This is a genomic window from Microbacterium sp. 1.5R (assembly GCF_001889265.1).
Lineage (GTDB): Bacteria > Actinomycetota > Actinomycetes > Actinomycetales > Microbacteriaceae > Microbacterium.
Window position 1 is genome coordinate 3455633 of sequence record NZ_CP018151.1, and the last position, 54823, is coordinate 3510455.

Annotated in this window: 58 protein-coding genes (2 of these 58 cut by a window edge); 16 read left to right on the top strand and 42 right to left on the bottom strand. The window is 68.9% G+C overall.

What is annotated here, in order from left to right; genetic code table 11:
- The 3 genes in view from BMW26_RS16530 to BMW26_RS16540 are tightly spaced (each overlapping or abutting the next) and all read right to left on the bottom strand, a layout consistent with a single transcriptional unit that may run on beyond the window.
- Positions 1-390, bottom strand: partial view of a hypothetical protein gene (locus BMW26_RS16530; RefSeq protein ID WP_072592084.1) — the 5' portion only. The gene continues 6 nt to the left of window position 1, outside the view; 390 of the gene's 396 nt are visible here — the first part of the coding sequence; it begins with the start codon at positions 388-390; its stop codon lies beyond the left edge, outside the window.
- Positions 390-578, bottom strand: coding sequence for a DUF2273 domain-containing protein (locus BMW26_RS16535; RefSeq protein ID WP_053098100.1), 189 nt, complete (start codon positions 576-578; stop codon positions 390-392). The genes BMW26_RS16530 and BMW26_RS16535 overlap by 1 nt, the downstream gene beginning before the upstream one ends.
- Positions 575-1099, bottom strand: coding sequence for an Asp23/Gls24 family envelope stress response protein (locus tag BMW26_RS16540; RefSeq protein WP_053099288.1), 525 nt, complete (start codon positions 1097-1099; stop codon positions 575-577). The genes BMW26_RS16535 and BMW26_RS16540 overlap by 4 nt, the downstream gene beginning before the upstream one ends.
- 223 nt (positions 1100-1322) lie before the next feature.
- On the opposite strand from BMW26_RS16540, the gene BMW26_RS16545 reads away from it, so the two are divergent.
- Together BMW26_RS16545 and BMW26_RS16550 are read left to right on the top strand one after the other, a co-directional pair.
- Positions 1323-1898, top strand: coding sequence for an isochorismatase family protein (locus tag BMW26_RS16545; RefSeq protein ID WP_072592085.1), 576 nt, complete (start codon positions 1323-1325; stop codon positions 1896-1898).
- 10 nt (positions 1899-1908) lie between these two features.
- Positions 1909-2811 (top strand): SDR family NAD(P)-dependent oxidoreductase, encoded by a 903-nt coding sequence (locus tag BMW26_RS16550; protein WP_072592086.1) that lies wholly within the window; start codon positions 1909-1911, stop codon positions 2809-2811.
- A gap of 15 nt (positions 2812-2826) precedes the next feature.
- Here BMW26_RS16550 and BMW26_RS16555 read toward each other — a convergent pair whose 3' ends face one another.
- Both BMW26_RS16555 and BMW26_RS16560 read right to left on the bottom strand, forming a co-directional pair.
- Complete coding sequence (locus BMW26_RS16555; protein WP_072592087.1) at positions 2827-3192, bottom strand: cupin domain-containing protein; 366 nt, start codon at positions 3190-3192, stop codon at positions 2827-2829.
- A 52-nt stretch (positions 3193-3244) separates the two neighbouring features.
- Entirely contained in the window at positions 3245-3616 is a 372-nt protein-coding gene (locus BMW26_RS16560) for a DUF4406 domain-containing protein (protein WP_171821956.1), read from the bottom strand.
- A gap of 67 nt (positions 3617-3683) precedes the next feature.
- Between BMW26_RS16560 and BMW26_RS16565 the strand changes: the two genes are divergently transcribed.
- Positions 3684-4433 carry a DeoR/GlpR family DNA-binding transcription regulator gene (locus BMW26_RS16565; protein WP_056275362.1) on the top strand — a complete coding sequence of 250 codons (750 nt, stop codon included), beginning with the start codon at positions 3684-3686 and terminating at the stop codon, positions 4431-4433.
- Positions 4434-4446: 13 nt separating this feature from the next.
- On the opposite strand, the gene BMW26_RS16570 is transcribed toward BMW26_RS16565, so the two are convergent.
- Both BMW26_RS16570 and BMW26_RS16575 read right to left on the bottom strand, forming a co-directional pair.
- Positions 4447-5118 (bottom strand): GOLPH3/VPS74 family protein, encoded by a 672-nt coding sequence (locus BMW26_RS16570; protein ID WP_072592088.1) that lies wholly within the window; start codon positions 5116-5118, stop codon positions 4447-4449.
- A gap of 122 nt (positions 5119-5240) precedes the next feature.
- Positions 5241-5885 (bottom strand): MIP/aquaporin family protein, encoded by a 645-nt coding sequence (locus BMW26_RS16575; protein ID WP_053098105.1) that lies wholly within the window; start codon positions 5883-5885, stop codon positions 5241-5243.
- A 211-nt stretch (positions 5886-6096) separates the two neighbouring features.
- On the opposite strand from BMW26_RS16575, the gene BMW26_RS16580 reads away from it, so the two are divergent.
- From BMW26_RS16580 to BMW26_RS18065, 3 genes are all read left to right on the top strand, one after another.
- Positions 6097-7479, top strand: coding sequence for an APC family permease (locus BMW26_RS16580; RefSeq protein WP_053098106.1), 1383 nt, complete (start codon positions 6097-6099; stop codon positions 7477-7479).
- Positions 7466-7690: a hypothetical protein gene (locus tag BMW26_RS16585; protein ID WP_053098107.1), complete on the top strand. Its 225-nt coding sequence runs from the start codon at positions 7466-7468 to the stop codon at positions 7688-7690. Before BMW26_RS16580 ends, BMW26_RS16585 begins: the two co-directional genes overlap by 14 nt.
- Before the next feature lie 171 nt (positions 7691-7861).
- The gene (locus BMW26_RS18065) at positions 7862-9667 is read left to right on the top strand and encodes a sigma-70 family RNA polymerase sigma factor (protein WP_072592089.1); all 1806 of its coding nucleotides are present in this window, start codon (positions 7862-7864) and stop codon (positions 9665-9667) included.
- A 205-nt stretch (positions 9668-9872) separates the two neighbouring features.
- Here BMW26_RS18065 and BMW26_RS16595 read toward each other — a convergent pair whose 3' ends face one another.
- Positions 9873-10889 carry a magnesium and cobalt transport protein CorA gene (locus BMW26_RS16595; protein ID WP_053098117.1) on the bottom strand — a complete coding sequence of 339 codons (1017 nt, stop codon included), beginning with the start codon at positions 10887-10889 and terminating at the stop codon, positions 9873-9875.
- Between the two features lie 45 nt (positions 10890-10934).
- Positions 10935-12218: a serine hydrolase domain-containing protein gene (locus BMW26_RS16600; protein WP_072592090.1), complete on the bottom strand. Its 1284-nt coding sequence runs from the start codon at positions 12216-12218 to the stop codon at positions 10935-10937.
- Between the two features lie 90 nt (positions 12219-12308).
- Here BMW26_RS16600 and BMW26_RS16605 point away from each other — a divergent pair, with 90 nt between their 5' ends.
- Positions 12309-12632, top strand: a complete 324-nt coding sequence (locus BMW26_RS16605) for a DUF2470 domain-containing protein (RefSeq protein ID WP_072592397.1) — start codon at positions 12309-12311, stop codon at positions 12630-12632.
- A gap of 55 nt (positions 12633-12687) precedes the next feature.
- Positions 12688-13335, top strand: a complete 648-nt coding sequence (locus tag BMW26_RS16610; protein WP_053098119.1) for a biliverdin-producing heme oxygenase — start codon at positions 12688-12690, stop codon at positions 13333-13335.
- 12 nt (positions 13336-13347) lie between these two features.
- Here BMW26_RS16610 and BMW26_RS16615 read toward each other — a convergent pair whose 3' ends face one another.
- Positions 13348-14742, bottom strand: a complete 1395-nt coding sequence (locus BMW26_RS16615; protein ID WP_053098120.1) for an ATP-dependent DNA helicase — start codon at positions 14740-14742, stop codon at positions 13348-13350.
- 159 nt (positions 14743-14901) lie between these two features.
- Between BMW26_RS16615 and BMW26_RS16620 the strand changes: the two genes are divergently transcribed.
- Positions 14902-15975, top strand: coding sequence for a hypothetical protein (locus BMW26_RS16620; protein ID WP_072592091.1), 1074 nt, complete (start codon positions 14902-14904; stop codon positions 15973-15975).
- Between the two features lie 18 nt (positions 15976-15993).
- Here the strand turns inward: BMW26_RS16620 and BMW26_RS16625 are convergent, their stop codons facing one another.
- From BMW26_RS16625 to BMW26_RS16640, 4 genes are all read right to left on the bottom strand, one after another.
- Positions 15994-18003: a cytochrome c oxidase assembly protein gene (locus tag BMW26_RS16625; RefSeq protein ID WP_083569405.1), complete on the bottom strand. Its 2010-nt coding sequence runs from the start codon at positions 18001-18003 to the stop codon at positions 15994-15996.
- An 85-nt stretch (positions 18004-18088) separates the two neighbouring features.
- The gene (locus BMW26_RS16630) at positions 18089-18376 is read right to left on the bottom strand and encodes an HU family DNA-binding protein (RefSeq protein WP_042541574.1); all 288 of its coding nucleotides are present in this window, start codon (positions 18374-18376) and stop codon (positions 18089-18091) included.
- Positions 18377-18695: 319 nt separating this feature from the next.
- A complete protein-coding gene (locus tag BMW26_RS16635; RefSeq protein ID WP_082586520.1) occupies positions 18696-19241 on the bottom strand; it encodes a helix-turn-helix domain-containing protein in 546 nt (181 codons plus the stop codon).
- Between the two features lie 115 nt (positions 19242-19356).
- Positions 19357-19965: a TetR/AcrR family transcriptional regulator gene (locus tag BMW26_RS16640; RefSeq protein WP_072592399.1), complete on the bottom strand. Its 609-nt coding sequence runs from the start codon at positions 19963-19965 to the stop codon at positions 19357-19359.
- 125 nt (positions 19966-20090) lie between these two features.
- On the opposite strand from BMW26_RS16640, the gene BMW26_RS16645 reads away from it, so the two are divergent.
- Positions 20091-20918, top strand: coding sequence for an alpha/beta hydrolase (locus tag BMW26_RS16645; protein WP_072592093.1), 828 nt, complete (start codon positions 20091-20093; stop codon positions 20916-20918).
- A 141-nt stretch (positions 20919-21059) separates the two neighbouring features.
- On the opposite strand, the gene BMW26_RS16650 is transcribed toward BMW26_RS16645, so the two are convergent.
- From BMW26_RS16650 to BMW26_RS16690, 9 genes are all read right to left on the bottom strand, one after another.
- Positions 21060-21884 carry an endonuclease domain-containing protein gene (locus tag BMW26_RS16650; RefSeq protein WP_072592094.1) on the bottom strand — a complete coding sequence of 275 codons (825 nt, stop codon included), beginning with the start codon at positions 21882-21884 and terminating at the stop codon, positions 21060-21062.
- 273 nt (positions 21885-22157) lie between these two features.
- Entirely contained in the window at positions 22158-22463 is a 306-nt protein-coding gene (gene rpsN, locus BMW26_RS16655) for a 30S ribosomal protein S14 (RefSeq protein ID WP_042540535.1), read from the bottom strand.
- Positions 22464-22466: 3 nt separating this feature from the next.
- The gene (gene rpmG, locus BMW26_RS16660; protein ID WP_017203558.1) at positions 22467-22637 is read right to left on the bottom strand and encodes a 50S ribosomal protein L33; all 171 of its coding nucleotides are present in this window, start codon (positions 22635-22637) and stop codon (positions 22467-22469) included.
- A complete protein-coding gene (gene rpmB, locus BMW26_RS16665) occupies positions 22637-22873 on the bottom strand; it encodes a 50S ribosomal protein L28 (RefSeq protein ID WP_042540533.1) in 237 nt (78 codons plus the stop codon). The genes rpmG and rpmB overlap by 1 nt, the downstream gene beginning before the upstream one ends.
- Positions 22874-23033: 160 nt before the next feature.
- Positions 23034-25154, bottom strand: a complete 2121-nt coding sequence (locus BMW26_RS16670; protein WP_072592095.1) for an alpha-galactosidase — start codon at positions 25152-25154, stop codon at positions 23034-23036.
- A gap of 63 nt (positions 25155-25217) precedes the next feature.
- Positions 25218-26549 (bottom strand): ABC transporter substrate-binding protein, encoded by a 1332-nt coding sequence (locus BMW26_RS16675; protein ID WP_072592096.1) that lies wholly within the window; start codon positions 26547-26549, stop codon positions 25218-25220.
- Between the two features lie 88 nt (positions 26550-26637).
- On the bottom strand, positions 26638-27543 hold the full coding sequence (locus BMW26_RS16680) for a carbohydrate ABC transporter permease (protein ID WP_372984668.1): 906 nt from the start codon (positions 27541-27543) through the stop codon (positions 26638-26640).
- Positions 27540-28469, bottom strand: coding sequence for a carbohydrate ABC transporter permease (locus BMW26_RS16685; RefSeq protein ID WP_053098126.1), 930 nt, complete (start codon positions 28467-28469; stop codon positions 27540-27542). The genes BMW26_RS16680 and BMW26_RS16685 overlap by 4 nt, the downstream gene beginning before the upstream one ends.
- Positions 28466-30475 (bottom strand): beta-galactosidase, encoded by a 2010-nt coding sequence (locus BMW26_RS16690; RefSeq protein ID WP_072592097.1) that lies wholly within the window; start codon positions 30473-30475, stop codon positions 28466-28468. Before BMW26_RS16690 ends, BMW26_RS16685 begins: the two co-directional genes overlap by 4 nt.
- A gap of 140 nt (positions 30476-30615) precedes the next feature.
- Between BMW26_RS16690 and BMW26_RS16695 the strand changes: the two genes are divergently transcribed.
- Positions 30616-31626, top strand: a complete 1011-nt coding sequence (locus BMW26_RS16695) for a LacI family DNA-binding transcriptional regulator (RefSeq protein WP_056275400.1) — start codon at positions 30616-30618, stop codon at positions 31624-31626.
- Here BMW26_RS16695 and BMW26_RS16700 read toward each other — a convergent pair.
- The 12 genes from BMW26_RS16700 to BMW26_RS16760 form a co-directional block, all read right to left on the bottom strand.
- Complete coding sequence (locus BMW26_RS16700) at positions 31566-32294, bottom strand: DNA-3-methyladenine glycosylase (protein ID WP_072592098.1); 729 nt, start codon at positions 32292-32294, stop codon at positions 31566-31568. The genes BMW26_RS16695 and BMW26_RS16700 overlap by 61 nt on opposite strands.
- A 4-nt stretch (positions 32295-32298) precedes the next feature.
- The gene (locus BMW26_RS16705; protein WP_083569406.1) at positions 32299-34146 is read right to left on the bottom strand and encodes an Ig-like domain-containing protein; all 1848 of its coding nucleotides are present in this window, start codon (positions 34144-34146) and stop codon (positions 32299-32301) included.
- A complete protein-coding gene (locus BMW26_RS16715; RefSeq protein ID WP_232224497.1) occupies positions 34136-34927 on the bottom strand; it encodes a TIGR03943 family putative permease subunit in 792 nt (263 codons plus the stop codon). The genes BMW26_RS16705 and BMW26_RS16715 overlap by 11 nt, the downstream gene beginning before the upstream one ends.
- The gene (locus BMW26_RS16720) at positions 34920-35954 is read right to left on the bottom strand and encodes a permease (protein ID WP_150115130.1); all 1035 of its coding nucleotides are present in this window, start codon (positions 35952-35954) and stop codon (positions 34920-34922) included. The genes BMW26_RS16715 and BMW26_RS16720 overlap by 8 nt, the downstream gene beginning before the upstream one ends.
- A complete protein-coding gene (locus BMW26_RS16725; protein WP_042540517.1) occupies positions 35951-36367 on the bottom strand; it encodes a Fur family transcriptional regulator in 417 nt (138 codons plus the stop codon). Before BMW26_RS16725 ends, BMW26_RS16720 begins: the two co-directional genes overlap by 4 nt.
- Positions 36368-36411: 44 nt before the next feature.
- The gene (locus BMW26_RS16730; protein ID WP_198032352.1) at positions 36412-37290 is read right to left on the bottom strand and encodes a metal ABC transporter permease; all 879 of its coding nucleotides are present in this window, start codon (positions 37288-37290) and stop codon (positions 36412-36414) included.
- A complete protein-coding gene (locus tag BMW26_RS16735; protein ID WP_056275410.1) occupies positions 37287-38141 on the bottom strand; it encodes a metal ABC transporter ATP-binding protein in 855 nt (284 codons plus the stop codon). The genes BMW26_RS16730 and BMW26_RS16735 overlap by 4 nt, the downstream gene beginning before the upstream one ends.
- Entirely contained in the window at positions 38138-39133 is a 996-nt protein-coding gene (locus BMW26_RS16740; protein WP_072592100.1) for a metal ABC transporter solute-binding protein, Zn/Mn family, read from the bottom strand. The genes BMW26_RS16735 and BMW26_RS16740 overlap by 4 nt, the downstream gene beginning before the upstream one ends.
- A gap of 153 nt (positions 39134-39286) precedes the next feature.
- The gene (locus BMW26_RS16745) at positions 39287-40966 is read right to left on the bottom strand and encodes a glycoside hydrolase family 13 protein (protein WP_072592101.1); all 1680 of its coding nucleotides are present in this window, start codon (positions 40964-40966) and stop codon (positions 39287-39289) included.
- A 45-nt stretch (positions 40967-41011) separates the two neighbouring features.
- Entirely contained in the window at positions 41012-41890 is an 879-nt protein-coding gene (locus BMW26_RS16750) for a carbohydrate ABC transporter permease (RefSeq protein ID WP_053098134.1), read from the bottom strand.
- The gene (locus BMW26_RS16755) at positions 41890-42891 is read right to left on the bottom strand and encodes a carbohydrate ABC transporter permease (RefSeq protein ID WP_230100920.1); all 1002 of its coding nucleotides are present in this window, start codon (positions 42889-42891) and stop codon (positions 41890-41892) included. Before BMW26_RS16755 ends, BMW26_RS16750 begins: the two co-directional genes overlap by 1 nt.
- Positions 42888-44231, bottom strand: a complete 1344-nt coding sequence (locus BMW26_RS16760; RefSeq protein WP_083569407.1) for an ABC transporter substrate-binding protein — start codon at positions 44229-44231, stop codon at positions 42888-42890. Before BMW26_RS16760 ends, BMW26_RS16755 begins: the two co-directional genes overlap by 4 nt.
- 101 nt (positions 44232-44332) lie before the next feature.
- Between BMW26_RS16760 and BMW26_RS16765 the strand changes: the two genes are divergently transcribed.
- Positions 44333-45553, top strand: coding sequence for an ROK family protein (locus BMW26_RS16765; protein ID WP_072592102.1), 1221 nt, complete (start codon positions 44333-44335; stop codon positions 45551-45553).
- Between the two features lie 4 nt (positions 45554-45557).
- Positions 45558-46097: a 2'-5' RNA ligase family protein gene (locus tag BMW26_RS16770; RefSeq protein WP_072592103.1), complete on the top strand. Its 540-nt coding sequence runs from the start codon at positions 45558-45560 to the stop codon at positions 46095-46097.
- Here the strand turns inward: BMW26_RS16770 and BMW26_RS16775 are convergent.
- From BMW26_RS16775 to BMW26_RS16795, 5 genes are all read right to left on the bottom strand, one after another.
- Positions 46088-47002 (bottom strand): aldo/keto reductase, encoded by a 915-nt coding sequence (locus BMW26_RS16775; RefSeq protein WP_072592104.1) that lies wholly within the window; start codon positions 47000-47002, stop codon positions 46088-46090. The genes BMW26_RS16770 and BMW26_RS16775 overlap by 10 nt on opposite strands.
- A gap of 67 nt (positions 47003-47069) precedes the next feature.
- On the bottom strand, positions 47070-48425 hold the full coding sequence (locus tag BMW26_RS16780) for a dihydrolipoamide acetyltransferase family protein (protein ID WP_053098139.1): 1356 nt from the start codon (positions 48423-48425) through the stop codon (positions 47070-47072).
- Between the two features lie 36 nt (positions 48426-48461).
- Complete coding sequence (locus tag BMW26_RS16785) at positions 48462-49442, bottom strand: alpha-ketoacid dehydrogenase subunit beta (protein WP_053099302.1); 981 nt, start codon at positions 49440-49442, stop codon at positions 48462-48464.
- Between the two features lie 115 nt (positions 49443-49557).
- Entirely contained in the window at positions 49558-50685 is a 1128-nt protein-coding gene (pdhA, locus tag BMW26_RS16790; RefSeq protein ID WP_072592403.1) for a pyruvate dehydrogenase (acetyl-transferring) E1 component subunit alpha, read from the bottom strand.
- A gap of 96 nt (positions 50686-50781) precedes the next feature.
- A complete protein-coding gene (locus BMW26_RS16795) occupies positions 50782-51855 on the bottom strand; it encodes a histidinol-phosphate transaminase (RefSeq protein WP_198032353.1) in 1074 nt (357 codons plus the stop codon).
- A gap of 52 nt (positions 51856-51907) precedes the next feature.
- On the opposite strand from BMW26_RS16795, the gene BMW26_RS16800 reads away from it, so the two are divergent.
- On the top strand, positions 51908-52312 hold the full coding sequence (locus BMW26_RS16800; protein WP_053098140.1) for a phage holin family protein: 405 nt from the start codon (positions 51908-51910) through the stop codon (positions 52310-52312).
- Between the two features lie 27 nt (positions 52313-52339).
- On the opposite strand, the gene BMW26_RS16805 is transcribed toward BMW26_RS16800, so the two are convergent.
- A complete protein-coding gene (locus BMW26_RS16805; protein WP_072592105.1) occupies positions 52340-53617 on the bottom strand; it encodes a hypothetical protein in 1278 nt (425 codons plus the stop codon).
- Positions 53614-53877: a hypothetical protein gene (locus BMW26_RS16810; protein ID WP_072592106.1), complete on the bottom strand. Its 264-nt coding sequence runs from the start codon at positions 53875-53877 to the stop codon at positions 53614-53616. The genes BMW26_RS16805 and BMW26_RS16810 overlap by 4 nt, the downstream gene beginning before the upstream one ends.
- A gap of 230 nt (positions 53878-54107) precedes the next feature.
- Between BMW26_RS16810 and BMW26_RS16815 the strand changes: the two genes are divergently transcribed.
- Positions 54108-54584, top strand: coding sequence for a low molecular weight protein-tyrosine-phosphatase (locus tag BMW26_RS16815; RefSeq protein ID WP_230100954.1), 477 nt, complete (start codon positions 54108-54110; stop codon positions 54582-54584).
- Positions 54581-54823: the start of an adenylosuccinate lyase gene (gene purB, locus BMW26_RS16820; RefSeq protein ID WP_072592107.1), read on the top strand. 1140 nt of this gene lie beyond the right edge of the window; the window shows 243 of its 1383 coding nt (coding positions 1-243); its start codon is at positions 54581-54583; its stop codon lies off the right edge, out of view. Before BMW26_RS16815 ends, purB begins: the two co-directional genes overlap by 4 nt.

The following is a 54823-nucleotide window of genomic DNA, read 5'->3' on the forward strand; positions in this document are numbered from 1 at the left end:
CACTCGTCTCCTCTCTGGGATGGTGGCACCGGTGATGGTGAGGGTGATGCGGGTCACGTCACGTCCGAGAAGACCGCTGAGACTCTCCTGCAGCTGCTCCTGCAGCTGACGAGCTCGGTCGAGGACGGGGACGCTCTGGGAGATCGCGACGGTGTCGTCGAGATCGGGGACGGGAAGCGGGGTCGCTATGCGCACGGCGATCCCGCCCGGGTGCTCGGCGACGTCGACCTTCACGTCACCGCGCGGCACACCGATCAGGGTTGCGGACGCCTTCTCGGTGACCGTGCGGTAGACGCGTTCCTTCACGTCGATGCGCCCAGGGACGGTGGCCTCTGCGGTGGCGGCCCGCGCGGGGCCGCCACCGGCGGCGAGGTGCTGGTCGACGCGCATCAGGAGGTGCGCCGCCCTGTGAAGGCGTCGGCGAGACCGCGGACGTCGAGCTTCCCGGAGGCGATCCGGCCGATGACGGCTCCGACGCCTGCGAACAGGGCCATGAGGAGGAATCCCCAGAACCCGAACAGCAGAGCGGCCAGGGCCAGGAGTGCGCCGATCAGGGCGCCTGTGGTGGTGGGGGTCATGAGACTCGCGACTCCTCGTTCTCCTGGTTGTCGTCACCGGGGACGTGCACGTCGTTGACCTCGACGTTGACCTCGACGACCTCGAGACCGACCAGGCGGCTGATCGCACCGGCGACGGCGGCGCGCACGTTGCTCGCGACCTCCTGGATCGGGGCGGGGTACTCGACGACGATGGTCAGGTCTGCGGCGGCCTGCGTCTCGCCGACCTCGACCTTGACGCCCTGCGTCAGGTCGGTGGCGTTGACGGCGTCGCGGATGGCGCCGAAGGCACGTGCTCCGCCACCACCGAGCGCGTAGACACCGGCGACCTCACGGGCGGCGATGCCGGCGACCTTGGCGACGACGCCGTCGGCGATGACCGTCTTGCCCGCGGCATCCGAGTCGGCGGGGACGCGCGACGTCGAGAAGGCCGACGTGCGGTCGACGCGCGAACCCGAGGCAGCCGGCTTCGGCGCGGTCGACGTCTGAGCGAGCTCCTTGTCGGCGGGGCTGGTGGGGGTGTTCTGATCCTGAGTTGCCATGACCATTCCTTCGTCTCACGATGTGCCGGCCGGGCCGTGGTGGCTTCGCCGGGAGCGTGTGTGGGTCGCTCACAGATAGGACGGGCGCCGAGCGGGATTCGTCACAGATTCGTCGGGAGAATCTGCGAGACAGGCGCCCGAGCGGCGATCGACGGCAGAGAACACGCGGTCGCTGGCCGTGCAGGCACTGGCCGTCGCGGGCCGGGACCGCGAGGATGATCGGATGAGCCACGACTCCCCCGCCACCGCCCTGCTCGTGATCGACGCGCAGGAATCCTTCCGCCAGCGACCCGACGAGTGGGCGGCCACCGCCAACCCGGGCGTCATCGACAACATCTCCCGGCTCGTCGCGTACGCGCGTCGGTCGGGAGACGCCGTCGTGTGGGTAACGCACTCCGAGCCGGGCAGCGGAGGAGTCTTCGATCCGGCCAACGGCTTCGTCCGGGTGGTCTCCGACCTCGACCCGCAGAGCGACGAGATCGCCGTGACGAAGACCACCGTCAACGCGTTCACATCGACCGATCTCGAAGATCAGCTCCGGCGCCGCGGCGTCGGCCGGGTGGTCGTCTGCGGCATCCGCACCGAGCAGTGCTGCGAGACGACGGCCCGGATGGCGGCCGACCTCGGCTTCACGGTGGAGTTCGTGACGGATGCGACGACGACCTCGGCGATCGAGGCGACGGACGGGCTCGCGGCCGTCTCGGGCGACGAGATCATGCAGCGGACCGAGAGCATCCTGGCGGCGCGCGGATTCGCGACGATCGTCCGCACGGCCGACCGGGTGGGTGTCTCCGCCTAGGTTGGAGGACATGCCCTCGCCGCTCGCGCTCCCCGACCTCACCGGCCGCACGATCCTCGTCACCGGGGCGAACGCGGGCATCGGATACTGGTGCGCGGATATCCTGGCCACGCAGGGTGCCAGGGTGCTGCTCGGATGCCGGTCGGCAGAGCGCGCACAGGTGGCCGTGTCGTCGATCCGCGCGCAGGTTCCGGGTGCCGACCTCGACATCGTGCCGGTCGATCTCGGGTCGTTGGTGAGCGTCGCCTCGGCGACGGCATCGCTCGACGAGCGGCTCGATGCGGTGATCTGCAATGCCGGGGTCAAGGCGGCGGATCGCAGCGCCCGCACCGCGGACGGACTGGACCTCATGGTCGGCACCAACGCGATCGGACACTTCGCCCTGGTCGCCCAGCTCGACCGTCTGCTCGCCGACGACGCTCGGGTCGTGGCCGTCGGATCGCTGGCGCATCGCTTCGCCGAGATCGACCCCGGCACGCTCTCTCAGCCGTGGACGGGTGCGTCGCTGCGTCAGTACGGCCGCTCGAAGGCCGCCCTGATGGCCCTCGCCTTCGAGCTGAACCGCCGGTGGCGGGGCACGGCGCGGTCTGCGCTGTGTGCTCACCCCGGTTACGCCGTCGATCCGCTGACTCCGCACCGCGACGGACTCGCCGCGGTCTCACCTCTGACGCGCGCCCTCGCGTCGGTCAGCCGCCCGCTCGTGCAGGGCAAGGATGCCGGGGCCGCGCCGATCCTGCATGCTGCCGTCGCGGCCGATGCCACCGGCGGCGATTATTGGGGTCCGGGCGGGCTGCTCGAGTTCCGCGGGGCGCCCAAGCGGGTCGCCGCGAGCGCCCAGGTGCGGTCGGTCGACGTCGGCGCGGAACTGTGGTCGGTCGCCGAGCACCTCTCGGGCGTGCGCTTCACGATCTGACGATCTGACAGCGGATCAGGCGAGCTCCTGGAGTGTCGCGGTCATGTCGCCTCCGGCATCCCCGGTGTTGACCGTTCCCTTCGGCTCGAACAGGATCGCGTGCACCTCGTCCGTCGCCTTCGGGCAGTGCTCGACCCCGCGCGGCACGACGAAGACGTCGTTCGGGTGCAGAATCACGTCACGGTCGCGGAGCTGGATGGTGAGCTGGCCGCTCACCACCATGAACAGCTCATCGGTGTCGGGGTGGGTGTGCCAGACGAATTCGCCCTGGAGCTTGACGACCTTGACGTCGTAGTCGTTGACGCTGGTGAGCCGGTGCGGCTGCCAGTGCTCGGTGATCGTCGAGAGGGCGTCGTGGACGTTGCGCACATCGTCTGTCATGCTCACGAGCCTAGCCACCGGCTGGCCACGGCCCCCTCCCGATGAGCCGCGCTCAGGCGGCTTCGGCATCCCTCGACGGGATCTCGTCGATCGATCGATACACGGGCAGCCCGCGCTCGAGCGCGATCTCGACGTCCTTGTCGGCGCCGGCGGAGTCTCCCGGCAGGCGCAGCACCGCGTCGCAGTGCTGCAGCAGTCGGTGGGCCGTCTCGTACATGACGTCGCCCTCGGCGGCATCCGTCTCGTCCATGCCTCGGAGGATCGGCAGGGCGACCCATTCGCCGATCATCGGCACATGGCCGAGACGGTGGATGGGGGCCGCGACCTCTTCGAGGACCTCGAGGTTGCGGGCGATCAGGGCGGGGTCGCCGCCCGTGCCGGAGCGGTAGGGGCCGGCGATGAGAATCAGCAGTGGTGTGTTCATGGAGAAGACTGTAACGTTAACCGTGCAGGAACGTGCAACTTCGTGAATGAACGGGATGGAGCTTCGGATGCTGAGTGCGCAACGAAAGGATCATCTGCGCGAGATCCTGCGCAGAGACGGTCGCGTGGTGGCGAAGGACGTCGCCACCGATCTCGGCGTCTCCGAGGACTCGATCCGTCGCGATCTGCGCGAGCTCGCCGACACGGGCGAACTCGTCCGCGTCTATGGCGGCGCTCTGCCGGTTCCGCCGGCCGATCGGCCCGTTGACGAGCGCTCGTCGCTGGCCACCGAGAGCAAGGAGCGGGTCGCCCGCCGCGCCGTCGAGCTGATCCTGCCGGGCTCGACGATCGTGCTGGATGCCGGAACCACGACGCTCGCGATGGCCCGCATGCTGCCGTACGGCGCCGATCTGACCGTCATCACCCCCAGCCCGGCGATCGCCCTCGCCGTCGCCGAGCACTCCGACGCCCGCGTCGTGATCATCGGCGGCGAACTCGCCCGCTTCTCGATGGTCGCGAGCGGCCCCCTCGCCATGGAGGCCGTGCAGCATCTCGCCGCAGACCTGTTCTTCCTGGGCGTGACGGGCGTCGATCCCGTCCACGGCCTGACCACCGGCAACCTCGACGACGCCGCCACCAAACGCGCGATCGCCGCGCGCTGTGCGCAGACCTACGTCCTGGGCAGCGAGGAGAAGATCGGCGCCATCTCGCGCTTCCCGGTTCTGAACGTCGACGCCATCACCGGTCTCGTGGTCGACCCTCAGGACGCGAACCCGGTCATCGGCGATCTCGCAGAGGGCATGCCGGTGCTGCGCTGACCGGTGTCAGGTGTCAGGTGATGGTCGCCGCCACGATCGTCGGCGTCATGATCGCCACCATCGCGGCCGTGATCGCATCGTTGACCGCCTTGGCGACGGCATCCCCTGCCTGCGATCCTGCCGTGAGCTGCTCGATCCGCTTCTTGAGGTCCCGCGAGGACAGCCCGCCGCACTCCTCGCGCAGGATCGCGTGCGCCGCGTTGAGGTTCTGCAGGATCGCAAGCAGCGCCAGGTCGGCCTGCGTCGGAGCACCCGTTCCGGCGAGCACCGCGGCGAGCCGCGCCCTCAGCGCCTGCTCGGGCGTCGAATCGGATTCGGGAGTGCGTGCCGACCCCCAGCCGAAGAATCCGCGCTCCCCTTTGACGAGCACGCCCTGCACGATGAGCGACTCGACCACGATCTCGAGCGGATCGAGCTTGGGGCGCACCACGAGCGACTGCAGCCGCTTGCCGCGCAACGGCACGAGGCGCTGCAGTGTCGTATCGAGGATCGGGTTGCCCGTCGGGTCGGTCGACACGATCTCGATGACCGGGTTCTTCTCGTCCGACACCGCGATGCGTCCGTGCAGGGCGAGGTCGACGATCACGGCCGCGACCTCGCCGTACAGGCGGTTCACGCTCACCGCGCTCTCGACGCGGCCATCAGGCCGGAGAAGCAGCATGTGGAGTTCCTCGACGATCAGCATGCATCCACGCTATGACGGGCCACCTCACGACGGCATCCCCCGGACGGATGATTCCGGAACACCCCCCCACACGCACGAACGCCGCGCCCTCCGGAGAGGCCGCGGCGTTCGATGAAGAGTGGTTACGCGCCGATCTTCTTGGCATCGTCCGCGTTGAGCACGCGGAAGAGCAGAGCCGCGATGACCGCGCCGACCACGGGGGCGACGATGTAGAGCCACAGCGAGGCCCAGTCGAAGTACCCGCCGACCGAGAGGCCGAGGGCCACCGCCGGGTTGAAGCCGCCGCCCGAGATCGAACCGACGGTCGCTGCGCCGACGAACACCGTCGCCCCGATCGCGAGGCCGTAGAACGAGTTGCCCTCGGTGTCCTTCGAGGTCGCGGTGTTGAGCACGACCCAGACGAGGATCAGCGTGAACAGCGCCTCGACGAAGAAGGCGGGTCCCACCTCGACGACCAGAGCCTCGCCACCGGCGGGCCACACGGCGAAGCTGACCAGCGCGGCGAGCGCGCCACCGACGAACTGCGCCACGAGGTAGGCGATGAAGTCGACGACGCTGAGGCCGCCACGGATGAAGACGCCGACGGAGACCGCCGGGTTGAGGTGAGCGCCCGAGATGTGGCCGGTCGAGAAGACGAGCACGGCGAGCGTGAAGCCGATCGCGAGCGGAGTCAGCGGGCTCTCGCTGTTGATCGCCGCGATGATCGTGAGGACGAAGAGGAACGTGGCGATCGCTTCGGCGAGCGCCTTTCGGGGAGTACCGGACATGAGAAGTGCTCTTTTCTGAGAGGTGAGGGAAGGCGACCCCCGTCCGCCTGCGCACTCCAGCCGACGCACCCTCCGATAACGCCCCCGAATCTAGCGACGGCAGTCGGAGTCCGGGCGTACGCCGCGCTGGCGCCTGTGAAATACCTGAATGCGATGCGACGGCATGTCAACCCCGTCGCCACATCGGCACGCTTGTCCGTACTGTTCCGGGATGACTTCCGACACCGCCACGACGCCGGAGGAGCCCACTCGCCTGCGTCGCGCCATCACCGGCCCCCTGCTGTTCGCCTTCATCCTGGGCGACGTGCTCGGCGCCGGCATCTACGCCCTGATGGGTGTGCTGTCCGAGAAGGTCGGCGGGATGCTGTGGGCACCGCTGCTTCTCGCTCTCCTGCTCGCGCTGCTGACCGCGGGGTCGTACGCCGAGCTGGTCACCAAGTATCCGCGCGCCGGCGGGGCATCCGTCTTCGCGGAGCGCGCCTTCCACAGCCCCGTCGTGTCGTTCCTGGTCGGGTTCAGCATGCTCGCGGCCGGCGTGACGAGCGCCGCGGGCCTGGCGATCGCGTTCGCCGGCGACTACCTCGGCACGTTCTTCGACCTGCCGACCATTCCCGTCGCGATCGTCTTCCTGGCGATCGTCGGAGCACTCAACGCCCGCGGCATCCGTGAGTCGCTCGGCGCGAATCTGGTGATGACGGCGATCGAGCTGAGCGGTCTCGTGATCGTGATCGTCGTGGTCGGGATGTTCGTGGTCGGCGGCGGCGGCGACGCCTCGCGGCTGACTCAGACGCCCGAGGGGACGCCCGTCGCCCTGGCGGTCCTGTCGGGAGCGGTGATCGCCTACTACTCCTTCGTCGGCTTCGAGACCTCGGCGAACATGATCGAAGAGGTCAAGAATCCGCGGCGCACCTATCCGCGAGCCCTCTTCGGCGCGCTCTTCACCGCCGGTGCGGTGTACGTGCTCGTGGGGGTCGCGAGTTCCATCGCACTGCCGGCGTCCGAGTTGCAGGAGTCGAGCGGACCGCTGCTGTCGGTCGTCGAGGCCGCGGGTGCCAGCATCCCCTCCTGGCTGTTCAGCCTGATCGCCCTGATCGCGGTGGCGAACGGTGCACTGCTCACGATGATCATGGTGAGCCGCCTGACTTACGGGATGGCCGAGCAGAACCTGCTGCCCGCCGTGCTCGGCCGGGTGCTGCCGAATCGAAAGACCCCGTGGGTGGCGATCCTCACCACGACCCTCGTCGCGATGGGACTCACGCTCGTCGGCGATCTGGCGACGCTCGCCGAGACCGTCGTGCTGCTGCTGCTCTTCGTCTTCCTCAGCGTCAACGTCTCGGTGCTGGTGCTGCGACGTGACCGCGTCGAGCACGATCACTTCCGCATCTGGACGGTCATCCCGGTGCTGGGCATCGCCTCGTGCATCCTGCTGCTCACCCAGCAGCGAGGGGTCGTCTGGCTGTTCGGCGCGATCCTGCTGGCGGTCGGCGCCGTGCTGTACCTGCTCGCCCGCTGGGGCCGCAACCGCTCCGACCGCCGCGACCACGACGGAGCCCCGTCATCCACCACCACGAAGGAGAACGATGAGCACGCCTGACCTCACCCCCGACGCCGATGACGCCATGACGAGCGAGGAGAAGCGCCACGACCAGCTGACCGCGGCCCCTGATGCCACCGAGGCCGATGCCGCCCCGCGCATCGAGGTCTCGGAGCACGACGGGAACACCCGCATCGACATCCTCCCCGATGCCGCCGTGCGGCCGGGACCCGGACCCGGGGTCGAGGTCGACGACGAGCCCGAGCAGTAGGCGGAGCGGCGGCGAGAACTCGCGCGGGATCGCCCCCGCGATACTTCAGCGTTCCGATATATCACGACTCACCCCTCGAAAGCAAGCTCTGAGCGTATGCTGACTCCGAGACCGCCTCCGCGGTCTCGGAGTCGGTGACCCGGACCCCGTCACCACGATCGGGGGGACGCCATGAGCATCACCACAGATCCGAGCACCGACACGCGGTCGGATGCCGAGCTCGCCGACGCGACGCGCAGCGGAGACGCCCGAGCGTTCGCCGTGCTGTGGCAGCGCCATTCCGAGGCGGGGCTCCGCGCGGCCCGGGCAGTGACGCGTTCCATCGACCCTGACGACCTCGTCAGCGAGGCCTTCACGAAGACGTTCAGCGCGATGCAGAACGGCGGCGGACCGACCGATGGCTTCCGGGCGTATCTCTACGCCGCCATCCGCAACGCCGCCGCGACGTGGGGCGGCAAGCAGAAGGACATCCCGATCGAGTTCATCGAGGAGATCCCCGATGAGGCCCCCGACGCGATCGAGCAGCTGTCGGACAAGACGATGCTCGCGGCGGCGTTCAAGAATCTGCCCGAGAACCACCGCACCCTGCTCTGGTACCTCGAGGTCGAGGGCATGAAGCCGCGCGAGATCGCTCCGCTGATGGGACTGACTCCGAATGCCGTGTCGGCGCTGGCTCTCCGCGCTCGCGACGGATTCCGCCATGCCTGGCTGGATGCGCTCATCGCCGACCCTTCCCGTCCCGAGGAGTGTCGCTGGGCGTGCGGGCGGCTCGTGCGCCGCTCTCGCCGCCCGGTGAGTCGGCACGAGCGCCCCCGCCTCGAATCCCATCTCGAAGGGTGCGCCGGCTGCACGATCATCGCGCGAGACATCGACACGGCCTCGTCGAAGCTGCGAGCCGTGCTGCTGCCCCTCGCACTCGGCGGTGCCGGCGCCGCCGCCTACGCCGCTCTCGAGCCCGGCGCGGCAGCGAGCGCATCCGTCATCGGACCGTCCGCCGCCCTGCGGACCCGCCGCGTGCTCACCATCGGGATCGCCGCGGGAAGCGCGGTCGCCCTTGCGGCGACGGTCGCCGTGGCGATGGTCGGCCCCTGGTCGCAACCCGCGGCAGACGGCGACCGTGGTGAGGCGTCCGGGCCCGCCGCCCGACCCATCGCCCCGACTCCCGGTGCCACACCCGCGACGGACGACGACACGTCACCGACGCCCCCACCTGTCGCACCGCTCATTCCTGCTCCGGTGGAGCCGCCAGTGCAGCCGGTCGTCGAGACGACTCGGCAGGACACACCTGTGCGCGCCGTTCCGGAGCCGCCGAGCGCCCCGGTGGCCGCACCGCCGGCGGCGGGCCCTCCGGCGACCAGACCCCCCGTAGCGACCCCGCCGGTCGAGGTCCCGCCGGTCGAGACCCCGCCCGTGTTCGCGATCGGTCCGGACGGGTGGGACACCAGCAGTCCCCTCGCTGTCTCGGTGAGCGGCACCGGCATCCCCGGCAGCATGGTCGCCGTCATCGACGAGCTCGGCTCCGTCCTCGCCCAGGCGACGGTCGACGGCGACGGTGAGTTCACGCTCTCCGTCGCGGGAGGCGAACTGAGGCAGGGCATGACGCTCACGGCCCAGCACACCTCACCCTCCGGCGACGTGGACCTCAGCGAGCCGGTCGGACCCCTCGCATTCCCCGTGCCGGTCATCTCTGGCGATCAGCCCCGCCCCCACCTCGAGCGGGGGGATGCTGACGCCGACGGCGAGCAGGACGACGCGCTCGTCACTCTCGAGGGCATCCCGGGCGGCTGGGTGCAGGTCGCCGTCGACGGCGTCGTGGTGCCCCACCTCATCGCCATCGACGAGGTGACCTCCGACGACTACATCCCCGACATCCACCTCGGATTCCACCTGCTCACCCTGCGATACGTCGATGCGGAGTCGGGCGTCACCGGTCCTGGAGCCGACTACGCGGTCGTCGTCACCCCGGGCGGCAAGTGACGTCCGGGCACGGATCCGACCGGAATATTGGTTGCGGCGTCAGGAACGGGCGTCGTCAGCGTCTTGATAGTGGGACGAGAAGCCGGCCCTGGGGACCTGAGTCGACTTCGTGTCCGAGAGCTCGCGTTCCCCTACGGACGCGGCACTCGCGGGTGGGGCTGCTCCCCAGTCCCACCCGCATTCCCTTCCGCACCCGTGTGGGGGCCTACAGCCAGCCCTTGCGCTTGAACGCCCAGTAGAGCCCGACGCCCATCGCCAGCATCAGAGCGACCGCCATGGGGTATCCGAGCGTCCAGTGCAGCTCGGGCATATGGTCGAAGTTCATGCCGTACACCGTGCCGACGAGCGTCGGGGCGAACAGGATCGCCGCCCAGCCCGAGATCTTCTTGACCTCGTCGTTCTGGCGGATGCTCAACTCGGTCATCCGCCGCATCTCCTCGTTCTGCCGCCGCGCCACGATCGTGGACTCGACGGTCAGCGCGTTGTCGAGCACCGTGCGGAAGGTGTTCGCGCGCTCCGACACGCGCAGGGTGTGGTCGAGCACGTCGCGCAGGTACCGCTGCAGCTCCTCGTCGACCTCGTACTTCGTCGAACCTCGCAGCAGCGAGTCCAGCATGCCCGCGAGAGGCTGCACCGCGCGCTGGAAGTCGATCACCTCACGACCGAGTTCGTAGATGCGCTGCGTCGCGTCGACCTCGTCCTCGAAGAGCTGGCTCTCGATCTCGTCGATGTCGTTCTCGAGTCCCGACAGCACGGGTGCGTACTCGTCGACGACCTCGTCGAGGATCGCATAGAGCACCGCCTCCGGACCGAGCTTCAGCAGACCGGGGTCGTCTTCGAGTCGGCGTCGCACCCGCCCCAGGTCGGGAGACTCCGCGTGGCGGATCGTCACCACGAAGTCGGGCCCCACGAGCACATGGATCTCGCCGAACTCGACCTCCTCCGCGGCATCCAGATACCGGGCGGATCGCAGCACCATGAACAGCACGTCTCCGTACCGCTCGAGCTTCGACCGCTGGTGACCCGAGAGCGCATCCTCGACGACGAGAGCGTGGATGCCGAACTCGTCGGCGACCTCGCGGATCTCGGCTTCGCTCGGCCGGTACAGACCTATCCAGCTCATGCCGCCGCGTTCGCGCAGCACCTCGAACGTCTCACTGAGGCTCCGCGGATTCTCGGTGCGGACACCGTCGACGTAGATCGCGTTGTCGATGATCGCCATCGGCGTTCCCTTCGTCGGTATGCCGCGGCGGTCGTGCGCCGGGCCCTAGGCGGCCGGCGGAGCGACGCAGGCGACCGCCGAGTCCGTGATGGCCTGGTGATACTGCTCGGCCGTGAACGGAAGCCCGAACTCGGGAGCGGTCTCACCCGCGGCCGCAGGCACCTTGGAGGCGATCGCCGCGAGCTCCCAGGCCAGGTACATCGCGGTCGTCGCGCCGGTCGTCGAGTTGTTGAGCGACACTGCGACCGTGAAGCCCGTCTCGGGGTCGGAGAACGCCGACGTCTGATACCCGGGAGTCCAGCCCGCCTGTCCGACCATCGAGCCGACGAGCAGAGCCCCGCCCGTGGCCTGGAGCCAGGAGGGAGCCTGGGGGCCCTGCGGCAGGGGAGCTCCGAAGCGGTTCGGCTCGTCCTTCGTGCGCAGCTTCTGCGCGGCTTCGGCCTGGGCGTACCGACCGAGATCCTCGATCGTCGACACGACGCCGGAGTCGGTGTAGCCGGTGCTCGACGAGAGCGTGGTGATGTCGACCGGGGCCGCACAGTCGTACCCGCCTTCGACGGGTGTCAGGTAGTGCCCGTTCATGACCGGTCCGTCAGAGGGCGGCGCCGGGGCCGGCGAAGGCAGCGACGTCGCCGAGAGACCGAGCGGCTGGGTCACGTACTCGGCGATCAGCTCGGACGCCGTGCGGCCGGACGCCCGCTCGAGTGCGAGTCCGAGCAGCAGGTAGCCGGCATCCGAGTTCGTGTAGGTCGTCTTCGGAGTGGTGCGCGGGGCGCCGAGGCCGTACGCCGCGAGCTCGAGGGGTGCCCACACGCGCTCGGGGGTGGTGAGCCATGCGGCCTGCGCGGTCGCCTCGGACGAGCCGACGCCGCTCGTGCTGTTGCACAGGTCGAGCAGCGTGATGTCCTTCATGTCAGCGACGCCCGAGACGTGGTCGGGCACGGGGTCGTCGAGATCGACCACGCCGTCATCGGCCAGACCGTAGAGCACGTCGCACGTCATGAGACGCGTCATGTCCGCGATCCGGAAGGACATGTCGGTGCTGATCTCTTCGTCGCCGCCGGGGGTCTGGGTGCCGAGGCCGGCGACCCAGCTGCCGCTCCACGGAGCCCACACGCCCACGACGGCGCCCGAGGCACCCGATGCGGCGAGCGCGTTGGTGATGGCCGCCTCCATGGCGGCGACCGTGTCGTCAGGCAGAGGGCCGTCGACCTGGGACGGAGGCTGGTAGCTGAACTCCGGTTCGGCCGTGCAGCCGGTGAGGAAGAGCCCGAGCGCGGCTGCGCCGGCCACTGCTGCGCGGAACGTGCGCGACGAGAGAAGCTGCATGAAAGGGGACCCCCGGAAGACGTGTCTCCCGAGTCTAGAACGCCCATCCTGAAAGAAAGGCATCACCGAACGCCGTTTAGGGTGATCACCATGCCCCACACGTTCGATGCCGACGTCGTCTCCGCGATCCTCCGCCACATGAACGGCGACCACACCGATGACAATCTGCTCATCACGCGCGCCTTCGCGCCGGCCGGAGGGTCTCAGTCGGACGAGATCACCGACGCCGTGATGACGGACCTCGACGGCGACGGCGGAGTCTGGAAGGTCACCCGCTCCGGCGAGGCCTCCGAGATTCGCATCCCCTGGCCCTCCGGTCCGATCACGGAGCGCCCCGCCGTGCGCCGCGAGGTCGTCGCGCTCTACGATCTCGCCTGCGAGAAGCTCGGGGTCGAGCCGCGTCCGCACGCATGACGCTCGGCTCACCGAGGGGTTTCCTTTCAGGTTAGGCGACCCTTACACTGGGCACATGTCCGAGATCCTCTCCTTCTCCGCAGCCCTCCGTGAGCGCTCCTCCGGTTCGCACTCGCGCAGCGAGGGTGCAGGCTTCATGTCCGACCTGCTCAAGGGCGAAGGATCGCGCGAGGACTACATCGCGCTCGTCGCGCAGCACTACTTCATCTACGAAGCCCTCGAGGGCGCGGGCGAGCGCATGCGCCAGGACCCCGTGGCATCCGTCTTCCTCAGCGACAAGCTGACCCGCCTGCCCGCGCTCGAGGCCGACCTCGAGTTCCTCCTCGGGGCGCACTGGCGCGATGTGATCGTCGCGCTGCCGACCACGCAGCGCTACGTCGAGCGCATCCGCCAGGTCGGGGCGACCTGGGCCGGTGGCTTCGTCGCGCATCACTACACGCGCTACCTCGGCGATCTGTCGGGCGGCATCTTCATCGGACGCGTCATGGCACGCCGCTTCGGCTTCGAGACCAACGGCATCGGCTTCTATCTGTTCGACGACATCGCCGACCCGTCGGCGTTCAAGGACGTCTACCGCGAGCAGCTCGACTCCGCCCCCTGGGACGACGCCGAGCGCGAGCGCGTGATCGACGAGGTCCTGCTCGCCTACCGGTTCAACACCGAGCTCTTCGAAGACCTCGACCGCGCACGCGTCGCCGCCTGACGACGAACGGGCTCAGCCCTTCCCGACCTCGGGAGTGGATGCCGCGAGCCACGCGTCGCGCATGAAGCGGCGCACATCCTCGTCGACGCGGATGTCGCTCGGGCGCAGCGCCCTCGACAGGTAGAGCCCGTCGAGGGACGTGAGCCGAGACAGCGCCACATAGGTCTGCCCTGGAGCGAAGGCGCCTGAGCCGAGGTCGATGATCGCGCGGTCGTAGGTCTTGCCCTGCGACTTGTGGATCGTGACCGCCCACGCGAGGCGCAGCGGGAACTGGGTGAACTCCGCCACGACGTCACGGCTCAGCTTCTTGGTGCTCGGCTCGTAGGAGTATCGGAACCGCTCCCAGACCGCGGGCTCGACGTCGACCTCTTCGCCGTCGATCTCGACGCGCACGGTCTCTCCGAGGATCCGCACGACCGTGCCGATCGTGCCGTTCACCCACCGCGGCGGCTCGCCCGACATCGAGGTGTCGTTGCGGAGGAACATCACCTGCGCGCCGATCTTGAGCTTGAGCTCCGACTCGGCCGGCAGCGACGCCTCGCCCTTCCCGAACTCGCCGCTGACCTCGGCACGCGCCGTCTGCTCCTTGCCGGGCAGCGCTGCGAGGTGGCGGCTGTTGATGGTGTTCACGATGTCGTTGCGGGTGGCGAGGGTGATCATCGGCACCTCTCCCGGCTCCGGGTCCGGTGGTGTGCGCGCGCCCTGCGTGTTCAGCACTCCCGCGATCTCCGCGGTGACTCGCCCGTACCGCACCGCGTTCAGCATCGCCTTGAAACCGTCATCCGACTGCCGGTGGATCTGCACGAGCTCGCGCACGTGCAGCTCGGCCCGGGTGTCGACGGCGAACAGTCCCCCGTCGTCATCGTCACCCTCACCGCCGGCCGGACCCGCCCAGACCTTGGCGTCGAAGAACCAGAACGAGCGGTAGTGGTCCTTGACGTAGCGCAGCTCGTCGCCGCGCGGCGGCACGGGAGCCAGCTGATACGGATCGCCGAACATCACGATCTGCACTCCGCCGAACGGGATGCCCCGCTTGCCCCGCGCCTGACGGAGCGAACGGTCGATCGCATCCATCAGGTCGGCGTTGACCATCGAGATCTCGTCGATCACGAGCGTCTCGATCGCATTGAGGATCCGTCGCGTGTTGTCGTTCTGATCGATGTCCGAGTCTCCGATCAGTCCGATCGGCAGCCGGAACAGGGAGTGGATCGTCTGACCCTCGACGTTGAGCGCGGCGACGCCGGTCGGCGCGCAGATGGCGATCTGCTTCTTCGTGTTCCACGAGAAGTACTGCAGCAGCGTCGACTTGCCGGTGCCCGCTCGACCGGTGATGAAGACGTGCTCGCTGGTGTCCTCGATCAACCGGAACAGCTCTTGCTGCTCTTCGGACAGGGCGGGAAGCGACACGGTTCTCTCACACGGACGGAGGCGGGAATGCACGGCGAGACCGTGCCTCCCCATGCTACGTGGCGGCGCCGCCCGGCATCCGAGGAACACAGCGATCGCGGCCGACGCACACCGACTCACGCACGGCGTCGTCCCAGGCCACGCTTCTAGACTGACGCCATGCAGCAGGTCGAGACGAAGGCGCCCCGGCGCTCGCGCCTCGCTGCCGATCTCGCGCTCCTCGCGGTCATCGGCCTCGTGCTCGTCGCCGCTCTCGGTGCAGGTGGAGCCACCCTGTACCAGCAGTTCTACGGGCCGTCGGCGTTCGTCGTGCGCTACCTCGACCTGCTCTCGGAAGGACGAGCGGCTGACGCTCTGCGCGTGCCCGGCGTCGCGATCGATCGGGAGACCCTCGAGATCGCCGGCATCGGAGCCACCGCGTCGGAGGCGCTGCTGCGTCACTCGGCACTCGCGCCGCTCACCGACGTCGAGGTGCAGTCGGAACAGGCCGACGAGTCCGGCAAGACCGAGGTGACCGTGTCGTACGAGGCGAGCGGGCACGCCGGCACCACCACCTTCACCGTCGAGCAGGACGGCTGGGCGGGGGTCACCCCCAACTGGCGCTTCACGACGAGCCCGCTGGCCGTGGTCGAGCTCACGGTGCGCGGTGCCGATCAGTTCGCCGTCAACGGCTTCGAGATGGATCGCCGCCAGGTCTCACCCGCCGGGGCGGAGGCCGCACCCCTCGATCCCCTTCCCCTGCTGGTCTTCACGCCGGGGCTGTACTCGGTCACCGTCGACACTGCGATCGCGGAGTCCGAGGGCATCGGCGTCCTCGCCGACACCCCGCTCGCCACCACGCCCGTCGACGTGCAGACCGAGCCCACCTCGGACTTCGTCGCGGTGGTGCAGCAGCGGGTCGAGGAGTTCCTCACCGCCTGCACGACGCAGGAGGTGCTGCAGCCGACCGCCTGCCCGTTCGGCCTCGAGGTCTCCAACCGCCTCGCCTCGCTGCCGAAGTGGTCGATCGCCGCACAACCGCAGGTGAGCGTCGTGCCCGACGGCGGACACTGGAAGATCCCCCCGACGGATGCCGTCGCGCACGTCGACGTCGAGATCCGCTCGCTCTTCGACGGCTCGGTTCAGGAGCGGTCGGAAGACGTCCCGTTCCAGGTGAACGGATCGATCACGATCCTCCCCGACGGCAAGGTGTCGATCCGGGTCGGATCCCCCGACGAGGAGTCCATGGGCTGACGCCCGCCGGGAGCACGGTCACCGCGCGTCGCGCTCCGCCTGACGCAGGTCGCGCTCGGCGAGAGCCGCGAGCTTCTGGTTGTACTCCTCGAGCTCGGCCTCGCCCGTGCGGTCTGCATGCCGGTCGCGGCGCTTCTGCAGCTTGGTGTCGCTGCGGCTCCACTGGATCGCCACGGTGATCGCGAGGATCAGAGTCGGGATCTCTCCGATAGACCACGCGATGCCGCCGCCGATGTACTGATCCTCGATGGGCGTCGGGCCCCAGGTGCGACCCATCGACCCGAACCAGTCGGCGACCATCAGCCCCTCCTGCATCATGATCGCGACGCCGAAGAAGGCGTGCATGGCCATGATGGCGATCAGGGTGATGAGGCGCCCCGGGTAGGGCAGACGGTAGGGCACCGGGTCGGCGCCGACCAGGCTCAGCACGAACAGGTAGCCGGAGATGAGGAAATGCGCGACCATCCACTCGTGGCCGAGGTGCTCGAACATCGACCAGCGCACCAGGTCGGTGAAGTAGAACGCCCACAGCGACAGGATGAAGATGCCCGCCGCCACGAACGGGTGGGTGACGACCTTCGAGAACGGCGAGTGCACGGCCCACATGATCCATTCGCGACCACCGCGGGTGCCGTCGTCGCGCTTGTGGATCGCTCGAAGGGCCAGCGTGACCGGCGCCCCCGAGACCAGCAGCAGCGGGATCGCCATCGACAGCATCATGTGCCCCAGCATGTGCACGCTGAAGAGATACTCCTGATACGCGTTGATCGGGCCGCCCGTGACCCAGAGCAGCATCAGCATTCCCAGCACCCAGAACACGGTGCGGTGGATCGGCCAGCGGTCGCCACGGAGCCGCAGTCGGCGCACGCCGACGAGGTAGAGGAAGAGGCCGAACCCGGCGGCCACCAGCCAGAGCACGTCGATGTCCCACGCCGTGAACCAGCGGTCGATCGTGAACTCCGGCGGCAGCGGGGAGCGGGTGAGGTTCTCGGCGGGGGTCTGCACGAACGCCGCCTCCTCGCCGGTGGGCGGGGGCGTGCGCGCGAGCGCGGCGGCAGCCCCCGAGGCCAGACCCATCAGAGCGACCTCGCACAGCACCAGCATCCAGAACCAGCGCGCGGCTCCGTCGTCCTCGAGCCGAGGGATCAGGCGGGTGCGATACCAGGCGCCCAGCATTCCCATACCGACGAGGAGCACGACCTTCGCGAGCAGGATGGTGCCGTACGGCGTCCAGAGCTGCGAGATGTCGCCGAACGAGACGACGGAGCGGGCGAGACCCGAGATCGCGACGACGGCGAACGCGGCGATCGCGAGACTCGAATAGCGGCTCACCAGCTGCGCTGTGCCCACGCCCGAGCGGTCGCGCAGGATCACGACGAGCAGCAGGCCGCCGAGCCACACCGCCGCGCCGATCGTGTGCAGCAGGATCGAGTTCACCGCGATGTTGTGACCGGCGAGCTCCCCGGAGTGACCCTGCGTCGCCAGCGGAAGGAAGGATGCCGCGGCGAGGATCGCCGTGATGAGCGTCGGCGTCCACGTGCGCCACGCGAACGCGAGCACGGTGATCACCGAACCCATGATGGTGGTGATCAGCCATGACTGACCGAGCGGCAGTTGCAGCAGGAATCGTCCGAGCTGCTCACCGAACTCGCGCTCGGCGCTCAGCTGCGGGTTGAAGGCCGCCATGAAGGTGAAGAATCCGCTGATGCCGGCGGTGACCGTGAAGACGGCAGCGCCGGCCGAGGCCGTGTTGAGCGCCGTGTCGAATGACTTCTCCTCGCTGCGCAGGGCGAACAGCGCCAGCACGAGCGAGCCCAGCATCGCCGCGGCCGCGATGTTCATCACGAGCTTGACGATGGGGGTGGCCCAGCGCACGAAGGGACCCGGATCCTGCAGAAGCAGCGGAGCCGCGCCTCCGCCGATCACGAGGGCGAAGATCACGCCGATCAGTCCGGTCGCGAGCAGGATGCCGATTCCGGCCGCGCGATACGCGGAGCGGGTCGGGGTCTGCACGGCGCGGGCACTCACCCCTCCAGCCTAAGCCGCGGATCCGGGGAGGACGCACGAAGGCCGCCCCCGACGGATCGGGAGCGGCCTTCGAAGAGGTGCGGTCTTACTTGACGGCAGCCTTGAGCTTGGAACCAGCGGTCACCTTGACGCGGTGGCCAGCCGGGATCTTGATCTCGGCGCCGGTCTGCGGGTTGCGGCCCGTGCGAGCTGCGGTCGCGACCTGCTCGAACGAGATCCAGCCCGGGATCGAGACCTTGCTGCCCTTGGCAACAGCGTCGGAGACCGAGGAGAACAGCGCGTCGAGGACACCCGAGACGGTGGCCTGGCTCTGGCCGGTGGCAGAAGCGATGCTCGCGACGAGCTCGGTCTTGGTGATGGACTTGTCAGCCATGTCATCCTCCAGCGACGAGGTTCCCGTCGCATCGTTGTGGTTCAGAGGGCTGCTGCCCTCCGTTGGTCGAGTGACCGCCTTGAATGTACCAACCACCACCCACATTTCCGCGTCATTTCGCGGGTTTTGGGCTTTTCGGCGGCGTGTCGTGGGGCAGAAGTGACGAATGTGACTCGTGGGGCATCGATTTCAGCGCCCGTCGGCCTCATCGTGGGAAGGAGATCTCTTGCCGCGAAGGGGCGGAATCACCGTTCGATCCTTGCGTGAGAGAGATCTCCTTCGCTCGGCGCGCGCAGATCAGCCCGGGCGACGACGCGTCTCAGGTCGGTTCGGCCGTCGTCGTGGCGGTCGGGGATGCGTCGTCGGCCGTGGCGGAGGCCATCGCGGCGCGGCGCTTCGCACGACGGGTGCGGGTCTCCTTCGACAACGGGTACCGGGCGTCCAGCCGGGGCTCGAGGACGATCCGACGCAGCGCAGTGAGGATCACGTACCCGCCCACCCAGTAGGACAGGAACAGCACGAGTCCATACGAGAACGTGAAGCTCAGCAGCGTGCACACGATGCCGATGCCGACATAGAGCCAGGTCCAGGCGTGGGCGATGCGATCACGCGCGGCCTGCTGGTCATCCGTGCGCTGCTGCAGCGAATCGACCCGGCTGCTGAGTGCCTCATCGTCGATCGTGGCGAAGAGGTCCCGCACCGGCACCTGCAGCGCATCCGCGACCAGAGACAGCGTCTCCAGGCTCGCATCCTGTCCGGCTTCCAGGCGCTGCACGGTTCTGAGTCCCACGCCGCTCTCGGTCGCCAGTCGTTCCTGAGTCCACCCCTGCGCCTGGCGCAGTTCCGTGATTCGTGTCGTGTTCATGTCCTCCATGCTCTCCAGCGGCCCCGATCCGCCGCCACGCCACCGAGCCGCCAGTCAGCCGCCAGCTGGCCGCCATCGACCCGCCGCCATCCGCCGCCCCGTCGCCGTCGCCGCGTCAGAGCGGGCGGTGGGCGGCGACCACCGAGCGTGCGGTGCGCTCGAACGCCGGCGTGACCCGCTCGTCTCCGTCGAGGTACCCGCCGACGAGCGCGGCGTCGCGCAGCAGCACGAGGGACGCCGCGACATCGACGGGGCTCTCGAGGCCGGCCTGCTCGGCGACGGCCTGGAGCGTCGAGCGGAACCACTCCCGGTGCTCGTCGATCAGCAGACGGACGGCACCGTCGGCATCCGGATACTCCGCTGCCGCGTTGATGAACGGGCAGCCACGCGTGTGCCGGAGGCGGATGTCGGCGGCGATGCCGTCGATCACGGCGTCGACCAGCTGCGCAGGATCCGTCACCGCCTCGCCCGCGTCGGCGAACATCGCGCGGAGCATCTCGTCTTCGTTGCGCAGGTACGCGAGGACGAGGTTCTCCTTGCCGCCGAACTGGTTGTAGAGCGTCGCCCTGGTGACCGCGGCCTCATCGATGATGCGGTCGACGCCGACCGCATGGATCCCCTCTTCGTAGAAGAGCCTGGTGGCGGTGTCGATCAGCCGGGTGCGGGCTGCGCTGGGCCGCTTCGGAGCCGTCGTCGGAGCGGAGGTGGAAGTCGTGGTCTTCATGATGATCCCTCTCATCGTGTCATCCGATTCGGGTTTTCGGGAATAGGTTGTGCTAGATAGAACGTTCGGTCTACTATCAGCGTAACGCACTCGCACCGGGCGGGGCAGACATAGGAGAAGAAACGATGAACAGCACCGACAAGACCCCGATCGTCCTGATCCACGGACTCTGGATGACGCCGAAGAGCTGGGACACGTGGGCCGAGCGGTTTCGCGCGCAGGGTCACGAGGTGATCATCCCGGGATGGCCCGGGATCGACGACCGCTCCGTCGAGGACATCCGCCGCGACCCGTCGGCCCTCAAGGGGATCGGCCTGAAGCAGATCGCCGACAACTACGAGCGCATCATCCGTGCGCTTCCGGTCAAGCCGATCATCATGGGCCACTCGTTCGGCGGCGTGCTCACCCAGATGCTCGCCGACCGCGGCCTCGGCGCCGCCTACGTGGGCGTGGCCCCGGGACAGACCGCCGGCGTCACCGCACTGCCCCTCTCGACCCTGTGGACCGGAACGCCGATCCTCTCCAACCCCTTCGGCATCAACGGAGCCAAGCCGCTGTCGAAGCGCCACTTCCACTTCACGTTCGGCAACGACCTCCCCCGCGCAGCATCCGACGCCCTCTGGGAGGAGTACGCCGTGAACTCCTACAACAAGGTCTTCTTCGAGGGCGTGACCTCGGTGCTCAACGAGAAGGGCGGAGTCACCCACGTCGACTACGCACGCGCCGACCGCGCCCCGCTGCTCGTCATCACCGGCGAGATCGACCACGTCGTGCCCCCGGCCATCGGACGCGCGATCGTGAAGAAGTACCACTCGTCCGGCAGTACCGCCATCGTCGAGTACAAGGAGTATGCGGGCCGCACCCACCGTCTCGTCAGCCAGGACGGCTGGGAGGAGATCGCCGACTACGCGCTCACCTGGGCGGTGGAGCACGCGACAGCATCCGTCGCCTGATGCGGGGCGCTGCGGCGCCTCGGAGGGCATCTGCGATACGGAGAGCGCCTCGGTGTGCGAAGGAGATCTCGCGCAGCGAAGGACTGGATGAGGCATTCGGTCCTTCGCTGGGTGAGATCTCCTTCTCTGCAAGCGAGGACATCAGCCGAGATGCCTGCCCTGAGCGACAGCATCCATGATGATCGCCTGCACTTCTGGCCAGCGAGCCATGATCTGCTCGTATCCGAACCGCAGCACGTGATAGCCACGGAGCATGAGCCGTGCGTCATGCTCGATGTCCGTCGTCCGCTGCGCTCCGACGTGTGTCGCTCCGTCGATCTGAATCACCAGGCGCTCGCCGATCAGGAGGTCGACACGGTGTCCGTGCAGCCACGCCTGCTGCACCATCGCAAGACCCAACCACCGCAGCCTCGACACGAAGATCGTCTCGAGACCCGAGTCCGAGAACGGCCTGGCGGATTCGAGCAGCTCCCGGGCGGCGGGCGGCAGCTCGAATCGCGACAGCACACGCTCGTCGACGAGCCCCTTGTTCAGAGCCGACTCCCAGATCACCAGGGCGGTCTCTCTCGGCTGGCAGCGCGCCACCACGGCGAGGGTGTTGACGAGCCCGTCGACGGTCGAGTCGGGGTCGCGCTGAACCACCGGGCGCGACCAGTGGACGACGACCTGCGACGGCACCCGCACGCGGGCGGCATTCGGGCGGGCAGCCACGTGGACAGACGATGCGTTCGGCACCCACAACCCCATGCGCTCGGCTGCGGTGACGCAGGTGATGACGACCCCGCGAGTCGCGGCGCCCACGACGATCGGGTCGGCATCGGGCAGCGCAATCCATCCTCGGCGGATCGATCTCACCGCACCGAGCTCCTTCGCACGGCGCAGTGTGTGAGCGCTCACCCCGAGTGACCGAAGTCGCTCGACGCGCGCGACCCCACCCTGACGTTCGAGCTCGGTGACCGCATCCATCAGGCGATACTCCCCCGTGGTCGGCTTCCGAGGAGGCCGCGCACCCGGCCCCTGTAGAGAACCGTGAACTCGGCCCCTCGGTGCAGAGCGACTGCTGCGAAGGAGATCTCATGCAATGAAGGAGCGAATGGCGCAGCATCCCCTTCTCAGCGAGAGATTCCCTTCGCAGCGAGCGCCGCAACACGAGTCGCGGATGCCGGGCCGCAGGCCCGGGCATAGCGAAAGGGGCGAGGATCCGAAGATCCTCGCCCCTTTCGGCTTGTCTGCTGAGACTTACCAGCTGGACTTGGTGACACCGGGCAGCTCGCCACGGTGTGCCATGTCACGGAAGCGGACGCGCGAGACGCCGAACTTCGTGAGGACACCGCGGGGGCGGCCGTCGATGACGTCGCGCGAACGCACGCGAGCCGGCGACGCGTTGCGCGGCAGCTTCTGCAGGCCGACGCGTGCGGCCTCGCGGGCCTCGTCGGTGGCGTTCGGGTCGACCAGGGTCTTCTTCAGCTCGGCGCGACGCTCTGCGTAACGCTCGACGATGACCTTGCGCTGCTCGTTGCGAGCGATCTTGCTCTTCTTAGCCATTGATCAACGCTCCTCTCGGAATTCGACGTGCTGACGGATGACCGGGTCGTACTTCTTGAGCACGAGGCGGTCGGGGGTGTTGCGGCGGTTCTTCTTGGTCACGTACGTGTAGCCCGTACCTGCCGTGGAGCGCAGCTTGATGATCGGACGTACGTCCTGAGCCTTCTTGGCCATTAGAGCTTCACACCCTTCGCCTGGAGGTCCTTGACCACGTTCTCGATGCCGCGGACGTCGATCACCTTGATGCCCTTGGCGGACACGTTGAGCGTGATCTTACGACCGAGCGAAGCGACGAAATAGGTCTTCTTCTGCACGTTCGGGTCGAAGCGACGCTTCGTCCGGCGGTGCGAGTGCGAGACGTTGTGACCGAAGCCGGGAACAGCTCCTGTCACCTGGCACACTGCTGCCATGATGTGACTCCTTCTATACCGTGAGACCGGACGGTCTCACCCAAGATCCCTTGTCTGCGCGCCACCCCGCATCGCCGATCTCTCGGCCGAAGAAGGGGAAGCACGCGAACTACGCACAGGAGTGTGCGCAGACAAAGAGTCAGTTTAGCACGACCCCGAGTCAGACCCGAACGACCTCGAGCAGCAGCGCCGCGCCCGGCGCGAGCAGGGGCAGGGGCACCCCGACCGTCTCGAAGAACGCGCCGGTCGCCTCGATCCCGGCATCCAGCCAGGCGGGGTCCGAGACCTGGTGCCGCGTCGCGGTTCCCAGCTCGTCCCGCACCCACAGCCGGTAGCGCCCGCCGGGCTGCAGTCCGGGGACGCGGGTGCGCGGCGTGAACGCGTCGACCGACGCACCCTGCCGCACCCACGCGAACACACCGCGGGAGCCGTCGACCGCGACGACGCCGTGCAGCAGCGTCTCGTCGTCGACCTCGTCGCTGCGCACGGTGACCCCGGAGTGCAGCAGCGGCCGCAGCTCGCGATAGAGCGCCGTCCAGCGGGTCAGCGCCTCCCGCTCGTCATCCGTGCACCGCGTGATGTCCCACTCGATGCCGGCGTGCCCGAACAGCGCGGTGGCCATGCGGAACGGCAAGGATGCCGCGCGATGCGTCGTCTCGGCGACCGGCGGACCGACGTGAGACCCCACGACCTCCGGGGGCACGAGAGTGCCTGTCCAGCGCTGGATCTGCTGCCGTTCGATCGGATCGTTCGAGTCCGAGCCCCAGACGCGCTGGGTGCGCTGGAGCACCCCGAGGTCGACGCGGGCTCCGCCGCTCGCGCACGACTCGATCTCGAGAGAGGGATGCCGCTCGCGCAGCGCGTCGAGCAGGGCGTAGAAGGCGGCCGTCTGAGCGTGCACGGACGCGCGGCCGGTGTGCGGCGACACCGCGGCGTGCAGGTCGCGGTTGTGGTCCCACTTGATGAAGTCGATGCCGATCTCGGAGACCAGGGCGTCGATGCGCTCCAGCAGGTGGGCCGCGGCATCCGGGTTCGCCAGGTCGAGCACCTTCTGATGCCGCCAGGTGGGCGCGTCGGGCGCGGCCTGCAGCACCCAGTCCGGATGCTGCGCGGCGAGGTCGGAGACCGGGTTCACCATCTCGGGCTCGAACCAGAGACCGAACTGCATCCCGAGACCGTGCACCTGATCGGCGAGCGGCCGCAGCCCCTCCGGCCACTTGGCGTCGTCGATGAACCAGTCGCCGAGTCCTGATCGGTCGTCGGGCCGTCCGCGGAACCATCCGTCGTCGAGCACGAACCGCTCGACGCCGACGGATGCCGCAGCCTCGGCCAGCTCGATGATCTTCGCGGGGTCGTGGTCGAAGTACACGGCCTCCCAGGTGTTGAGCACGAGAGGACGCGGCGTCGTGGGGTGTGCGGAGAACGCGCGGACGGTCTGATGCAGGCGGGCCGACACGGAGTCGAGCCCGCTCTCGCCGTAGGCGAGGAACACCTGCGGCGAGACGTAGGTCTCCCCCGCGCCGAGCCGGATCTCGCCGGGCAGCAGCAGTTCTCCCCCGCCGAGCACCGCCCCGTGAACGCCGGCGCCCTCGGGGAGCCTCTCGACGCCGACTTCGAGGTCCCCGCTCCACGCGACGTGCGCGGTCCACAGTTCCCCTCGGCGGAAGCCGAACCCGTCGGTGCCGATCGCGGTCAGGTACGGGGCGTCGTGGCCACCGCGACCGCGGCGCACCTGACGCAGGTGCGCTCCGTGGCGCAGGGCGCCTCGCTGTGGTCGCCGCTCGCCCGTCCAGCGTCCGGTGTGATCGAGCACCTCGGTCGCATGTGCGGGGATCGGCAGCAGGATGCGCGCGGCGAGCAGGTCGAGCGGCTCGGCAGCATCCGCCGTGCTCGTCACCGACACCTGGGCGGTGAGCACGCCGACGGCATCCAGCTCGAGATCGAGGACGACGGATGCGCCGGCCGCGGGATCCGCGAACTCCCCGCGCAGCGATGACTCCGTCGCCTTCCACCCGGTCGAGCGCAGCAGCGGAGCGCTGTGCAGCCCGCCGCGGTGCCAGGCGAGCGCCGGGGCGCCGGACCATCCGTCGGCTTCGACGGCCAGCAGCGGGACGGTGCGCGAGGCGTCGAACGAGCTGAACGTCACAGCTCCGGTCGACGACACCGCGAGTGCGTCGAGGTCGGCGGTGTCGAGCGCCGCGCCCCAGTGCAGCAGTCGCGCACTCGTCGTGTCGATGACGACGCTGACGCCGGCCGAGGTCAGGTGGACGAGTTCGCTCATTGCCGCTCCAGACGAAAAGGGGGAGGCCCGCCCGTGAGCATACGGGCGGGCCTCCGAGAGGTGTTACTCCGTGACGGGGATCGATGCGGCCTTGAGCGCGTCGATGGTCGCCGTCTGGCCCTTCTCGATCGCGTCGAGCAGAGTGCCGTTGCCCGAGACCGCGGCCTTGAAGCCGTCGGACACGTCCGAGTAGGTCTGGGTCATGGTCGGGCCCCACGCGAAGTCGGGCGAGACCTGGGTGGCGGCGTCGGCGAAGACGTCGTAGATCTTCTGTCCGCCGTAGAACTCGACGCCCTCGGCGAAGACCGGCAGCTCGAGACCGGCTGTCGTGGCCGGGTAGAGGTTGGCGGCCTCGGCGAGCGCGGTCAGCGCCTCATCCGACGTGTTGAGCCACAGCGCGAACTTCGTCGCCTCGTAGACGTGCTCGCTGCCCTTGAGGACAGCGGTCGACGACCCGCCCCAGTTGCCGGCCGCGGTGCCGCCGGCCTCCCACTGCGGCAGCGGTGCGACAGCCCAGGAGCCGGCGGTGTCGGGGGCTCCGCTGGAGATCGAGTTGGCGCCCCAGACGGCGGAGTTCCAGGTCCAGACCTGACCGGAGTTGTAGGCGTTGTTCCACTCGTCGGTCCAGGCGGGAACCGTGGCGACGAGGTCGTCGTCGAGCATGCTCTGCCAGAAGTCGGCGACCGTGGTGGTCGCGTCGTCGGCTAGCGACACCGTCCAGCCCTCGTCGTCGCTCGAGAACCACTGAGCGCCGTCCTGCCAGGCGAAGCCGGCGAACTGGTTGATGTCCGACTGCGAGAAGTTGGTGATGTATCCGCCGAGGTCACGGATCTTCACGGCCGCCTCGCGGTACTCGTCCCACGTGGTGGGGATCGCGATGCCGTTCTGCTCGAACAGGTCGGCGCGGTAGAACAGCGCCATGGGGCCGGTGTCCTGCGGAACGCCGTAGACGCCCTCGGTGCCGAGGGTGACCTGTCCCCAGGCCCAGTCGACGAACTGGTCCTCCGCGGCGACGACGTCCTCACAGCCGCTGAGGTCTTCGAGGCCGTCCTGCACGAGGAAGTTCGGCAGCGCGTCGTACTCGATCTGACCGAGGTCGGGCGCATCGCCGGCCTTGATCTGGTTGAAGAAGTTCTGGTACGTGCCGCCGTTGCCGTTCGGGCCGGTCTGCACGTCGACCTGGATCTCGGGGTTGGCCTCGTTCCAGATCTCGACGACGTCTTCGATGCCGGGGATCCAGGAGGTGAACTCGAGCGTGACGTCGCCGTCCGCCGGGGTGCACGCGGCGGCTTCGCCGCCGGTGCCGGAGCTGTCTCCGCCGGACGCCGAGCAACCGGCGAGCGCGAGTGCCGAGATGGCGATGACAGCGGCTGCCTTCATCTTCGAATGCTGCATTTCGATCCTTTCGTGGATGCGATGGGGGTGGTGCGGTAGGGATGGTGCGGTGGTGCGGGCCGCCCGGTCGGTCCGGGCGGCCGCCTGCTCACTTCAGGGCGCCGGCGCCCAGTCCGTTGCGCCAGAAGCGCTGGAGCAGGAGGAAGGTGACGATCAGCGGGATGACCGACAGCAGAGCGCCGATCAGCACGAGACCACGGAGTTCCGGCAGCTGGTTCAGCTGGTTGTTCCAGTTGTAGAGACCGAAGACGACCGGGAAGAGGTCTTCGGATCGCAGCATGATCATCGGCAGGAAGAAGTTGTTCCAGATGGCGACGAACTGGAAGAGGAACATCGTCACCAGCGCGGGCGTCATCAGTCGGATGCTGACCGTGAAGAACGTGCGGATCTCCCCCGCGCCGTCGAGCCGACTCGCCTCGAGCAGTTCGTCGGGAACGGAGGAGGCCGCGAAGATCCGCGCCAGGTAGACGCCGAACGGACTCACGATCGACGGCAGGAACACCGACCAGAACGTGTTGGTCAGCTGCGCCTGGCTGAAGATGAGGAACAGCGGCAGCGCGAGGGCCGTGGCCGGAACCAGCACTCCGCCGAGCACGATGTCGAACATCAGGTCGCGGCCCGGGAACCGGTACTTCGCGAGGGCGTAGCCGGCCATGGCGGCGAGCAGGGTCGCGATGGCACCGCCGAGCGCGGCGTAGAGCACCGAGTTCAGCAGCCAGCGCAGGTAGACGCCGTCGCGGTAGGCGAACAGCTCGGCGATGTTGTCGAGCAGGTGGAAGTCGGCGAACCACAGCGGGGCGGTGGTCAGGATGTCGCCGGTCTCCTTGCTCGACGCGACGAGCAGCCACCACAGCGGCAGCAGGAAGTAGACCGTGAACACGGCCATGATCAGCATGGCGCCGGTGCGGGAGATGCCCGACTCGCGAGCACCCTTTCCGCGCGGGGCCTGTGCGCGCGAGCCCCGACCGGGGGCGACGATCGTCATGGTGCTCATGCGTTCTGCTCCTTGCGCTGCATGTACTTCATGAATCCGAACGACAGCACGAACGTCGTCACGGCCAGCACGACCGAGAACGCGGCCGCGAGGTTGGTGTTCGGGATGGATGCCGTGGCGTAGACGGTCATGTTCGGGGTGAACGTGCTCGTGACCGCCGAGCTGAACGAACGGAAGACCTGCGGTTCGGCGAGCAGCTGCAGCGTGCCGATGATCGAGAAGATCGCGGTCATCACGATCGCCGGGCGCACCAGCGGGATCTTGATCGACCAGGCGATGCGCCACTGTCCGGCGCCGTCGAGGATGGCCGCCTCGTAGAGCTCCTGGGGGATCGAGAGCAGCGCCGAGTAGATGATCAGCATGTTGTAGCCGACGTAGACCCACGTCACGACGTTCGCGATCGACCACAGCACGAGGTCTGCCCCGAGGAAGTCGATGTTCTTGGTGATCGCGGTGAACGGCGAGAGGTTGGGCGAGAACAGCGAGCCCCACATGATCGCGGCGATGACACCGGGAACCGCATACGGCACGAAGAACGCCAGGCGGAAGAAGCGCTTGCCGCGGACGAGCGGCGAGTCCAGCAGCAGCGCGAACAGCAGGGCCAGGCCGAGCATGACCGGCACCTGCACGACGCCGAAGGTCAGCATCCGCCCCATCGATGCCCAGAAGGCCTCGTTCTGGAAGACGAGCACGTACTGCGTAAAGCCGCCGAACACCTGCTCGGCCTTGCCGAAGGTGCCGTCGCGCTCGACCACGAGCAGGGACTGCCAGAACGCGTAGGCGATGGGGACGACGTAGAACAGCGCGAACAGCACGCCGAAGGGCACGATGAGGAACGCGATGGCGCCCTTGTGCGGGATCCGTCGGCGGCGGCCCGGCGCCTTCGGCGCTGAGGCGACCGCCGGAGCAGCGAGCGTGGTGGTCATACATCCTCCTTGATGATGCGGACCGCACCGGCCGGCACCGGGCCGGTGGCGCGGGCGTCGGTGACGAGGTCGTGACCTGCGGCCGCGACCTCGGCATCCGTGGATCCGTGGTTGATGACGAACAGGAACGAGCCGGCATCGCCGGTGCGGCGCACGATCTCGACGTCGGGTCCGGCGCCGGGGACGGGCGCGACACCCGCGGATGCGGCGAGCCGTGCGATCAGTGCGCGGTAGTCCTCGCGAGCGGGCTGGGTGCCGAGGAACCAGGCCTCGCCCGCTCCCGTCGCGCGCCGCGTGATCGCGGGGCGTCCGGCGGCGGGGCCGTCGACGAACGACGCGATGACCTCGGCATCCGTGGCCTTCAGGCGCTCGCTCCACACTGTCGCGGTCGTGCCGTCGGTCAGGGTGACGGTCTCGTCGGGACGCAGGGGCGTGAACTCCTCCGAGCGGATGCCGAGCAGGTCGCGGAACGCGCCGGGATAGCCGCCGGTGCGCACTCTGTCTTCTTCGTCGACGATGCCGCTGAAGAAGGTGATCAGTGCTGTCGCGCCGTTCTCGACCGCGCGGGCGATCGCCGCGGCATCCGCATCGCCGATGAGGTGCAGCGCGGGGACGATCAGCAGGCGGTGGCCGTCGAGGTCTGCGCCGGGGCGCACGACGTCTGTCGTGATGCCGGCATCCGCCAGCGCGGCATGCGCGGCATGCACCTGGCCGAGGTAGGTCAGCGCCTCGCTCGGACGGCCCTCGTTCTCGGCGGCCCACCAGCTCTCCCAGGAGAAGAACAGTGCGGCGTCGGCGACGACGCGCGTCCCGGCGACCTCGCCCAGGCGATCGAGGAGTCCGCCGAGCGCGACGACCTCGCGCCACTGGTCGGAGTCCTCGCCCGCGTGCGGCACGAGTGCCGTGTGGTACTTCTCGGCGCCCTGGGTCGACGCCCGCCACTGGAAGAAGCAGATGCCGTCGGCGCCGCGCGCGATGTGGGCGGCGATATTGCGCTGCAGCTCACCGGGAGCTTTGGCGAGGTTGTAGGGCTGCCAGTTCACTGCGCCGGTCGAGGTCTCCATGAGCAGCCACGGCGCACCCTGGGCGAGGCCGCGGGTGAGGTCGGCGGCGAACGAGAGCTCGCCTCGCGCGTCGTCGAGGCGACGGTCGAGGTAGTGGTCGTTGGCGATCAGATCCATCTCCCCCGCCCACGACCAGTAGTCGAGGTTGCGGATGTGCGCGGTGACCATGAAGTTGGTCGTCACCGGCACGTCGCTCCGCTCGCGCAGGATCGCGGCTTCGGCGCGGTAGAGCGCGAGCTGCTCGTCGGAACTGAAGCGCTGGAAGTCGAGGATCTGCCCCGGGTTGCGCAGCGAGAGGGCCTGAGCGGGCACCCGCACGTCGTCGAAGTCGCTGTAGCGCTGGCTCCAGAATGTCGTGCCCCACGCCCGGTTCAGCGCGTCGATGTCGGCGTACCGCTCGCGCAGCCAGCCACGGAAGGCCTCGGCGCTCGTGTCGCAGTAGCAGAGCGCGTTGTGGCAGCCCAGCTCGTTCGACACGTGCCAGAGCGCGACGGCCGGGTGGTCGCCGTAGCGTTCGACGACACGGGTGACGACCTCGGCGGCGTACGCGCGGAAGAGGGGCGAGCTCGGGCAGTACCCCTGACGACCGCCCTGCTGGAAGACGGTCCCGTCTTCGCCGACCGGCAGGATCTCGGGATGCTGCGCGGTGAGCCACGGTGCGGGCGAGGCCGTGCCGGTACCGAGGTTGATGCGGATGTCCGCGGCGTGCAGCAGCGCGATGATCTCGTCGAGCGCCGCGAAGTCCCACACTCCCCTGGCGGGGTTGATCGACGACCAGCCGAAGATGTTGATCGCCACGAGACCCACGCCTGCCTGCTGCATGAGCCGCACGTCGTCGGGCCAGACGCTGCGGTCCCACTGCTCCGGGTTGTAGTCGCATCCGAAGACGAGGCCGCGCCCTGCGGAGAGGGTGGCGATGCGGTCGGACACAGCGGCGGCCATCGGTGACGCTCCTTTGCGGATCATGTGTGCACGTGCACAGTCCGCTGCGTCGAAACAGCGATCGGGATTTCTGTGAACGTGCACACATCGTCGCATGTCGTGGCGAATCCCGTCAAGTCCGGGTCGCTAGGCTGTCGATCATGAGCACTTCGGCCCGTCGTCGCAGCACCGTGCACGATGTCGCGCGCGTCGCCGGAGTCTCCAGAGGAACCGTCAGCCGCGTGATCAACGGCGGCTACGTGTCGGACGCCGCGCGCACCGCGATCGAAGAGGCGATCCGCGAGGTCGGCTACGTGCCGAACACCGCCGCCCAGAACCTCGTGCGACAGCGCACCCAGGCCATCGCGTTCATCGTGCACGAGCCGCACGCGCTGTTCCTCGAAGACCCCAACATCGGCGCGATCATGCTCGGCACGAACGAGACTCTCTCCGAGGCGGACTACCAGATGGTCTGCCTCGTGGTCGACTCGGTGCGAGACACCGAACGCGTCGCCCGCTACCTCAACGGCGGGTTCGTCGACGGCGCTGTGATCGTCTCGGCCCGAGCGCAGGATCCGATCACCAAGGCCGTGATGCGACTCGACCTGCCTGTCGCCTACGTCGGCCACCCACCCGACGTCGATGCCGCCTGGGTCGGCGTCGACAACCGCGGCGCCGCGCAGGCCGTCACCTCACGTCTGCTGGCGACCGGTCGCACGAGGGTCGGCATGATCGCCGCCGCCCTCGACCGCGACTCGGGCACCGATCGACTCGCCGGATTCACCGACGCTCTCGGCGACGACTTCGATCCGGACCTCGTCGAAGAGGTGCCGCTGTACTCCTACGCCGACGGAGCCGCCGCCATGAGGCGACTGCTCGACCGAGCACCCGACATCGACGGAGTCTTCGCCGCGTCCGACGCGGTGGCCGCCGGAGCGATGTGGGCGCTGCGCGAAGCGGGACGGCGTGTGCCGGATGACGTCGGCGTGGTCGGCTTCGACAACAGCACGTGGGCGACGCGCACCACCCCGCTGCTCTCGACCGTCGACCAGCCGGCCGAAGGTCTCGGGGCCGCGGCCGCGGCATCCGTCCTCGCGCAGCTGCGCGACGATCAGCGTCCGCGCGAAGGGATCATGCTGCCGACGCCCGTGGTGTGGAGAGACTCGGCCTGAGCGCCCCTCCCCCAGCGGAACGGCGAGACCGTCGGGTCACCGGAGATCCAGAAGCGCCAGGGGAATGCCGCGGTCCCGGCGATGCCGGCCACACCGACCCTCGGCCCGGTCGCCACATCGGTCACCGGTTCGTCACGCAGCCACAGCTCGGCGCGGGCGCCCGCGAAGTCCGCTCCGGTGATCGCGTCGATGCCGTCGTGGATCGGATGCCGCAGGCCCGCCGACTGGCCGAATCGCCCGGGCCCGCGCGCGAGGTCGCGCAGCGCAGTCGCCGTCAGAGGGGGCGTCGCACGGCGGCGCACCGCGACAGCATCCGCCCCGTGCACCACCTCGCCCGCACGCAGCAGGATCCCGCCCGCCTGACCCTCGGGGCCCGAGACGACGTTCACGCACGAGTGGATGCCGTGACTCAGATAGACGTACAGGTGCCCCGGCTCGCCCCACATCGTCGCGTTGCGTGCAGTGCGCCCCATGCGCGCGTGCGACCCGGGGTCGGCCGCCGGTCCCGTGCCCTGCCCGTGATAGGCCTCGACCTCGGTGAGTCGGAGTCGCACCTCGGAGCCGGCCACGACGGTGCGCAGCTCACCGCCGAGCAGCAGCGGAGCGACCTCGACCGGCAGCCCGCTCAGCTCGGCGCGGGTCGCTCGGTGCAGGGCATCCGTCGGCATGGGCTCAGAACTGGGGGGCCGTCTGGCACCACGAGGCGTCGAAGCCGGTGAGCGCCACGATCTCGTCACCCGTGCGCAGGTCGAGCAGGTGCGTCTCGAGGTTCTCGGGCAGCGGCAGCAGCATCTGGTCGTAGGGGTTGTCGGCGAGCTCCGGCGCTATGACGACCGCGGCGTACTGACCGCTGGGCGACGCGCAGGCCTGCAGGATCGAGTCGGTCGAATCGACCTCGACGAGCGGTGTCGCCGCGCCCTCGTCGTTGACCCGGATGACCGCCTGACCGACGGGCAGACCGTTCTCGTCGCGCGACACCACGTGGCGGAGGGTGCCGCCGGGGTACGGCGTGATCGTGATCGCGGTGCCGTAGTCGGGAGTCGATGCTTCGAGCGGCACCTCCGACCCGTCAGCGAGGTTCAGCTCGACCACCGTGCCGTCGAGTCGCTCGACGATCGCCGTGTACGTGCCCCGCGAGATGCCCTGGATGGTCGTCGCGAGTCCGAGGGACTGCACTCCCGCATCGGTCGAGCGGTCGACCAGCGAGAGCGCACCGTCGAAGTCGATGAAGAGCACGGCGGAGCTGTCCGGCACGAACTGCCAGACGAAGATGTTCGCCTCCTTGCCCCCGACCTCGGTCACCACCGGTTCGTCGTCGCCGCTCAGCGATTGGGTGACGAGCACGCTGGCGCGCCCCTCCGTATCGCTGAGCTCCTTGTCGGAGTAGCTGTAGCCGACCAGACCCCCGCGGTCGGAGACCTGGATCGCCCCGACGTATCCGACACCGGGCAGCTCGAGCTCGCGCTGATCCGTCCCGTCGCGGTCCATCACGAGCAGCTTCGAGCCCTCGTCCTCCTCGACCGAGACCACGAGCTGCGACGACGTCGCGCGGAAGTCGTTGATCTTGTCGGCCGCGAACACGGGCTGTGCCTTCTCACCCGACAGGTCGGTGCGGAAGATCTGGTCGTTCCCGTCGGGGTCTCGGCGCAGCAGGAAGATGTGGGATGCCGGAGTCGAGAAGCTCGTCGACAGCGTGGCGCTCGGGCCGCCTCCGGCGCCGACCGCATCGGCGACCTTCACCGTGTACTCGGTGTCATCGTCGAGCGGCACGGTGAAGCGGATGCCGATGCCGCGGCCCGCGGCGTCGAGGGTGAAGGGCACGGCGGGATCGACCGTCACCTGCGATTCGTCGATCGCGGCGAGGGACTGGTTCGCGGTGAGGATGACCCGGCTGCCGGAGGTCTCGATGGCCTCGGTCGGGTCGACCTGCACCTCGGTGATGCGGGGTCCCTGGGTGAGGCTGACGACGCCGAGTCCCGCCCCCACCAGCACGAGGATGCCGAGCACAGCGCCGAGCGCCAGCAGGAACCGGCGGTCGCTCGGGGTGTCGGACTTCTCGGGCTTCGCGGGCTTCTCCGGCTTGGCGGGCTTCTCGGGCCTGGCGGCCTTTGCGGGCTTGGCGGCCTTCGCCGGCTTGGGCTTCTTCTCGGCCTTCGGCTTCTTCTCGGCCTTCGGCTGCACCGGCGCCGGGGGCGCGTAGTCGGTCGTGGAGTGAGCCGCGAACGACGTTGTGGACTCCGCATCAGGCGGGACGAAGGTCGAACGCGTCGGCCGTTCGCCGCCGGCCCCGCGAGCCCCGCGAGCCCCAGGCGTGTCGGTCGCAGGAGACGTTCCGGCTCGCTCTGCCCCGCCGCCCTCGTCCGGCGATTCGGCGGTGGATTCGGCTGCGCCGGCGTCGCTCACCGACGGCGACGGGGAATCCGCGGCAGCAGCGGCCGCTTCCGCCTCGCGGGCGGCGCGCAGCTCGGCGCGCGTGCGCGGCACCGCCGGGAGGTCGGGGCGCTCGTCGTCAGTACTCATACGGGTCCTGAGGCTCGTCGATCGCGGTGACGGTGGTGGGCTCGACGTGCAGCGAGCCGTCGGCATCCGCCTTGACCGTGCCCTCGACCTCGACCCACTGGCCGGTGTCGAACTCTCCCGCATCGATCGTCACCGGTAGCGTCGCCGGCTGCGCGTCGATCACGCAGTGCGTGATGACGAGGCGCGTGAGGTTGACGCCGTCGGCATCCGTGGGGGTGACGAAGCCGGTCAGCGTGACCGTCTTGCCGTCGTAGGCGGCGGTGTTGGTCGCCGTCGCGAACACGCTCGCCCAGTCGCCCACCCCGAAGGTCGCGGTGTCGGCGACCCCGAGGGTCACATCGTCGGCCCCGGCGAACAGCGCGGTCTGCTCTCCGACCCGCGACATCGCCAGCTCGACCGACAGCGATGCGGGCGGCAGCACGAGCGCTGCGATGACGACACCCGAAGCGACGACACCTCCGGTGACCGTGCCCACGAGGGCGAGGCTGCGGCGAGGCGACGGCTCGGCATCCGCATCCGTGCCGTGTCCGTGATCGTGTCCGTGGTCGCCTTCTTCGCCGAGCGGCAGGGTGCACGACCAGATCGCTCCGGCAAGCGTCACGACGGCCGCGGCGCAGGCGAACCACACCGACTCGGGGCTGATGTAGAGATTCAGGCGACCGGTCAGGCCGAGTCCGAGCGTGACGACCGAGATCACCGTGGCGAGACCGATGCCGAGCCAGCGGGTGCCCAGGGCACGGGCGCGCGAGCGGGCCTGCGTGGGGTGCGCGTGATCAGACAAGGACGTTCACCCCGATCCCGATCGCGAAGGCGGCGAACAGCACCACGCCGACGATCCCGACGAGGGTGCGGGTGGTGAAGGTCGTGCGCATGAGAGCGAGCATCTTCACGTCGACGAGCGGGCCGACGAGCAGGAACGCCACGAGCGCGCCCGACGAGAAGGTGGAGGCGAACGACAGGGCGAAGAAGGCGTCGACGTTCGAGCAGATCGCGACGGTCATCGCGAGGGCCATCATCGCCAGGATGGACAGCACCGGGTTCGAGCCGATCGCCAGCAGCACCTCGCGCGGGATCAGCACCTGCACCGCTCCGGCGAGCGCCGATCCGATCACGAGCGCGGGCATCACGGCGCGCAGCTCGACGAGGAACTGTGTGAGGCTGCGACGCACCGGGGTGCCGTGCTCGTGCGTGACGCGATCGCAGGTGTCGATGAACCGCTGGGTGAGCAGCGAGTCGGGCGAGGGGTGGCGGCTGTAGATCCAGCCGATGAGGTTGGCGATCAGGTATCCGCCGATGAGACGGGCCACCAGGATGCCGTCATCGAAGCCGAATGCCGCGTGCGTGGTCAGGATCACGATCGGGTTCACGATCGGGGCGGCGATCAGGAACGTCAGCGCCTCGGCCGGTGCGAGCCCGCGCATCATGAGACCGCGGGCGAAGGGCACGTTGCCGCACTCGCACACCGGGATGAGCATGCCGAGCAGCGACAGCACCGCACGCCGGGCCCATGCGCGCTTCGGCAGCCAGCGGTGGATGACGTCGGCGGGCAGCCACACCTGGACGACGATCGACAGCAGCACGCCGAGGATCACGAACGGCAGCGCCTCGATGAGCACGCTCAGGGCGAGGGTCAGTCCGTCCTGAGCCCTGCTGGGCAGGCTCGCGGTGAAGAGCGACGGAAGGAACCGGTCGATCAGGAAGAGCGCGAGCACGATCGCGGCGCCGAGGCCGACCCCGATCCACGGCGAGCGCGGCGATCGGGAGGGCCGGTGCGAGTGCACCGTCCGTGGAGCGGCCTGGGTGGTCACGCGTTCGCTGCCTCTTCGGCGTCCCGCTTGTTGGTGCAGGAGGCGCACAGCCCGAAGATGTCGACCACGTGCGCGGCATCCGTGAAGCCGTGGAGGGCCGCGGTGCGGTGCGCCCACTGCTCGACGTCGGTCGCCTCGATCTCGACCGTGAGTCCGCAGTTGCGACAGATCAGGTGGTGGTGGTGGCCCTGCGTCGTGCAGGCGCGGTAGAGCGCCTCGCCTTCGGGGCTCTGCAGCGAGTCGGCGTCGCCGGCTGCGGCGAGTCCGGCCAGGGCCCGATAGACCGTGGCGAGGCCGATGCCGGTGTTGTCGTCGCGGAGCGAGGCATGCAGATTCTGCGCGCTGACGAATCCTCGCGCGTCGGCGAGGGCTTCGCGCACGCGATCGCGCTGCCAGGTGTTCCGCTGAGCCATACCCACGATTCTAGGCGCGCCGCCCTTGCCGGGCCCTGGGAACGTCAGGCCCGCACGCGGCGCACGCCGCCTCGGGCGCGCTGGATGATCCAGCACACGACGTAGATCGTGAACGACAGGGTCGTGATGTACGGACTCACCGGCAGCGTGCCCGCGAGGGCGAGCAGGATGCCGCCGACGGCCGACACGAACCCGAAGAGCGCCGCGAGCAGAGGCACCGCGACCGGCCCGGCCGAGACGCGCATGGCGGCCGCCGCGGGAGTCACGAGCAGCGCCATCACGAGCAGGGCGCCGATGATGTGCACGCTGACCGCGACGATCAGACCCAGCAGCACCATGAAGAGCAGGCTCACCGCGCGGGTCGGCACACCGCGGGCCGCGGCCGACTCGGGGTCGAGCGAGTCGAAGCGCAGCGGGTTCCACATGAGCAGCAGCCCGAGCAGCACGACGATGCTGATGCCGAGCAGCCACCCGAGGTCGGGGCTCGAGACCGAGACGATCTGTCCGGTCAGCAGACTGAAGCGGTTGGCGCTGCGCCCGTCGTAGAGCGACAGGAAGAGGATGCCGAGGCCGAGGCCGAACGGCATGAGCACCCCGACGATCGAATTGCGATCTCGGGCCTTGGCCCCCAGGACGCCGATCAGGATCGCCGCCACGAGCGCACCGCCGAGGGATCCGACGACCACGCTGCCCCCGAAGAGCAGCGCTGCGGCGGCACCCGCGAACGAGAGCTCGCTGACGCCGTGCACCGCGAACGCGAGGTCGCGCTGCATCACGAAGACGCCGATCAGTCCGCCGACGATGCCGAGCACCGCACCCGCGATGATCGAGTTCGCGAGCAGGGCGACGAGCTCGCCGTAGTCCTGGAACGAGAACACGTCACTCCAGTCGACCGCAGGCACGATGCCGGTGATGACCTTCATGCGGCACCTCCGTGGTCGTGGTCGTGGTCGTGCAGGTGGTGGGGCTCGGCATCCGGCACCCCGACGACGACGAGTCGGTCGCCGGCGCGCAGCACGAACACCGGGGTGCCGTAGAGCTCGGTGAGCACGCGGGTCTGCAGCACCTCTTCGGGGGTGCCGAGCACGAAGCGACCGCCGGCGATGTACAGGATGCGATCGACGCGGCCGAGGATCGGGTTGATGTCGTGGGTGACGAACAGCACGGCGGCGCGGCGATCGCGACGCTGGCGATCGATGATGTCGGTGATCGCGACCTGGTTCGCGAGATCGAGGTTCGACAGCGGCTCGTCGCACAGCAGCAGGGCGGGTTCGTCGGCAAGCGCCTGACCGACGCGCAGTCGCTGCTGCTCACCGCCCGACAGGAGGCCGACCCGGCGGTCGGCGTAGTGCGCGGCTCCGACCGAGGCGAGCAGCTGATCGACCTTGGCCTTGTCGCCGCGGTGCGGGATCGGGAAGCCGAAGCGGCTGCCCTGCACACCGAGCGCCACGAGGTCGCGGGCTCGCATGCTCGTGTCGGGAGCCAGCGAGCGCTGCTGCGGGATGTATCCGATGCGCGGGTTGCCCTTGCGCACCGGCCCGCCGGCGACCGAGATCTCGCCGGCCGACAGCGGCTGCAGGCCCAGGATGCTGCGCAGCAGCGTGGTCTTGCCCGAACCCGACGGTCCGAGCACGGCGATGAACTCCCCGGGCTCGACGGTCAGGTCGAGGCCCGACCACAGTTCCCGATCACCGCGCTGGAGGGCGGCTCCCCGCACCTCGAGCACGGGGTTCGACTTCTCGGCTCCTGCCCGCGCGTCGGCGGCGGCGCTCACGACTGGAGCGCGTCGGCGAGGCTCTGGATCGCGTCACTCATCCACTCAGAGTACGACGATCCTTCGGGCAGCAGCTCCGTGAACGCGACGAGAGGGATGCCGGCGGCGGTCGCGGCATCCTCGACGCGCTGCGTCTCGGCCCCGCCGGTCTGCGCATTGGTGAGCACGGCTGCCACGTCGCCGCTGGCGACGACGTTCAGGGTCTCGAGCAGGGTCGCGGGGGCGACATCGCTGCCCTCCTCGACCGACTCCGCGAATCCCTCGGGGGTCACATCGGTGAGTCCGGCGGCGGTGGCGATGTAGCCGGGCAGCGGCTCGGTGATGATCACATCGGCGCCGGCGGCATCCGTCTTGAGGGTCTCGAGGTCGGCTTCGAAGCCCTCGAGGTCGGCGACGATGTCCTCGGCGTTGGCGGTGAACTCCGCCTCGCCGTCGGGGTCGATCTCGGCAAGCTCGTCGGCGATCGCCTCGACCACGTGGATCATCGTGTGCGGGTCGAACCAGACGTGCTCGTTGAAGCCCTCGATGTGATTGTGGCCCTCATGCCCCTCTTCACCCTCGGCGTGGTCGTGATCGTGCTCTTCCTCGGTCGCGCCCTCCTCATCGGAGTGACCCTCGTTTCCCGGGAAATCGTGCGAGAACTCGACGGCGGTGACGATGTGCGGGTCCTGGGCATCCTGCAGCAGGGTGTCGATGAAGCCGTCGTAGCCGCCGCCGTTCTCGATCACGAGGTCGGCCTTCTGCACCGTCAGGCGGTCACGGGCCGAGGCCTCGTACGAGTGCGGGTCCTGCGTGGCCGAGGTGATGATCGAGGTCACGTCGACGCGGTCGCCGCCGATCTGCTCGGCGAGCGAACCGTAGACATTGGTGCTCGCGACGACCGTCACCGCTCCGCCGTCGCCGCCCTCTCCCGCAGCGGGGGTGGTCGAGCATCCGGCCAGCGAGAGTGCGGCGACGGATGCGAGGGCGAGGGCGACGAACGGCTTCTTCATGTCCCCCACTCTAAACGCTAATGAGAACCATTATCAAATCGGTGGGCTAGGGTGGCACGCTTCACAATCGATTGCAGGGCCGACGCACGGATGCAGGACGAGAAACCGTGTTCTCGCCCTGCATCCGTGCTTTCGTCCTGCAATCAGACCGGCTCAGCCGATGAGACCCGGCGCGATCCACACGGTCGAGTCCGCCGGGACCGCCCCGTCGACCACCGTGCCGAGGACGACATCGGCGGCATCCGCTCCGAGGTCGAACGGCTCGGTGCCGAAGTTCGTCACGATCTGCCAGCCGTTCGGGCGAGCGAAGCGCAGCACATCGGGCCGGCCGGTCTCGATCCACTCCAGGCTCTCCTCGGTCTGCAGCTCGTGCCGCAGCCGCAGCGCCTCCCGGTAGAGCGAGAGCGTCGACGACGGATCGGCGGCCTCGACATCGACCGCGGACTCGGCGAACCACGCGGGCTGCGGCAGGTGCGCCTCAGCGGATCCGAAGCCGAACGACGGTCCGGATGCGGTCCAGGGCAGCGGCACGCGGCATCCGTCCCGTCCCAGTCCGTCGAAGACGGCACCACGGAAGAACGCCGGGTCCTGACGCTGCTCGGGCGCGACGTCGGCGACCTCGTGGAGGCCGAGCTCCTCGCCCTGATACAGGTAGGTGCTGCCGGGGAGCCCGAGCAGCAGCAGCGTCGCAGCGTGCGCTCGGCGAAGACCCGCCTCGCGATCGAGCTGATCCTCCGGCCCGCCGGACGCGACCCACTCGACCCCTTGCTTCACTCCGGTGCGCCCCTCGAGCGGCGCGAGACCGTAGCGCGTCGCGTGACGGGTGACGTCATGGTTCGACAGCACCCACGTCGTCGACGACCCGGTGGCCTCGGACTGCGCGAGGTTGTCGGTGATGATCGTGCGGAACTGCGTCGCGTCGAAGTCGGCGACCAGCAGGTCGAAGTTGAACGCCTGCCCGAGCCCCTCGGCCGAGGCATACCGTGCGCGGCGCTCGGGAGTGCTGACCCAGGCTTCGGCCACGGCGGTGCGGGGCGGGTCGTACTCGTTGAAGACCCGGCGCCACTCGGCGTAGATCTCGTGCACGTCGTCGCGGTCGTGCAGCGGATGGTTGCCGTCGTGCGGGAGCAGCTCGAGATCGGCGGTGCTGGGCAGCGGCTCGGTCAGATCCTTCGTCAGCATGTGGGCGACATCGATGCGGAAGCCGTCGACCCCGCGGTCCGACCAGAAGCGCAGCGTCGTCAGGAAGTCCTCGCGCACCTCCGGGTGGTCCCAGTTGAAGTCGGGCTGTTCGGGGGCGAAGCTGTGCAGGTACCACTGGCCGTCATCGACCCGCTCCCACGCCGATCCGCCGAACGCGGCGGTCCAGTCGGTCGGCGGCTCCGCGCCGTCGGGACCGGATCCCTCGCGGAAGATGTACCGCTCGCGGGCCGCCGAGCCGCGGCCTGCGGCGAGCGCCTCCTGGAACCACTCGTGCAGGTCGGACGAATGGTTCGGCACGATGTCGACCACGACGCGGATGCCGCGCTCGTGCAGCGCCGCGACCATGTCGTCGAAGTCGTCGAGCGTGCCCAGGCGCGGATCGACGTCGCGGTAGTCGGCCACGTCGTAGCCCCCGTCTGCCAGGGCCGACGGATAGAACGGGCTGAGCCACACGGCGTCGATGCCGAGGTCGCGCAGGTAGTCGGCCCGCGAGACGATGCCAGGGATGTCACCGAGGCCGTCGCCGTTCGCATCGGCGAAGCTGCGGGGGTAGATCTGGTAGACGGCGGCCTGGCGCCACCATGCGGCCGTCGTGTCGTCGCGGGTCTCGGTGAGAAGCGCATCGGTCATGAGGGGTGTTGCTCCTTCGTGTTGCGGTCCGGGGTGTGCGACGTGTCAGCCCTTGACGGCGCCCTGTGTGACGCCCTCCATGACGAAGCGCTGCGTGAACAGGTAGGCCAGGATCGCCGGGGCCATCGCCATGAGGTACGAGGCGAACGACACGTTGTAGTTGTTGCTGAACTGGGTCTGGAAGAGGTTCTGCCGCACCGGCAGCGTCTGCAGCGCGGGATCGGAGATGATCAGCGACGGCATCATGAAGTCGTTCCAGGCGTAGAGGAAGGCGAAGATGCCGACCGTCGCGCTCATCGGCGCCAGCAGCGGGAAGATCAGCTGCCAGAACGTCTGCCAGGTGGTGGCGCCGTCGATGCGGGCGCTCTCTTCGAGCTCGATCGGGATCGACCGCAGGAACGCGGTGAACAGCAGCACGCTGAAGCTCAGCTGGAACATCGTCGCGAGGATGATCACGCCGAACGGGTTGTCGAGTCCCACCCAGCCGGTCAGCTGGATCTGCGGCAGCGCCACCACGGGGAACGGGATGAACATCGCGGCGAGCAGATAGAAGAACGACCAGCGGAACAGGCGGTGGTCCCAGTTGCGGACGATCGCGTACGACGCGAAGGCCGCGAGCACGATCGTCGCGATCACGGTGCCGGCCGTGACCAGCAGCGAGATCCCCGCGCCGACCGGGAACTTCGTGAGATTCCAGGCCTCGACGAACCCGTCGATGCTGAAGGGCGCCGGCAGCGAGAACGCGTTGCCGTCGACCGCCTGACCCGTGGTCTTGAACGCCATCGAGATCGTGACGTACAGCGGCAGCAGCACGGTGACGGCACACAGGATCAGGATGATCGTGCCCGACCAGTTGACGCGCTCCATGCGGACGCGCGGCTTCTTGCCCGAGGTGGGGATGGTGGTGAGTGTCTGCGTCGACATCAGAGTGCGTTCCTTCCGCGGGTCAGCGAGAGCTGCAGCAGGGAGATGAGCACGGCGACGATGAAGAAGATCGTCGCGTTGGCCATCTGGTAGGCGTAGTCGCCGCCGTTGAAGCCCGCGATGATCGTCATCGCGACGCTGCGGGTGGCGGTGCCGGGACCGCCGTTGGTGAGGCCGACGATGATGTCGTAGGCGTTGAGGAAGCCCTTGAAGCCCAGGATGACGTTGATCACCACGTACCCCGCGACGAGCGGAAGCGTGATGCGGAAGAGCTGCTGCCTCTTGTTCGCTCCGTCGATGCTGGCTGCCTCGTAGACCTCGCCCGGCACCGAGAGCAGGCCGGCGATGTAGATGAGCAGTGTGCCCGGAACCGCCTGCCACGCGGTGACGATGACGATCGCCACCCACGCGAGATCGGGATTCGCGAGCAGACTGGTCGAGAGCCACGGGATGCCGGTGGCGGCACCCGCGGCAGGGATCGAGTTCGAGAACAGGAAGTTGAAGACGTAGGCGATGATGATGCCCGAGATCACCATGGGGATCACGAAGATCGTGCGCAGCCCCGTCTTGAACCGGATGCGGGAGGTCAGCCCGACCGCCAGCAGGAACGCGATCACGTTGACGACGATCACCGTGGCGATCGAGAAACCGAACGTGAACAGGTAGCTCTGCAGGATGGCCGGGTCGCTGAACATCGCGATGTAGTTGGTCAGCCCGTTGAAGCTCCACTCGCCGATGCCGATCGAGTCGGTGAAGCTGAAGAAGATGCCCATGATGCCGGGCACGGTGATCGCGAGCGTGAAGATGACCAGCGTCGGCAGCAGGAACAGGTAGTAGATCGGCTCGACCTTGCGGGTGCGGCGACCGAGCTTGCGGGTGCCTCCCGTGATGATCGCCGTGGTGTCGGTCGTGGGGGTGTTGGGCTTCGTGATCGTGCCCGCCGTCGGCCTCGACGACGAGGGGTTGGGGGCTGCCGGGTTGGGCAGAGCGGTGTTCGTCATGGCGTGGACTCCTCTGTCTCGCCGGATGCTGAGTCCTCACCGGAGGCGTTGTCCTGGGTCGACGGGATGGGAGCGCGGAACGCGATCCTCGCCCAGTCGGCATCCATGGTGCGCAACGTGGAGGTCGGGGACGCGCCCAGCACCATCGCCTGCGCGTAGTTGAAGACCGGCAGGGTTCGGGGCACGAGCACCGAGGGTCCCTGATAGATCTGGCCGTTGTCGTAGTACTCGATCATTCCCTCGATCCGAGGGTCGTCCGGGGCCGGTGCGTCCTTCGTCGGGGTGAACCCGAGCTGCGACGCGTTGTAGGCCTCGATGTTCTCGGGCTGGAACAGGTACTCGAGGAAGTCACCTGCTGCCTCCTGGTGCTGCGACCCCTCGGGGATCATCGCGGCGAGGTCCATGTTGACGCGCACGCCGAGGTCGGCGGGATCGTCGGTCATCGGCAGCGGGAAGGTGCCGAGGTCGAGGTCGGGAGCCGTCTTCTCGATCTCGCTGAACGCCCACGGCCCCTGCAGGTACATCGCCGCCTCGCCCTTGCCGAATGCGAGATTGCCGTCGCCGTATCCGCGGCTCGCGGCATCCGCGTTGGTGTACTCGGTCGCGAGGGTCATCATGCGGTCCATGGGCTCGGCGAAGTCCTTCTCGAACGACACCTCGGAGTCGGGACCGACCTCGGTACCCTCCTCCGCGAGGGTGTCGAAGAAGTCGATCACGTCGACCGAGCCGCCGGCGGTGTAGTCGTACCAGCCCTGCGCGACGGTCCAGTCGTCCTTGAAGGTGGCGTAGAAGGGGTCGATCCCCGCCTGCTTCAGCTGATCGCACACGGCGAGCAGCTCGTCCCACGTCTGCGGGACCTCGAGGCCCTGCTCGTCGAAGATCTGCTTGTTGTAGATGACCGACGCGCCCATCACCGAGTACGGCAGCGCGCTCGTGCGCCCCTCGCACGAGCCGTACTGCTCCATGAGCGGCTGCAGGTCGTCGCGGATGGTCGAGGCGGCCTCGGTGTCGGAGAGATCCGTGAGCGCGCAGCGCTGCACGAACCGGGCGATCTCGTAGTTGTAGTTGGCCAGCATGATGTCCGGCGGGTTGCCGCGCACGAAGCTCGCCGACACGACGTCGACACCCGAGGTGTCGATCTCGACGCGCACCTTGTCCTGCGAGGAGTTGTACTCGGCGACGAGCTCTGTCATGAACTCGATCGCCTCGCGTTTGCTGAACGTGAAGCGGATGGTCTCGGTTCCGCCGGCCGTCGAGCAGCCGGTCAGAGCCGCTCCGACCAGGGCGAGCGCGGCCGCACCGGCCACCAGCTGCGCCGGGCGTGGGGGTTTCACAGACACCGTCGTCCTTTCGTCCGGTAGATCCGCAGACTAAATCTAGTGAGCGAATTTACTTCGATGAACGGTACTCTCTCATCTGGACGAGAGTGAGGTCAAGGCCCGTGACAGAAGTCTCCGCAGGTCTCGGCACCGGACGAGCCAGCGTCGGCGCCATCCTCGACTTCGCCTGGGCGGCCGGGGAGTTCACCGCGACCGAGGCGATGGCGAGCACCTCGCTGACCCGTTCGACAGCGATCGACGGGATCGACACCCTCGTCGATGCCGGGGTGCTGCGCGAGCTGCCCAACGCCCGCGCCGCCGGAAGCTACCGCGCAGGACGCCCGGCGCGACGTTTCGTGCTGGCATCCGACCTGGGCGTCGTCATCGGGGTGGATGCCGGAGACACCCACCTCGCGGTGACCGTCGCCGACCCCACCGACCACACTCTCGTGCACCACCGCACCGACCTCGAACCGACGCAGACCGCGGCGGCACGCCGCGCCACGATCCTCGACCAGATGCAGCACGCGCTCGCCGAGGCCGAGGTCTCGCGCGAGGCGGTGCTCGCGATCTGCGTCGGCGTCGCCGCGCCCGTCAACCGGGCGGGCATCTCTCCGCCGCATCCCGAGGGCTTCTGGGAGCGCACGAACCCCGGTCTCGCCGAGGCGCTCGCCGACTGGGCCCCCGTCGTGGAGATCAAGAACGACGCACAGCTCGCCGCGATCGCCGAGGGCTCGGCCGGCGCAGCCATCGGATGCCGTGACTACGTCGCCCTGCTCGCGAGCGAACGCTTCGGCGGCGGCGTCGTGGTCGACGGCCACGTGCTGCACGGCGCTCACGGTGGAGTCGGCGAGGGTGTCGTGTTCGACCACATCATCGGCGTCGGCTCGGCTTTCGGTCTGCGCTACGCCCTGCAGGATCAGGTGCGGGCGGCGGTCGAGAGCGGCGAGATCTCCTTCGAATCCCCGATCGGGCGGCTCGCACGCGAGGAGCGCATCGACCCCCGCGCCGTGCTGACGGCGGCGGCAGCCGGCGATGCCGATGCGCTCCTGGCCACCTCCCGCGTCGGCGCGACGCTCGCCCGTGTGGTCGGCGTGCTCGGCAGCATGTACGACCCCTCCCGCGTGATCGTGTGCGGGGCGGTGGCCGAGAGCATCGCCCCCGTTCTCACGGCTGCGCGCGAGGTGCTGCCGGCCCAGCTGCACCTGCCGGCACCCGAGATCCTCGCCTCGACGCTGGGCGCCGAGGTCGTCTCGATCGGCGCCGTCGCGACCGCGCGCAGGGCGGCGCGCGAGGTGGCCGTGCCGCTGCTCGCGGAGCGGCGGCTCAGCGCGGTGAGCTGACGTCGTGCGAGAACCAGAGCCGCAGCGCTCCCCGTCATCGATCGAACTGCTCCTCGACGCAGAGGCCGAGGCCGCGGTCCGGGCCGAATGGAATGCTCTCGCGGCGCGCGGCCTGTCGAGCCTCGCGGGGCACACGTCGGCGAGCAACCGCCCTCACATCACGCTGGTCGCACGCGTCGACCTGTCACCGCCCGGACCAGATGTCTTCGCCGGCATCCCGTCGTTCCCGATCACGCTGGGCGCTCCCCTGCTCTTCGGCTCCGGAGATCGCCGTGTGCTGGCGCGGAGCATCGTTCCCCGTGCGGAGTTGATCCACCTCCGCGAGACGATCCTCTCCGCCGTCGGGCCGGGTGACGATGCCCCGCATACCGCGCCGGGCGAGTGGATGCCGCACGTCGCCCTCGCCCGACGGTTGCGGGTCACCGATCTGGCGGACGCGCTGGATCTCATCGGCGGCGACATCCACGCTCACGCGCGCAGTGTGCGGCACTGGGACCCCGGCACCGCGCAGATCACTGCGCTCGCGGAGCTGCGTCAGGCGTAGTCGCTGTCGTCCACCGGGGAAGGCGCCGACCCCCGGCTCTCGATGGCGCCCCACAGCGCCTCCGGGACCTCCGCCTGCTCCAGCTCGTCGAGCTGCTCACGACGATGCGGTCTCGACACCCCGACGACTGTGGAGTCGACCAGCGGGGACCGCAGCGAGTAGTGCAGCGCTGCGGCAGCCATCGACGTTCCCTGCTCCGCGCAGACGCGCTGCAGACGCTCGGTCCACCTCAGCAGCTCCTCGCCGGCAGGTCGATAGGCGTACTGCGCACCGGAATGCGGCCCCTTGACGAGCAGTCCCGAACCGAAGGGCGCAGCGTTGAACACGGCCATGCCGCGTGCCTTGGCGTCGGCGAACACACTCTCAGCCGAGTGATCCACGAGCGTGAATCGGTTGTGGATCAGCACGGCGTCGAACACCCCCGTCTCGACGTACTTCGCCATCAGCGGGACCGGAGCCGCCGCCACACCGATCGCGTCCACCACGCCGGCGCTCCGCAGTTCGATGAGCCCCTGCACCGCGCCCCCGATCGAGATCGTGTCCTCGAACGACACCGAGTACGGGTCGTGCAGGTGCAACAGCGGAAGCCGGTCGACCCCGAGCCGCGCGGTCGTCTCCTCGAACGAGCGGAGGACGCGGTCTCGGTCGAACACGCCCGTCTCAGGGTCCTGATCCACCTTCGAGATGACTCGCGAACCGTCCATCCCCAGCTCGCGCAGCGCGATGCCGATGACGGCTTCGGATCGACCGGCCGAGTAGTTGTTCGACGTGTCCACGAACCCGTGCCGGCTCGTGAGCAGGTCGATGGCGACATCGACGGCCGCTCTCTCCTCGGCGGATCCCGGCTCCGAATGCCGGCCGAGGCCGGAGGTTCCGAGGGTGATGGCAGTCGGTTCGATCCTCATCCGCGTTGAGTCCGTTCTGTCGGGGCGGTCATCACGGTTCTCCGCCACTGTATCCCCGCTGTCCGCCTCACTCCACGAGCAGTGCGGGCTCCTCGAGCACGGATGCCACGTCGGCGATGAAGCGGCTCATGCCGTCGCCGTCGATCACGCGGTGGTCGAACGAGCCTGCGACCGTGGTCACCCAGCGGGGGCGCACCTCGCCGTCGACGACCCACGGCTTCTGGCTGATCGTGCCCATGGCCACGATGCCCGCCTCGCCGGGGTTGATGATCGGGGTACCGGCATCCATCCCGAACACACCGATGTTGGTGATCGTGATCGTGCCACCCTGCTGGTCGGCGGGGCTGGTCTTGCCCTCGCGCGCCGTCAGGGTGAGCCTGTTCAGAGCGCGGGCGAGGTCCTTCATGCTGAGGTCCTGCGCGTCCTTGATGTTCGGCACGAGCAGACCGCGAGGCGTCGCCGCGGCGATGCCGAGGTTCACGTAGTGGCGCACCGCGATCTCCGCGCCACCCTCGGTCTCGATCCACGCGGCATTCACCATCGGGGTGCGGCGGGCAGCCCAGATGACGGCGCGGGCCATGATCAGCAACGGCGAGACGCGGATGTCGGCATAGTCGGGCGATGCCTTGAGCCTCTTGACGAGCTCCATCGTGCGGCTCGCGTCGATCTCCTTCCACACGGTGACGTGCGGAGCGGAGTACGCGCTCTGCACCATCGCCGACGAGGTCGCCTTGCGCACGCCCTTCACAGGGATCGACTCGGTGCGGTCGTCGGACACCGGGGCGGATGCCGGCGCTGCCGACACTCCACGGGCGAGGCCCGCCGGCGTGCTCTGCGGTGCGGGCACGGTCTCTTCGCGCACGGCGCCCCACTCGGGCGTCTCGATGTTGCGGAAGACGCTGGCCTGCGAGGCGTGGGTCATCACGTCGTCGCGAGTCACCTCGCCGTCGGCTCCGGTGGGCGTGACCGTGGTGAGGTCGACGCCCAGATCGCGGGCGAGCTTGCGGATCGGCGGCTTCGCGATCACGCCGACCGACGAGCGCACCGGGCGCTCCGCCGGACGCTTGCGCCGCGACGTCGCACCGCCGCCCGTGCCGTAGCCGACGAGAACCGACCCGCCGCCCTCTTCCGGCGCGGGGGCCTCCGCGGTGGCGATCTTGCCGGGTCCGGCGTCGTCGCGCGCATCGGTCACGAAGGTGATGATCGGCGAGCCGACCTCGACGGTCGCGCCCTCGGCGGCGAGCAGCTCGCCGACGACTCCGGCGTGCGGCGACGGCAGCTCGACGAGCGACTTGGCGGTCTCGATCTCGCAGATGACGTCGTTGATGGCGACGGAGTCACCCGGCGCGACCTTCCATGCCACGATCTCGGCCTCGGTCAGGCCCTCGCCCACATCGGGGAGGTTGAAGTTCTGCGTGCTCATGTGCGGTCCTTTCGGAACGGTGAGATCAGGGTGAGATCAGTAGGCGAGCGAACGGTCGACGGCCTCGAGGATGCGGTCGGCGTCGGGGAGGTAGGTGCCCTCGAGCTTCGCGGGCGGGAACGGAGTGTCGTATCCCGAGACGCGGAGCACGGGAGCTTCGAGCGCGTAGAAGGCGCGCTCCATGACGGTCGCGGCGATCTCGCTGCCGATGCTGACGAAGCCCTGGGCCTCCTGGGCGTAGACCATGCGTCCGGTCTTGCGCACCGAGCTCAGGATGGGCTCGTAGTCGACCGGAGACAGTGACCGCACGTCGACGACCTCGCAGCTGGTGCCCTCGGCCTCGGCGAGCGCGGCCGCCTGCAGCAGGGTCGTGACCATGGCTCCGTGTCCGACGAGCGTGACGTCGGATCCCGTGCGCACGACGCGAGACGAGTGCAGCGGGGCGGCGGACGCGTCGAGCTCGACCTCGCCCTTCTGCCAGTAGCGGCTCTTCGGCTCCATGAAGATCACCGGGTCGTTGGACGCGATGGCCTCCTGGATCATCCAGTAGGCATCGTTCGGCGTCGACGGCGACACCACCCGCAGGCCGGGGGTGTGCGCGAAGTAGGCCTCAGGGCTCTCCTGGTGGTGCTCGACCGCTCCGATGTGCCCGCCGTAGGGGATGCGGATCACGATGGGCAGGCTGATCCTGCCCTCGTGTCGGTTCGTGAGCTTGGCGAGCTGGGTCGTGATCTGGTCGAACGCGGGGAACACGAACCCGTCGAACTGGATCTCGATCACCGGACGGAACCCGGCCATCGCGAGCCCGATCGCGGTGCCGACGATCCCCGACTCCGCGAGGGGTGTGTCGAGCACGCGGCGGTCGCCGAAGTCGCGCTGCAGGTGCTCGGTGACCCGGAAGACACCGCCGAGCTTGCCGATGTCCTCGCCCATGAGCAGGACCTTGGAGTCGTCTTCGAGCGCCCGGCGCAGGCCCGAGTTCAGCGCCTTGCTGAGGGGCATCGTCTCGAGGGTCATGCGTGCACCGTCCTCGACGTCGTGAACTTCTGCGGCCATACGCACGTTCGGCGGCCACTGCGCGCAGCGCGGGCCGCGAAAGTCGCTCCTGGCCGAGAATCCTGAAGGCAGTCCATCACTTGCCGTCTCCTTCGAACGATGCCTCGTAGCGCGTGTGCCAGGCCTTCTGCTCCGCCACGAGCGGATGCGGGTCGCTGTACACGTGATCGAAGATCTTGTCTGCGGTCGGCGATCCGAGCTCGACGCTGCGTGAACGCAGGTCCTCGGCGGCGTCGGCCGCCTCGGCATCCACGTCGGCGAAGAACTGCCCCGCCGCTCCCCTGTTCTCGAGGAAGGCGCGCATGCGGTCGATCGGGTCTCGCAGCGCCCACGACTGCTCTTCGTCGGAGCCGCGGTACTTCGTGGGATCGTCGCTGGTGGTGTGCGCGCCGAGACGGTACGTGACCGCCTCGATCGCCCGGGGACCGTGGCCGCTGCGGGCTTCATCGAGAGCGACGCGCGACACGGCGTAGCTGGCGAGGACGTCGTTGCCGTCGACGCGGACGCTGGGGATGCCGTAGCCGGCGCTGCGCTCGACCAGCGGCACCCGCGACTGCGTCGCGACCGGCACCGAGATCGCCCAGTGGTTGTTCTGCAGGAAGAAGACGGTGGGAGCCTGGTAGCTCGCGGCGAAGACCATCGCCTCGTGCACGTCGCCCTGGCTCGACGCCCCGTCGCCGTAGTAGACGATGACGGCTTCGTCCTTGTCGACGTCGCCGGTGCCGGATCGACCGTCGAAGTTCAACGCCATCGCGTAGCCGGCTGCATGCAGCACCTGCGAGCCGAGAACCAGGGTGTAGAGGCGGGTGTTGCCGTTCTTGGGGTCTGTCGGATCCCAGCCGCCGTGCGAGACACCGCGCATCAGCTTGATGATGTCGACGGGGTCGACGCCGCGGATGCGCGTCACGGCGTGCTCGCGGTACGACGGGAAGAGCGTGTCCTGGGCGCGGGCGGCGCGGGCGGACCCGACCTGGGCGGCCTCCTGCCCACGGCTCGGCGGCCACAGCGCCAGCTGTCCCTGTCGCTGCAGGTTGGTGGCCTGGGTGTCGATCGCGCGGATGACCACCATGTCCCGGTAGAACTGCTCGAGCTCGGCGTCGCTGATCGCCTCGATCAACGACAGATACTGCTCAGCAGCCGGACTCGGCGTGAAGCGGCCATCCTGATCCAGGACGCGGACGAGTTCAGTCTCTGACGAGGTCACGACCCCCACGCTACCCGCGCGCGCATGCCCGGTCACGCATACCTAGGACGTCCTCGCATCTGCCGGGAACCCGGAGAAACGGCGGAACGGCGCGGATCAGCGCAGTGACGATGCGACATCGAGCACGCGCGCCACGGATGCCTCCTCGCCCACGGAGATGCGGATGCCGTCACCCGGGAACGGGCGCACGATGAGGTCGGCGGCGACGAATGCGGCGGCGACCTCGTCGGTGCGCTCGCCGGTGGGCAGCCAGATGAAGTTGGCCTGCGAGTCGGGCACGTCCCAGCCCTGCCGACGCAGCCCCTCGAGCAGGCGCGTGCGGCGCTCGACGATCACCGCGACGCGCTCGAGCAGCTCGGACTCGGCGTCGAGGCTCGCGATCGCGGCGTTCTCGGCTGCCGACGTGACGGAGAGCGGGATGCCGGTGGTGCGCGCGGCATCGAGGACCTTCTCGTTGCCGATCGCGTATCCGATGCGCAGGCCCGCGAGTCCGTAGGCCTTCGAGAAGGTGCGCAGCACGACGACGTTCGGATGCCGCTCGAACACCCGCTCGGCGAGACCGTCGACCGCCCCGGGCACCGTCACGAACTCGGCGTAGGCCTCGTCGAGGACGATCAGCACATCGGCGGGGACGCGCTCGACGAACGTCGCGAACTCGTCGCTCGTGATGATCGGACCGGTCGGATTGTTCGGGGTGCAGAGGATGACGGCACGCGTGCGCTCGGTGACCGCCTCAGCCATCGCGTCGAGGTCGTGACGGGAGTCGGGCGTGAGAGGCACCTGCACCCCGGTCGCGCCCGCGACGAGCGGCAGACTCGGATAGGCCTCGAACGAGCGCCAAGCGTAGACGACCTCGTCACCCACGGAGGCGGTCGCGAGGATCAGCTGGTGGAGGATCGAGACGCTGCCCGCAGCCACGTGCACCTGGTCGGGCTCGACGGCGTACCGTGCACCGAGTCGTACGCGAAGGCGGCCGGCGGTGGCATCCGGGTATCGGTTGATGGGCGTCGTGTGCTGCAGCGCCGCGGCGACCGACGGAAGCGGCTCGAACGGGTTCTCGTTGCTCGAGAGCTTGAATGCGTCGGGGCCCGCCTGCTTGCCCTGTCGGTACGGCGCCAGGGCGGCGATGGCGGGACGGATGCGCGGAAGGATCGGGTCGGTCACAGTCATGAGTCTAGATTCCGCGGCGCTCCCGCGCCCCACATGGAAGACTGGACGGACTATGCGCTTCATCATCCGAGTCGTCGTCAACGCGTTCGCCCTCTGGGTCGTGACGCTGATCCCCGCCCTGCAGGTGCAGATCAGGGCGTTCGCGCCGGGCGAGACCCTGCAGCTCGTGCTGACCCTGCTCGCGGTGGCCGCGATCTTCGCGCTCGTGAACACCGTCATCGGCACGGTGGTGAAGATCGTCGCGTTCCCGCTGTACATCATCACCCTCGGACTGATCGGCTTCGTGATCAACGGCTTCCTGCTGTGGCTCACGGCGTGGATCACGAGCGGGTTCGGCTGGGGTCTCACGGTCGGCAGCTTCTGGTGGGGCGTGCTCGCCGCGCTCATCATCTCGCTGATCAACGGTGTCTTCGGCTTCATCCTGCGTCCGCAGAGCAAGAAGCAGCGTCGGGACTGACGCCCGCCGGCGCACCTCGCGCGGCCGTCATCCGACACGCTCGGCCTGATACTCGGTGCGCTCGACCACCTCGGCGGTGTCGAGTTCGCGCCAGAACTCGTGCATCGCATCGATTCGCTGGTCGCTGAGCTCATCGGCCATCTCCGCGGTGTCGATGTACGTGTCGAGGTGGTGCGCGTCGACCGTCAGGTCCCCGAGGGTGTCCTGCGGGGTTCCTTCAGTGAGCAGGGTGATGCTGTCATCCGACCCGGTCCCCTCGGGCGATCCTCCGCCGGCCAGCCCGGAGACCACGTCGTCGGAATGACGCAGCTGGATGATGGTCTGGTCGTCATCCAGGGTCGGCTCGACCGGGCTTCCCGCCGTGATCTGCATCTGCACGTCGAACGGACTCTCCATCGCGAGGTGAGCGGCGACCATGGCCGATTGCGAATGGGCGACGACATCGACCTCATCGCCCGGCTGCGCCCCCGCCGCCTCGAGCGCCTCGATCGTCGCCTGATACGACGCGGATCTCTTCCCGGTGTAGAGCTCGGCGTTGGACTTGGAGTCCCACGGCTGCGCACCTCCCCACGCGACGCTCTGCGTTCCTTCCAGGTAGGCGACGAACTTCGTGGTGCCGTCGGCGAAGGAGTACTTCTCGACGGCGACCTGCGCTCCGACGGCGACCGGCATGCGCCTCAAGGCTCCGGCCAGGCCCGAGGGCGCCCCCTGGGGCGAGGACGTCTTCACCGGCGAGACCGTGACGGGGTCGGCCGTGCCCTGCAGCCTCTCGCCGGGGAGCACCTTGCCGAACCCCGAGAACGCCCCGACGAGCGCCGCGGTCCCGAAGACGTGGTCGTACAGGGCGGGCGTCACGAGGTTGCCCGTGAGGCCTTCGAATCGTCTGGCGCGCCACTGAGCGACGAGGTCGTCGGCCATCTTCGAGATGCGTTCGTCCGACGCAGCAAGACGATCGGCTCGTCGTGTCAGCCGCTGCGCCGTGCTCGGATCGGTCTGCGCGAGCATCTCCGCCTCCGCTCGCAGCTCGACGTATTCGTAGGCATCGGCCATGAGAAGGGTGGACTCGGCGGTCTCCTGGCACTCGGAGCGGAGTCGAGCGACGTGCTCGCCCGACGCCCACAGCCCCACCGTGTCGACGTGCTCGCTGAAGCCAGGAGAGTCGACGATGATCCGATGCGCTCGCATGATGGCCGAACGCGCATCGTCATAACGGGAGGCGACGGCATCGATGCGGTGAGCGACATCGCGCAGCACGTCGGGGTCGACGGCGATCGCTCCCCCGTGGTCGATCGTCAGCCCTGTCATGAGACGTCGATCCGTTCGGCCTCTGACTCACGGCTGCGCATCTCGGATGCCTCGACGCGTGTCCTCCGTCGGAGATCGTCGAGCGAGTGCTGCATCGCGCGCACCCCGTCGGAGTGCCAGTCGGTGTCGGCGGTGAGGACGGCGAGCGATGCGCGCACGTCGTCGAGCGCCTCGACCGCGCTGCGGAGCGCTGCCACGGCGCGGGACTGGGCCCAGGCGGTGTCTGCGGCGCCGGTCTGTGCGAGTGCGAAGGAGTACATGCGCCCAGCATCCGCGATCCACTGCCGCTGCGATGTGCGGACGACCCTCGGATCTCGGGCCTCGTGAGCAGTTGGCTCGGTCGCGGCACCGGTGCAGAACGGGTGCGCCCGACCGGCCCCGGATCTCCGGCATCGCGCGATCGGGCTGCGACCGGCAGAATAGGACGGTGACATCCCCGGATCCCTTCCGCGTGATCTTCGTGTGCACGGGGAACATCTGCCGCTCTCCGATGGCGGAGGTGGTGTTCCGCGATCTCGCGGAACGTCAGGGTCTCGGCTCGCGGATCGTCTCCCGCAGCGCGGGAACAGGCGATTGGCACCTCGGCGAACGGGCCGACCACCGCACTCTCGATTCCCTCAGCCGCCGCGGCTACGACGGCTCACTCCACCGCGCGAAGCAGTTCACCTTCTCCTCCTTCTCGGAGAACGACCTCGTCGTCGCCCTCGACCGCACTCATGAGCGCATCCTGCGCGAGTGGGCCGCCAACGAGGACGAGGAGGGCAAGGTCACCCTGCTGCTCGCCTTCGACCCCGACGCGCACAGCCAGGATGTCCCCGACCCCTACTACGCCGGCGCCGAGATGTTCGATTCGGTGCTCGGTATGATTGAGACCGCGACTCGCGGGCTGTTCCGCCAGCTCGAGCCGGCTCTCCGCCAGCCCCGCACGCCCCGCACTCCCGGGGCCCGATCAGGAGGACTCCCCTGACTTTCCAGCCTTCGCTCCCGCCCCAGCCGCTGAGCCCCCTCGACGGTCGCTACCGCGGCGCCGTCACCGGCCTCGCCGACTTCCTCTCGGAGGCCGGCCTCAACCGCGCCCGTGTCGAGGTAGAGGTGGAGTGGCTGATCGCGCTCACCGACCGCTCGCTCTTCGAGACGAGCCCCCTGTCGGATGCCGACAAGGAGCGCCTGCGCGCCCTCTACCGCGACTTCGGCCAGGCCGAGATC

Excerpts from the sequence above, each read along its gene's own strand:
- BMW26_RS16535 (WP_053098100.1), bottom strand. The coding sequence starts at position 578 with ATGACCCCCACCACCACAGGCGCCCTGATCGGCGCACTCCTGGCCCTG.
- BMW26_RS16540 (WP_053099288.1), bottom strand. The coding sequence starts at position 1,099 with ATGGCAACTCAGGATCAGAACACCCCCACCAGCCCCGCCGACAAGGAG.
- BMW26_RS16545 (WP_072592085.1), top strand. The coding sequence starts at position 1,323 with ATGAGCCACGACTCCCCCGCCACCGCCCTGCTCGTGATCGACGCGCAG.
- BMW26_RS16550 (WP_072592086.1), top strand. The coding sequence starts at position 1,909 with ATGCCCTCGCCGCTCGCGCTCCCCGACCTCACCGGCCGCACGATCCTC.
- BMW26_RS16555 (WP_072592087.1), bottom strand. The coding sequence starts at position 3,192 with ATGACAGACGATGTGCGCAACGTCCACGACGCCCTCTCGACGATCACC.
- BMW26_RS16560 (WP_171821956.1), bottom strand. The coding sequence starts at position 3,616 with ATGAACACACCACTGCTGATTCTCATCGCCGGCCCCTACCGCTCCGGC.
- BMW26_RS16565 (WP_056275362.1), top strand. The coding sequence starts at position 3,684 with ATGCTGAGTGCGCAACGAAAGGATCATCTGCGCGAGATCCTGCGCAGA.
- BMW26_RS16570 (WP_072592088.1), bottom strand. The coding sequence starts at position 5,118 with ATGCTGATCGTCGAGGAACTCCACATGCTGCTTCTCCGGCCTGATGGC.
- BMW26_RS16575 (WP_053098105.1), bottom strand. The coding sequence starts at position 5,885 with ATGTCCGGTACTCCCCGAAAGGCGCTCGCCGAAGCGATCGCCACGTTC.
- BMW26_RS16580 (WP_053098106.1), top strand. The coding sequence starts at position 6,097 with ATGACTTCCGACACCGCCACGACGCCGGAGGAGCCCACTCGCCTGCGT.
- BMW26_RS16585 (WP_053098107.1), top strand. The coding sequence starts at position 7,466 with ATGAGCACGCCTGACCTCACCCCCGACGCCGATGACGCCATGACGAGC.
- BMW26_RS18065 (WP_072592089.1), top strand. The coding sequence starts at position 7,862 with ATGAGCATCACCACAGATCCGAGCACCGACACGCGGTCGGATGCCGAG.
- BMW26_RS16595 (WP_053098117.1), bottom strand. The coding sequence starts at position 10,889 with ATGGCGATCATCGACAACGCGATCTACGTCGACGGTGTCCGCACCGAG.
- BMW26_RS16600 (WP_072592090.1), bottom strand. The coding sequence starts at position 12,218 with ATGCAGCTTCTCTCGTCGCGCACGTTCCGCGCAGCAGTGGCCGGCGCA.
- BMW26_RS16605 (WP_072592397.1), top strand. The coding sequence starts at position 12,309 with ATGCCCCACACGTTCGATGCCGACGTCGTCTCCGCGATCCTCCGCCAC.
- BMW26_RS16610 (WP_053098119.1), top strand. The coding sequence starts at position 12,688 with ATGTCCGAGATCCTCTCCTTCTCCGCAGCCCTCCGTGAGCGCTCCTCC.
- BMW26_RS16620 (WP_072592091.1), top strand. The coding sequence starts at position 14,902 with ATGCAGCAGGTCGAGACGAAGGCGCCCCGGCGCTCGCGCCTCGCTGCC.
- BMW26_RS16630 (WP_042541574.1), bottom strand. The coding sequence starts at position 18,376 with ATGGCTGACAAGTCCATCACCAAGACCGAGCTCGTCGCGAGCATCGCT.
- BMW26_RS16635 (WP_082586520.1), bottom strand. The coding sequence starts at position 19,241 with ATGAACACGACACGAATCACGGAACTGCGCCAGGCGCAGGGGTGGACT.
- BMW26_RS16640 (WP_072592399.1), bottom strand. The coding sequence starts at position 19,965 with ATGAAGACCACGACTTCCACCTCCGCTCCGACGACGGCTCCGAAGCGG.
- BMW26_RS16645 (WP_072592093.1), top strand. The coding sequence starts at position 20,091 with ATGAACAGCACCGACAAGACCCCGATCGTCCTGATCCACGGACTCTGG.
- BMW26_RS16650 (WP_072592094.1), bottom strand. The coding sequence starts at position 21,884 with ATGGATGCGGTCACCGAGCTCGAACGTCAGGGTGGGGTCGCGCGCGTC.
- rpsN (WP_042540535.1), bottom strand. The coding sequence starts at position 22,463 with ATGGCTAAGAAGAGCAAGATCGCTCGCAACGAGCAGCGCAAGGTCATC.
- rpmG (WP_017203558.1), bottom strand. The coding sequence starts at position 22,637 with ATGGCCAAGAAGGCTCAGGACGTACGTCCGATCATCAAGCTGCGCTCC.
- rpmB (WP_042540533.1), bottom strand. The coding sequence starts at position 22,873 with ATGGCAGCAGTGTGCCAGGTGACAGGAGCTGTTCCCGGCTTCGGTCAC.
- BMW26_RS16670 (WP_072592095.1), bottom strand. The coding sequence starts at position 25,154 with ATGAGCGAACTCGTCCACCTGACCTCGGCCGGCGTCAGCGTCGTCATC.
- BMW26_RS16675 (WP_072592096.1), bottom strand. The coding sequence starts at position 26,549 with ATGCAGCATTCGAAGATGAAGGCAGCCGCTGTCATCGCCATCTCGGCA.
- BMW26_RS16680 (WP_372984668.1), bottom strand. The coding sequence starts at position 27,543 with ATGAGCACCATGACGATCGTCGCCCCCGGTCGGGGCTCGCGCGCACAG.
- BMW26_RS16685 (WP_053098126.1), bottom strand. The coding sequence starts at position 28,469 with ATGACCACCACGCTCGCTGCTCCGGCGGTCGCCTCAGCGCCGAAGGCG.
- BMW26_RS16690 (WP_072592097.1), bottom strand. The coding sequence starts at position 30,475 with ATGGCCGCCGCTGTGTCCGACCGCATCGCCACCCTCTCCGCAGGGCGC.
- BMW26_RS16695 (WP_056275400.1), top strand. The coding sequence starts at position 30,616 with ATGAGCACTTCGGCCCGTCGTCGCAGCACCGTGCACGATGTCGCGCGC.
- BMW26_RS16700 (WP_072592098.1), bottom strand. The coding sequence starts at position 32,294 with ATGCCGACGGATGCCCTGCACCGAGCGACCCGCGCCGAGCTGAGCGGG.
- BMW26_RS16705 (WP_083569406.1), bottom strand. The coding sequence starts at position 34,146 with ATGAGTACTGACGACGAGCGCCCCGACCTCCCGGCGGTGCCGCGCACG.
- BMW26_RS16725 (WP_042540517.1), bottom strand. The coding sequence starts at position 36,367 with ATGGCTCAGCGGAACACCTGGCAGCGCGATCGCGTGCGCGAAGCCCTC.
- BMW26_RS16730 (WP_198032352.1), bottom strand. The coding sequence starts at position 37,290 with ATGAAGGTCATCACCGGCATCGTGCCTGCGGTCGACTGGAGTGACGTG.
- BMW26_RS16740 (WP_072592100.1), bottom strand. The coding sequence starts at position 39,133 with ATGAAGAAGCCGTTCGTCGCCCTCGCCCTCGCATCCGTCGCCGCACTC.
- BMW26_RS16745 (WP_072592101.1), bottom strand. The coding sequence starts at position 40,966 with ATGACCGATGCGCTTCTCACCGAGACCCGCGACGACACGACGGCCGCA.
- BMW26_RS16750 (WP_053098134.1), bottom strand. The coding sequence starts at position 41,890 with ATGTCGACGCAGACACTCACCACCATCCCCACCTCGGGCAAGAAGCCG.
- BMW26_RS16755 (WP_230100920.1), bottom strand. The coding sequence starts at position 42,891 with ATGACGAACACCGCTCTGCCCAACCCGGCAGCCCCCAACCCCTCGTCG.
- BMW26_RS16775 (WP_072592104.1), bottom strand. The coding sequence starts at position 47,002 with ATGAGGATCGAACCGACTGCCATCACCCTCGGAACCTCCGGCCTCGGC.
- BMW26_RS16780 (WP_053098139.1), bottom strand. The coding sequence starts at position 48,425 with ATGAGCACGCAGAACTTCAACCTCCCCGATGTGGGCGAGGGCCTGACC.
- BMW26_RS16785 (WP_053099302.1), bottom strand. The coding sequence starts at position 49,442 with ATGACCCTCGAGACGATGCCCCTCAGCAAGGCGCTGAACTCGGGCCTG.
- BMW26_RS16795 (WP_198032353.1), bottom strand. The coding sequence starts at position 51,855 with ATGACTGTGACCGACCCGATCCTTCCGCGCATCCGTCCCGCCATCGCC.
- BMW26_RS16800 (WP_053098140.1), top strand. The coding sequence starts at position 51,908 with ATGCGCTTCATCATCCGAGTCGTCGTCAACGCGTTCGCCCTCTGGGTC.
- BMW26_RS16805 (WP_072592105.1), bottom strand. The coding sequence starts at position 53,617 with ATGACAGGGCTGACGATCGACCACGGGGGAGCGATCGCCGTCGACCCC.
- BMW26_RS16810 (WP_072592106.1), bottom strand. The coding sequence starts at position 53,877 with ATGTACTCCTTCGCACTCGCACAGACCGGCGCCGCAGACACCGCCTGG.
- BMW26_RS16815 (WP_230100954.1), top strand. The coding sequence starts at position 54,108 with ATGGCGGAGGTGGTGTTCCGCGATCTCGCGGAACGTCAGGGTCTCGGC.